The organism is Pseudomonas sp. Irchel 3F6 (genome assembly GCF_900187595.1).
In the GTDB taxonomy this organism is placed as follows: domain Bacteria; phylum Pseudomonadota; class Gammaproteobacteria; order Pseudomonadales; family Pseudomonadaceae; genus Aquipseudomonas; species Aquipseudomonas siliginis.
The window spans coordinates 576,036-633,706 of sequence record NZ_FYDP01000003.1 but is presented as its reverse complement, the minus strand read 5'-3'; the positions used below and the strand labels follow the sequence as shown (position 1 = coordinate 633,706).

At 61.6% G+C, this 57,671-nt stretch carries 50 protein-coding genes and 1 tRNA gene (2 of these 51 cut by a window edge); 39 read left to right on the top strand and 12 right to left on the bottom strand.

Features of this window, described 5'->3' with window-relative positions; all coding sequences use genetic code 11:
- A protein-coding gene (locus CKW30_RS14435; RefSeq protein ID WP_095181153.1) for a LapA family giant adhesin crosses the window boundary here: on the bottom strand, positions 1-1,222 show its beginning. It extends 15,317 nt beyond the left edge of the window; only the first 1,222 of its 16,539 coding nucleotides appear in the window; its start codon is at positions 1,220-1,222; its stop codon lies beyond the left edge, outside the window.
- Between the two features lie 361 nt (positions 1,223-1,583).
- On the opposite strand from CKW30_RS14435, the gene CKW30_RS14430 reads away from it, so the two are divergent.
- The 24 genes from CKW30_RS14430 to pgaD all read left to right on the top strand — a co-directional run bounded on the left by CKW30_RS14430 (position 1,584) and on the right by pgaD (position 30,416).
- A complete protein-coding gene (locus tag CKW30_RS14430; protein WP_095181152.1) occupies positions 1,584-2,936 on the top strand; it encodes a TolC family outer membrane protein in 1,353 nt (450 codons plus the stop codon).
- 33 nt (positions 2,937-2,969) lie between these two features.
- Positions 2,970-5,126: a type I secretion system permease/ATPase gene (locus CKW30_RS14425; RefSeq protein ID WP_051600365.1), complete on the top strand. Its 2,157-nt coding sequence runs from the start codon at positions 2,970-2,972 to the stop codon at positions 5,124-5,126.
- Positions 5,116-6,483 carry an HlyD family type I secretion periplasmic adaptor subunit gene (locus CKW30_RS14420; protein ID WP_024011116.1) on the top strand — a complete coding sequence of 456 codons (1,368 nt, stop codon included), beginning with the start codon at positions 5,116-5,118 and terminating at the stop codon, positions 6,481-6,483. Before CKW30_RS14425 ends, CKW30_RS14420 begins: the two co-directional genes overlap by 11 nt.
- 333 nt (positions 6,484-6,816) lie before the next feature.
- Positions 6,817-7,713, top strand: a complete 897-nt coding sequence (locus CKW30_RS14415; protein WP_095181151.1) for a TauD/TfdA family dioxygenase — start codon at positions 6,817-6,819, stop codon at positions 7,711-7,713.
- Between the two features lie 17 nt (positions 7,714-7,730).
- A complete protein-coding gene (locus CKW30_RS14410; RefSeq protein ID WP_095181150.1) occupies positions 7,731-8,591 on the top strand; it encodes an ABC transporter ATP-binding protein in 861 nt (286 codons plus the stop codon).
- A gap of 20 nt (positions 8,592-8,611) precedes the next feature.
- Positions 8,612-9,478 (top strand): ABC transporter permease, encoded by an 867-nt coding sequence (locus CKW30_RS14405; protein WP_041477414.1) that lies wholly within the window; start codon positions 8,612-8,614, stop codon positions 9,476-9,478.
- A 174-nt stretch (positions 9,479-9,652) separates the two neighbouring features.
- Positions 9,653-10,570: a LysR family transcriptional regulator gene (locus CKW30_RS14400; RefSeq protein ID WP_016772273.1), complete on the top strand. Its 918-nt coding sequence runs from the start codon at positions 9,653-9,655 to the stop codon at positions 10,568-10,570.
- A 224-nt stretch (positions 10,571-10,794) separates the two neighbouring features.
- The gene (locus tag CKW30_RS14395; protein WP_095181149.1) at positions 10,795-12,333 is read left to right on the top strand and encodes an MFS transporter; all 1,539 of its coding nucleotides are present in this window, start codon (positions 10,795-10,797) and stop codon (positions 12,331-12,333) included.
- Between the two features lie 27 nt (positions 12,334-12,360).
- Entirely contained in the window at positions 12,361-13,428 is a 1,068-nt protein-coding gene (locus CKW30_RS14390) for an HlyD family secretion protein (RefSeq protein ID WP_095181148.1), read from the top strand.
- On the top strand, positions 13,425-15,020 hold the full coding sequence (locus tag CKW30_RS14385; protein WP_177434213.1) for an efflux transporter outer membrane subunit: 1,596 nt from the start codon (positions 13,425-13,427) through the stop codon (positions 15,018-15,020). The genes CKW30_RS14390 and CKW30_RS14385 overlap by 4 nt, the downstream gene beginning before the upstream one ends.
- Positions 15,021-15,098: 78 nt before the next feature.
- Complete coding sequence (locus CKW30_RS14380) at positions 15,099-15,344, top strand: DUF2789 domain-containing protein (RefSeq protein ID WP_095181147.1); 246 nt, start codon at positions 15,099-15,101, stop codon at positions 15,342-15,344.
- An 89-nt stretch (positions 15,345-15,433) separates the two neighbouring features.
- Positions 15,434-15,679: a type II toxin-antitoxin system Phd/YefM family antitoxin gene (locus CKW30_RS14375; RefSeq protein WP_041477418.1), complete on the top strand. Its 246-nt coding sequence runs from the start codon at positions 15,434-15,436 to the stop codon at positions 15,677-15,679.
- Entirely contained in the window at positions 15,669-15,950 is a 282-nt protein-coding gene (locus CKW30_RS14370) for a type II toxin-antitoxin system RelE/ParE family toxin (RefSeq protein ID WP_071174010.1), read from the top strand. Before CKW30_RS14375 ends, CKW30_RS14370 begins: the two co-directional genes overlap by 11 nt.
- Positions 15,951-16,312: 362 nt before the next feature.
- Positions 16,313-16,741: a MarR family winged helix-turn-helix transcriptional regulator gene (locus CKW30_RS14365; RefSeq protein ID WP_016772266.1), complete on the top strand. Its 429-nt coding sequence runs from the start codon at positions 16,313-16,315 to the stop codon at positions 16,739-16,741.
- Positions 16,738-18,801 carry an FUSC family protein gene (locus CKW30_RS14360; RefSeq protein ID WP_095181146.1) on the top strand — a complete coding sequence of 688 codons (2,064 nt, stop codon included), beginning with the start codon at positions 16,738-16,740 and terminating at the stop codon, positions 18,799-18,801. The genes CKW30_RS14365 and CKW30_RS14360 overlap by 4 nt, the downstream gene beginning before the upstream one ends.
- On the top strand, positions 18,798-19,007 hold the full coding sequence (locus CKW30_RS14355; protein WP_016772264.1) for a DUF1656 domain-containing protein: 210 nt from the start codon (positions 18,798-18,800) through the stop codon (positions 19,005-19,007). The genes CKW30_RS14360 and CKW30_RS14355 overlap by 4 nt, the downstream gene beginning before the upstream one ends.
- The gene (locus CKW30_RS14350) at positions 19,004-19,891 is read left to right on the top strand and encodes an HlyD family secretion protein (RefSeq protein WP_095181145.1); all 888 of its coding nucleotides are present in this window, start codon (positions 19,004-19,006) and stop codon (positions 19,889-19,891) included. Before CKW30_RS14355 ends, CKW30_RS14350 begins: the two co-directional genes overlap by 4 nt.
- The gene (locus CKW30_RS14345; protein ID WP_095181144.1) at positions 19,888-21,330 is read left to right on the top strand and encodes an efflux transporter outer membrane subunit; all 1,443 of its coding nucleotides are present in this window, start codon (positions 19,888-19,890) and stop codon (positions 21,328-21,330) included. The genes CKW30_RS14350 and CKW30_RS14345 overlap by 4 nt, the downstream gene beginning before the upstream one ends.
- Positions 21,331-21,423: 93 nt before the next feature.
- Positions 21,424-22,059, top strand: a complete 636-nt coding sequence (locus tag CKW30_RS14340; protein WP_056786960.1) for a hypothetical protein — start codon at positions 21,424-21,426, stop codon at positions 22,057-22,059.
- A gap of 249 nt (positions 22,060-22,308) precedes the next feature.
- Positions 22,309-23,814 (top strand): YdgA family protein, encoded by a 1,506-nt coding sequence (locus CKW30_RS14335; RefSeq protein ID WP_016772258.1) that lies wholly within the window; start codon positions 22,309-22,311, stop codon positions 23,812-23,814.
- A 236-nt stretch (positions 23,815-24,050) separates the two neighbouring features.
- Positions 24,051-26,531, top strand: a complete 2,481-nt coding sequence (pgaA, locus tag CKW30_RS14330; protein WP_095181143.1) for a poly-beta-1,6 N-acetyl-D-glucosamine export porin PgaA — start codon at positions 24,051-24,053, stop codon at positions 26,529-26,531.
- 12 nt (positions 26,532-26,543) lie between these two features.
- Complete coding sequence (gene pgaB, locus CKW30_RS14325; protein ID WP_095181142.1) at positions 26,544-28,541, top strand: poly-beta-1,6-N-acetyl-D-glucosamine N-deacetylase PgaB; 1,998 nt, start codon at positions 26,544-26,546, stop codon at positions 28,539-28,541.
- A 1-nt stretch (position 28,542) separates the two neighbouring features.
- Complete coding sequence (gene pgaC, locus CKW30_RS14320; RefSeq protein ID WP_095181141.1) at positions 28,543-29,898, top strand: poly-beta-1,6-N-acetyl-D-glucosamine synthase; 1,356 nt, start codon at positions 28,543-28,545, stop codon at positions 29,896-29,898.
- Positions 29,895-30,416, top strand: a complete 522-nt coding sequence (gene pgaD / locus CKW30_RS14315; RefSeq protein WP_095181140.1) for a poly-beta-1,6-N-acetyl-D-glucosamine biosynthesis protein PgaD — start codon at positions 29,895-29,897, stop codon at positions 30,414-30,416. Before pgaC ends, pgaD begins: the two co-directional genes overlap by 4 nt.
- Before the next feature lie 110 nt (positions 30,417-30,526).
- Here the strand turns inward: pgaD and CKW30_RS14310 are convergent, their stop codons facing one another.
- A complete protein-coding gene (locus CKW30_RS14310) occupies positions 30,527-32,050 on the bottom strand; it encodes an FAD-dependent oxidoreductase (protein ID WP_095181139.1) in 1,524 nt (507 codons plus the stop codon).
- Between the two features lie 139 nt (positions 32,051-32,189).
- Here CKW30_RS14310 and CKW30_RS14305 point away from each other — a divergent pair, with 139 nt between their 5' ends.
- Both CKW30_RS14305 and CKW30_RS27230 read left to right on the top strand, forming a co-directional pair.
- Positions 32,190-32,750: a YbhB/YbcL family Raf kinase inhibitor-like protein gene (locus CKW30_RS14305; RefSeq protein WP_016772253.1), complete on the top strand. Its 561-nt coding sequence runs from the start codon at positions 32,190-32,192 to the stop codon at positions 32,748-32,750.
- Between the two features lie 46 nt (positions 32,751-32,796).
- Complete coding sequence (locus tag CKW30_RS27230) at positions 32,797-33,066, top strand: hypothetical protein (RefSeq protein WP_071174021.1); 270 nt, start codon at positions 32,797-32,799, stop codon at positions 33,064-33,066.
- A 77-nt stretch (positions 33,067-33,143) separates the two neighbouring features.
- Here the strand turns inward: CKW30_RS27230 and CKW30_RS14295 are convergent.
- Positions 33,144-33,220 (bottom strand) — tRNA-Arg (locus tag CKW30_RS14295).
- A 433-nt stretch (positions 33,221-33,653) separates the two neighbouring features.
- Here CKW30_RS14295 and gabD point away from each other — a divergent pair.
- The 3 genes from gabD to CKW30_RS14280 all read left to right on the top strand — a co-directional run bounded on the left by gabD (position 33,654) and on the right by CKW30_RS14280 (position 37,905).
- Positions 33,654-35,096: an NADP-dependent succinate-semialdehyde dehydrogenase gene (gene gabD, locus CKW30_RS14290; protein WP_095181138.1), complete on the top strand. Its 1,443-nt coding sequence runs from the start codon at positions 33,654-33,656 to the stop codon at positions 35,094-35,096.
- Positions 35,097-35,281: 185 nt separating this feature from the next.
- Positions 35,282-36,559 carry a 4-aminobutyrate--2-oxoglutarate transaminase gene (gabT, locus tag CKW30_RS14285; RefSeq protein ID WP_003220503.1) on the top strand — a complete coding sequence of 426 codons (1,278 nt, stop codon included), beginning with the start codon at positions 35,282-35,284 and terminating at the stop codon, positions 36,557-36,559.
- Positions 36,560-36,693: 134 nt separating this feature from the next.
- Positions 36,694-37,905, top strand: a complete 1,212-nt coding sequence (locus CKW30_RS14280) for a response regulator (RefSeq protein WP_095181137.1) — start codon at positions 36,694-36,696, stop codon at positions 37,903-37,905.
- A 135-nt stretch (positions 37,906-38,040) separates the two neighbouring features.
- Here CKW30_RS14280 and CKW30_RS14275 read toward each other — a convergent pair whose 3' ends face one another.
- Together CKW30_RS14275 and desA are read right to left on the bottom strand one after the other, a co-directional pair.
- Entirely contained in the window at positions 38,041-39,030 is a 990-nt protein-coding gene (locus CKW30_RS14275) for a sensor domain-containing diguanylate cyclase (protein WP_095181136.1), read from the bottom strand.
- Positions 39,031-39,225: 195 nt separating this feature from the next.
- A complete protein-coding gene (desA, locus tag CKW30_RS14270; protein WP_016772248.1) occupies positions 39,226-40,410 on the bottom strand; it encodes a delta-9 fatty acid desaturase DesA in 1,185 nt (394 codons plus the stop codon).
- Between the two features lie 147 nt (positions 40,411-40,557).
- On the opposite strand from desA, the gene dibA reads away from it, so the two are divergent.
- The 6 genes from dibA to CKW30_RS14240 all read left to right on the top strand — a co-directional run bounded on the left by dibA (position 40,558) and on the right by CKW30_RS14240 (position 46,934).
- Positions 40,558-42,477, top strand: coding sequence for a phosphodiesterase DibA (gene dibA / locus CKW30_RS14265; RefSeq protein WP_095181135.1), 1,920 nt, complete (start codon positions 40,558-40,560; stop codon positions 42,475-42,477).
- A 299-nt stretch (positions 42,478-42,776) separates the two neighbouring features.
- The gene (gene oscA / locus CKW30_RS14260) at positions 42,777-42,959 is read left to right on the top strand and encodes a sulfur starvation response protein OscA (protein ID WP_007917682.1); all 183 of its coding nucleotides are present in this window, start codon (positions 42,777-42,779) and stop codon (positions 42,957-42,959) included.
- A 138-nt stretch (positions 42,960-43,097) separates the two neighbouring features.
- Positions 43,098-44,111 (top strand): sulfate ABC transporter substrate-binding protein, encoded by a 1,014-nt coding sequence (locus CKW30_RS14255; RefSeq protein WP_095181134.1) that lies wholly within the window; start codon positions 43,098-43,100, stop codon positions 44,109-44,111.
- Positions 44,112-44,237: 126 nt separating this feature from the next.
- Complete coding sequence (gene cysT / locus CKW30_RS14250; protein ID WP_016772245.1) at positions 44,238-45,056, top strand: sulfate ABC transporter permease subunit CysT; 819 nt, start codon at positions 44,238-44,240, stop codon at positions 45,054-45,056.
- A gap of 12 nt (positions 45,057-45,068) precedes the next feature.
- Complete coding sequence (cysW, locus tag CKW30_RS14245; RefSeq protein ID WP_095181133.1) at positions 45,069-45,941, top strand: sulfate ABC transporter permease subunit CysW; 873 nt, start codon at positions 45,069-45,071, stop codon at positions 45,939-45,941.
- Between the two features lie 3 nt (positions 45,942-45,944).
- The gene (locus CKW30_RS14240; RefSeq protein ID WP_056786991.1) at positions 45,945-46,934 is read left to right on the top strand and encodes a sulfate/molybdate ABC transporter ATP-binding protein; all 990 of its coding nucleotides are present in this window, start codon (positions 45,945-45,947) and stop codon (positions 46,932-46,934) included.
- Positions 46,935-47,016: 82 nt separating this feature from the next.
- Here the strand turns inward: CKW30_RS14240 and CKW30_RS14235 are convergent, their stop codons facing one another.
- Entirely contained in the window at positions 47,017-47,541 is a 525-nt protein-coding gene (locus CKW30_RS14235; RefSeq protein ID WP_095181132.1) for a DUF962 domain-containing protein, read from the bottom strand.
- Positions 47,542-47,625: 84 nt separating this feature from the next.
- On the opposite strand from CKW30_RS14235, the gene CKW30_RS14230 reads away from it, so the two are divergent.
- The gene (locus CKW30_RS14230) at positions 47,626-48,303 is read left to right on the top strand and encodes a Crp/Fnr family transcriptional regulator (protein ID WP_095181131.1); all 678 of its coding nucleotides are present in this window, start codon (positions 47,626-47,628) and stop codon (positions 48,301-48,303) included.
- A gap of 159 nt (positions 48,304-48,462) precedes the next feature.
- Here CKW30_RS14230 and uraH read toward each other — a convergent pair whose 3' ends face one another.
- Both uraH and CKW30_RS14220 read right to left on the bottom strand, forming a co-directional pair.
- The gene (gene uraH / locus CKW30_RS14225; protein WP_041477438.1) at positions 48,463-48,873 is read right to left on the bottom strand and encodes a hydroxyisourate hydrolase; all 411 of its coding nucleotides are present in this window, start codon (positions 48,871-48,873) and stop codon (positions 48,463-48,465) included.
- A gap of 11 nt (positions 48,874-48,884) precedes the next feature.
- A complete protein-coding gene (locus tag CKW30_RS14220; RefSeq protein ID WP_095181130.1) occupies positions 48,885-49,370 on the bottom strand; it encodes a heme-binding protein in 486 nt (161 codons plus the stop codon).
- A gap of 136 nt (positions 49,371-49,506) precedes the next feature.
- Between CKW30_RS14220 and CKW30_RS14215 the strand changes: the two genes are divergently transcribed.
- Both CKW30_RS14215 and CKW30_RS14210 read left to right on the top strand, forming a co-directional pair.
- Positions 49,507-50,187, top strand: a complete 681-nt coding sequence (locus CKW30_RS14215; RefSeq protein ID WP_041477440.1) for a heavy metal response regulator transcription factor — start codon at positions 49,507-49,509, stop codon at positions 50,185-50,187.
- Entirely contained in the window at positions 50,177-51,562 is a 1,386-nt protein-coding gene (locus tag CKW30_RS14210) for a heavy metal sensor histidine kinase (RefSeq protein WP_095181129.1), read from the top strand. The genes CKW30_RS14215 and CKW30_RS14210 overlap by 11 nt, the downstream gene beginning before the upstream one ends.
- Positions 51,563-51,664: 102 nt before the next feature.
- Here the strand turns inward: CKW30_RS14210 and CKW30_RS14205 are convergent, their stop codons facing one another.
- Positions 51,665-52,669, bottom strand: coding sequence for an AraC family transcriptional regulator (locus CKW30_RS14205; RefSeq protein WP_095181128.1), 1,005 nt, complete (start codon positions 52,667-52,669; stop codon positions 51,665-51,667).
- Between the two features lie 100 nt (positions 52,670-52,769).
- Between CKW30_RS14205 and CKW30_RS14200 the strand changes: the two genes are divergently transcribed.
- Complete coding sequence (locus CKW30_RS14200; protein WP_095181127.1) at positions 52,770-53,840, top strand: fatty acid desaturase; 1,071 nt, start codon at positions 52,770-52,772, stop codon at positions 53,838-53,840.
- 178 nt (positions 53,841-54,018) lie between these two features.
- Here CKW30_RS14200 and CKW30_RS14195 read toward each other — a convergent pair whose 3' ends face one another.
- The 3 genes in view from CKW30_RS14195 to CKW30_RS14185 are tightly spaced (at most 14 nt apart) and all read right to left on the bottom strand, a layout consistent with a single transcriptional unit that may run on beyond the window.
- A complete protein-coding gene (locus tag CKW30_RS14195) occupies positions 54,019-55,629 on the bottom strand; it encodes an arylsulfatase (protein ID WP_095181126.1) in 1,611 nt (536 codons plus the stop codon).
- Between the two features lie 14 nt (positions 55,630-55,643).
- Positions 55,644-56,459, bottom strand: a complete 816-nt coding sequence (locus CKW30_RS14190) for an ABC transporter ATP-binding protein (RefSeq protein WP_095181125.1) — start codon at positions 56,457-56,459, stop codon at positions 55,644-55,646.
- Positions 56,456-57,671, bottom strand: the 3' portion of a protein-coding gene (locus CKW30_RS14185) for an ABC transporter permease (RefSeq protein WP_095181124.1). 383 nt of this gene lie beyond the right edge of the window; 1,216 of the gene's 1,599 nt are visible here — the last part of the coding sequence; its start codon lies beyond the right edge, outside the window; the stop codon is at positions 56,456-56,458. Before CKW30_RS14185 ends, CKW30_RS14190 begins: the two co-directional genes overlap by 4 nt.

The following is a 57,671-nucleotide window of genomic DNA, read 5'->3' as shown; positions in this document are numbered from 1 at the left end:
TGACGGTTACCGGCGTCTGCGCTGGATTAGTCAGCGTCGCGGTGTAGGTGATCTGGCCGCCTTCGACGATGTTGTTGGTCGCGGTCAGCGTGAGGCCGGTGTTATCAACCGAGTCTGTGATGGTCGTAACGGCTGGTGTCGGGTTCGGCACCAGATTTTCGAAGTTGCCGCCGGTAGCCCCGGTGATCGTGGTCGTAACGGTGCTGCCATTGTTGTAAACGTCATTGGCTGGGGTCGGCACGTTGACGGTGCCGGTAGTCTGGCCAGCGCCAATGGTAATGGTCGAGCCATTCGACAGCGTAACGGTAACCGGAGTTTGCGCCGGGTTAGTCAGCGTCGCGGTGTAGGTAATCTGGCCGCCTTCGGTCACGCTCGAACCAGCCGTCAACGTGACGGTAGTGGTATCGACGGTGTCGGTGACCTGCGTGGTCGCCGGGATAGTTGGCGGGGTCACGGTGATGCCGTTGCCGCCGCTGGTGCCAGTGACGGTCACGTCGATCTGGGTCGGGTCGTTGTAGACCGTGTCGTTCGGCGCCAGCGGCACGTTGACGGTGCCGGTGGTGGCGCCGGCGGGAATGACGATGACTGCGCCGTTGGACAGGGTGATAGTCAGGTCGGTCAGCGGCGCCTGGGTCAGGGTCGCGGTGTACACCAGCACGCCGCCGGCTTCGGTGATGGTCGGCGTGGCGCTGAGGCTCAGGGTCGAGTCACGCAGTGCGTTGGTGGTGGTGTCGGTGGTCAGGCCGCCCGTGGTGTCCTGCGCGACTTGCCCGGCAGAATTGATGCCCGCCGTGGGGAAGCCAATGGTCGGATCGACGCGGCCAGCGGTGGCGTCGAGCATGACGAAGCTGTGACCACCACCGGCCGCACCGCCGGTACCTGCGGCGGTCGGGCCGGCCGCGGTGGACTCGAGTGCGGTGGTCGGGTCGACACCGGCGGCGATGGCTTGCTGCAGTTCTTCTACAGAAGGCGCGGCCTGCGCCGTGGCTTCGGCCAGGTCAGTGCTGGAGTCAGGCGAGCTGGCGCTCCACTGGGTGTCACGGCCCAGATCGAGCATGCGGCCATCGGCCAGTTCCAGCGACACCGCGCCGGACAGACCGGTATCGATCTGGTCGCCGACATACAGGCGATCGCCTTCAACGAGTACGCGACGCACGCCCTCTGGGGACACCACGAAAACCTGACCGACAATGCTTTTGACGACGGCAACAACACTGCTCATTGAAGACTCTCCGGGGTGTCACATTCAGTTGACTTCCATGGACCTGACGGGCGTCGGCGCCACTTCAGTCTGGACGTACTTTCTATAAATGGATAACTTATTGACGCTGTATTTCCGTCAATAATCTGGCTATAAATTATCGCGATTAACTTTATGCCAAACTATTGACCTTCTGGGAGCCATCCTAAACAATCGCCCCACTAATGTCACATTGATATTTCCGCGGCGACCTGTCCTTCAGCCTGTCATCCAGTTCCTGTTTTGAACTTTCCGACATACGGTCTTTCGGGTTGCCATCATCCGACGCAGCACCACGTTTCTGCTGTGATTCAAGACAAGAAGTTCCGGGAAAATTCCAACCATGCGTTCGCTTTTGCTCCTTGCCGCTCCCTTCGCTCTCGCCGCCTCTTTTGTACAAGCACAATCCTTACCAGAAGCCATGCAACAGGCGCTGGATGTCCATCCGGAGATTCAGGCGGGGGTCAATAGTCGATTGGCGGCGGATTATCAGTTAAAGGCTGCGAAAGGGGGATACCTGCCCAAGGTCGATCTGCTGGGCGGTTATGGCCGTGAAGGCACTGACAGTGTGACCACGAGAGCGAACGGTGGAAGCAATCACTGGGAGACGTTGAACCGCAGCGAGTCAAGTTTACGTCTCTCGCAAATGGTTTTTGACGGTTTCGCGACGTCTAACGAAGTTGCGCGTCAACAAGCCAACGTCAGCTCCCGTGCTTACTCGCTGCTGGGTACTTCCGAGCGTACTGCACTGACCGTCGCCCAGGTGTATCTGGACGTGCTGACCCGTCGCGAATTCGTGCGTCTGGCCGAGGAGAACCTCAAGAGCCACCAGCGCATCTACGACCAGATCCAGTTGCGCACCCAGCGCGGCGTCGGCAGCGGTGCCGACCTTGATCAGGCCGAAGCGCGCATGGCCCAGGCCCGCAACAATCTGATCACCGAGCAGACCAACCTCGCCGATGCGGAAACCAACTTCCTCAGCGCCGTCGGTCAGATGCCCGATCAGCTCGAGCGCCCGGCGCCGTTCATGGCGATGATGCCGGCCAACCTCAATGAAGCCCGCGCGCAAATGCTGGAAAACAGCCCGATCCTGCGTTCCGCCGAGTCGGACATCGCCGCTGCCGAGAAGCAGTTCGCCACCGCCAAATCGACCTTCTACCCGCGTTTCGACGCCGAACTGGGCCGCTCCGCCGACAACGATCTCGATGGTCAGAACGGCCACAACAACGAATGGCAGGCCATGCTGCGCATGCGTTTTAACCTGTATTCCGGCGGCAGCAACAAGGCCGATCTGGAATCCAAGTCGTACCTGGCCAACCAGGCGCTGGACATCCGCAACAACGCCCTGCGTCAGTTGAATGAAGAGCTCGGCCTCGCCTGGAACGCGCTGAACAATGCCAACGCCCAAGTGCCGATCGCCCAGCAATACGTCGATCGCAGCACCTCGGTGCGTACCGCCTACCAGCGTCAATTCAGCCTCGGCGAACGCACCCTGCTGGATTTGCTCGACAGCGAAAACGAACTGTTTACCGCCTCGCGGCGTCTGGCGGAAATCAAGAACATTCAGTTATTTACTCAGTACCGAATCAAGGCGACCATGGGCCAATTGCTCAAAAGCCAGGGAGTGGTCGCGCCGTTGGCATCCGTTGTGCAGAACGACGTGAAGCCCAAGGTCCAGCTGCCTGGGATGAACTGAGTTATCCCTTCCAACTGTTAAAGAGTGTCGAGCGTGGAATCAGAAGTCAGTCGAGTTCAACTCAGCCATGATCCACGCGCGTTGCATGACGATCCGTTGCTGGATGGTCTGCTCGCCCTGTGCATGCTGCACCAGAAGCCTGCCAGCGCGGCGATGCTGACCACCGGCCTGCCGCTGCCCAAACAACGTTTGAGTGTCGAGTTGCTGCCGCGCGCAGCGGCTCGCGCCGGGCTGCAGGGGCGGGTGTTGCAGCGCAAACTCGAAGAAATTCCGGCGATCGCCATGCCCGCTCTGTTGCTGCTCAAGGATGGCCGCAGTGCCGTCCTGCTCGGCTGGCAGGGCGACAACGAAGCACGCGTGCTGCTGAGCGAAAGCGATGGCGGCGAATCGGTGGTCAGCCGCGAACTGCTGAGCGACGATTACACCGGCAAAGTGTTCTTCGCCCAGCCGCAGCACAAATTCGACGTCAACCACGGCACGCTGATCCCGCGTGCACGCTCGTGGTTTCGCGACACCCTCAAGCGTTCGCGCTGGCTGTATGCCGATGCGATCGCCGCCAGTTTCCTGATCAACATCATCGCCATGGCCGCACCGCTGTTCGTGATGAACGTCTACGACCGCGTAGTACCGAACCAGGCCGAAGCAACCCTGTGGGTGCTGGCGCTGGGCATCACCGGCGCTTACATCTTCGACTTGATCCTCAAGAGCCTGCGCAGCCTGTGCCTGGATCTGGCCGGGAAGAAAACCGACCTGATCATCTCCGCCACGCTGTTCGAGCGCATTGTCGGCATGGCGATGAAATACCGCCCGGCGCGGGTCGGCAGCTTTGCCCAGAACATCCATGAGTTTCAGAGCCTGCGCGACTTTCTCGCGTCGCTGACCCTGACCAGCCTGATCGACCTGCCGTTCACCATCCTGATTTTCATCGTCATCGCCATTCTCGGCGGGCATCTGGTGTGGATTCCGGTGCTGGCTTTCCCGATTGCCCTGCTGATCGGCTACGCCTTGCAGAAGCCGTTGATCGCGACCATGGAACGGACCATGGCGCTGGGCGCCGAGCGCCAGTCGAGCCTGATCGAAACCCTCGCCGGTCTGGACGCGGTCAAGGTCAACAACGCCGAAAGCGAGCGCCAGTATCAGTGGGAGCAGACCATCGGCACCCTCAGCCGCCTCGAGCTGCGAGTGAAAATGCTCTCCGGTCTGGCGATGAACATCACCTTGCTGATCCAGCAACTGGCCGGGGTGATCATGATCGTCTTCGGCGTGTACCAGATCATCGCCGGCAACCTGAGCATGGGCGGGCTGATTGCCTGCTACATGCTCAGTGGTCGTGCGCTGAGCCCGCTGGCGTCGCTGTCCGGCCTGCTCACGCGCTATCAACAGGCGCGGGTGACCATGACTTCGGTCGACCAGATGATGGAGCTGCCCCAGGAGCGCAATTTCGAAGAGCGTCCGCTAAGCCGCAAGGTTTTGCAGGGTGCGATCGAATGCCGTCAGCTCAGCTTCACCTATCCGGACCAGCAGAACCCGGCGCTGAAGAACATCAACCTGGTCATCCGTCCCGGCGAGAAGATCGGCATCATCGGCCGCAGCGGCTCGGGCAAGAGTTCGCTGGCGAAACTGCTGGTGGGCCTGTACCAACCGGACGACGGTGCCTTGCTGGTCGACGGCGTGGACATCCGCCAGATCGACGTCAGCGAACTGCGCTACAACATCGGCTACGTACCGCAGGACATCCAGCTGCTGTCCGGCACCCTGCGTGACAACCTGGTGTCCGGCGCGCGTTACGTCGAAGACGAGCTGGTGCTGCAAGCCGCCGAACTGGCCGGCGTCCACGAATTCGCCCGTCTGCACCCGCAAGGCTACGAGCTGCAAGTCGGCGAGCGTGGGCAAAACCTCTCCGGCGGCCAGCGGCAGAACGTCGCCCTGGCCCGGGCGCTGTTGCTCAATCCACCGATCTTGCTGATGGATGAGCCAACCAGTGCGATGGACAACACCGGCGAAGAACGCCTCAAGCAACGCCTCGCAGCAGTGATTGAAAACAAGACCGTGGTGCTGGTCACGCACCGGGCATCGCTGTTGTCGCTGGTCGATCGCCTGCTGGTGATCGATCGCGGGCAGATTCTCGCCGACGGCCCGAAAGCCGCCGTGATGGAAGCGTTGAAGAAGGGGCAGATCAGTGTTGCTTAAGTCCGGTGTCAAGGAGTCGATCCGTCGCTACTTCAAGGGCTCTGCCTCGCTGCAGGGTCAGCCGCTGCCGGAGGTCAACAAGGCGCTGATCGAAGACGCCCCGCGCGTCGTGCGCCTGACCATCTGGGCGATCATCGGCTTTTTCGTGTTCCTCATGCTCTGGGCCAACTTCGCCGTGATCGACGAGGTGACCAAGGGCGACGGCAAGGCGATTCCGTCGTCGAAGATTCAGAAAATCCAGAACCTGGAGGGCGGTATCGTCTCCGAGCTGTTCGTCAAGGAAGGCCAGATCGTCGAGGCCGGCGCGCCGCTGATTCGTCTCGACGACACACGTTTTGCCTCGAACGTCGGCGAAACCGAGGCCGATCGCCTGTCGATGCTGCTGCGGGTCGAGCGTCTGAGCGCGGAAGTCGATGATCGTCCGCTGAATTTCCCCGAGGACGTGCTCAAAGCCGTGCCGGGCCAGGCGAAAAGCGAAGAGTCGCTGTACATCAGCCGCCGTCAGCAGTTGCACGATGAAATCGGCGGCTTGCAGGAGCAGTTGATCCAGCGTCAGCAAGAGCTGCGTGAGTTCAGCTCCAAGCAGGCGCAGTACCGTCAGCAACTCGGTTTGCAGCGTCAGGAAATCAACATGTCCGAGCCGCTGGTGGCGCAGGGCGCGGTCTCGCCGGTGGAAGTGTTGCGCCTCAAGCGTGCCGAAGTGGAAACCCGTGGCCAGCTCGACGCGACCACGCTGGCCATCCCACGCGCCGAATCGGCGATCAAGGAAGTGCAGCGCAAGATCGACGAAACCCGCGGCAAATTCCGCAGCGAAGCGCTGACCCAACTCAACGAAGCGCGCACCGATCTGAACAAGGCCCAGGCCACCGGCAAGGCGCTGGAAGACCGCGTCAGCCGTACGCTGGTTACCTCACCCGTGCGGGGCATCGTCAACAAGTTGCTGGTCAACACTATCGGCGGTGTGATCCAGCCGGGCAGCGACATGGTCGAAATCGTGCCGCTGGACGACACCCTGCTGGTCGAAGCCAAGATCCGCCCGCAGGACATCGCGTTCCTGCATCCGGGTCAGGAAGCGATCGTCAAATTCACCGCCTATGACTACACGATTTACGGCGGCCTGAAGGCACAGCTGGAGCAGATCGGTGCGGATACCATCACCGACGAAGACAAGAAAACCACCTACTACGTGATCAAAGTGCGCACCGAGCGCAGCCACTTGGGCACGGATGAAAAGCCTTTGCTGATCATTCCCGGGATGGTCGCTTCGGTGGATATCATCACTGGCAAGAAGTCGGTGTTGAGCTATTTGCTCAAGCCGATCATTCGGGCGCGGGCTGAGGCGTTGCACGAGCGCTAGATCTTCGGCGCTGGTGACGGCCTATTCGCGAGCAGGCTCGCTCCCACAGGAGATTGCATTCCAACTGTGGGAGCGAGCCTGCTCGCGAAGGCGTCCTCCGAAGCGCTACATATCCGTCGGTAAGTGACACAAATGGTCACCCACCCCCTCACCATTCGCCATATCGTTATTCAATAACGGTATTTAATCTCCAGTTCTTATAGCTATAAAGTCACCCACCTGCGTACCTGCCGACCAATCGGCGCGCCGCACGACCTGAACCGACACGCAATCCAGCGTGAGTGTCTGATCGACGAGCGCGGCCATGAGCGCGCCGTGCGTGGGAGATGATTGATGTCCGCCGCTACTGCCACCGAAAGCGCCGCAACTGCCGCGCCGCAAATCTTCGAAATTCGCCCCTTCAGCGGTGCCGTCGGCGCCGAGATCGTTGGCCTCGACCTGCGCCGGCCGGTCAATGATCAGGACTTCGCGCGGATTCACCGCGCGCACCTGGATTTCCACGTCGTGGTCTTCCGCGATCAGCAGATTACCCCGCAACAGCAAATCGATTTCAGCCGCCGTTTCGGCGTGTTGCAGATCCATGTGCTCAAGCAGTTCCTGCTGGCCAATCACCCGGAAATCCTCATCGTTTCCAACATTATCGAGAACGGCCAGAACATCGGTCTCGGTGACGCCGGCAAGTTCTGGCATTCCGATCTCTCCTATAAAGAGCTGCCAAGTCTCGGCTCGATGCTGCACGCCCAAGAGCTGCCCGCCGAGGGCGGCGACACGCTGTTCGCCGACATGCACAAAGCCTGGGACGACTTGCCCGCTGCCTTGCGCACTGCGGTCGAAGGACGTTCCGCTGCGCATTCCTATACCGCGCGCTACAGCGAAACCAAGTTCGAAGGTAACTGGCGCCCGACCCTGACCCCGGAACAACTGGCCCAAGTCGCCGAAGTGGTGCACCCAGTGGTGCGCACCCATCCGGAAAACGGCCGCAAAGCCTTGTTCGTCAGCGAAGGCTTCACCACGCGCATCGTCGGTCTGCCGGAAGACGAAAGTCGTCAGCTGCTCGGCGAACTCTTCGCCCACAGCGTGCTGCCGCAAAACATCTACCGCCATCAGTGGGAGCCGCATGATCTGGTGTTCTGGGACAACCGCTCGCTGATCCATCTCGCCGCCGGCTGTCCTGCGCACCTGCGCCGCAAGCTGTATCGCACGACCATTCAGGGCGACGCGCCTTTCTGATTTGCCGGAGATCGATCATGAACGCCCCTTTGCCAGGCCGCGCGGTCAGCAACCCGATCGCCCACAGCGAAGCGTTGCTGGCCGTCGATCACGTCAGCCTCGAATACCGCACGCCGCAGCGAGTGGTGCGCGCTACCCATCAAGTCAGTTTCGCCGTCGACCCGGCTGATCGTTTCGTCCTGCTCGGCCCGTCCGGGTGCGGTAAATCGACCCTGCTCAAAGCGGTCGCCGGATTCATCCAGCCCTGCGAAGGCGAGATCCGCCTGCAAGGCCAGCGCGTCGATGCGCCGGGGCCGGACCGCATTGTGGTGTTTCAGGAATTCGACCAGTTGCCGCCGTGGAAAACCGTGAAGCAGAACGTGATGTTCCCGCTGCTGGCCTCGCGCACCTTGAACAAGAAAGACGCCGAAGAGCGTGCGCTGCACTACCTGGAAAAGGTCGGTCTGGCAGCGTTTGCCGACGCCTATCCACACACCTTGTCCGGCGGCATGAAGGCGCGGGTGGCGATCGCCCGGGCGTTGGCCATGCAACCAAAAATTCTTTTGATGGACGAACCCTTCGCTGCACTCGATGCGTTGACCCGCCGCAAGATGCAGGAGGAGTTGCTGCTCCTCTGGGAAGAGGTGCGCTTCACCTTGTTGTTCGTCACCCATTCGATTGAAGAAGCCCTGGTGGTGGGCAATCGCATCCTCTTGTTGTCGCCACATCCGGGCCGGGTGCGCGCCGAAGTGCACAGCCATCAATACGACCTGCACAGCCTCGGCGGCGTGGCGTTTCAGGCGTCGGCGCGGCGCATTCATCGTCTGCTGTTCGATGAGGGCCAGACGCCGGAGACCGAACGTGATCACGACTTCAACGACATTCGCATCGCCTATTGAGCGGCCAGGAGGACTACCCGATGAGCCATTCATCATCCGTGCGTGAAGAATTCGAAACCGTGCTCGAGCCGCTGACCGCAGTGCCGGTCGAGCGCGAGTTGCCGCTTGGCACGCGCCTGTGGCAACAGGGCTGGTTGCGCAAAAGCCTGATCCTGATTGTGCTGGCGATCATCTGGGAGGTGGTCGCGCGGATTCAGAACAATGACCTGATGCTGCCGAGTTTTCTGCAAACCGCGCAGGCCCTGTTCGACGGGCTGCTCAGTGGCGAGCTGCTGGCCAAGGTGTGGATCTCGCTGGTGGTGCTGATCAAAGGCTACCTGATCGGCATCGTCCTCGCGTTCGCCCTGACGACATTGGCGGTCTCGACCCAGTTGGGACGTGATCTGCTCAGCACCATGACCTCGATGTTCAACCCGTTGCCAGCGATTGCCCTGCTGCCGCTGGCGCTGCTCTGGTTCGGATTGGGGCAGAACAGTCTGATTTTCGTGCTGGTGCATTCAGTGTTGTGGGCGCTGGCGCTGAACACCTATGCCGGATTTCTCGGTGTGTCCGAGACGCTGCGCATGGCCGGGCGCAACTATGGCCTCAAGGGTTTGCGCCTTGTGTTGTTCATCCTGATCCCGGCGGCACTGCCGTCGATTCTCGCCGGTTTGAAGATTGGCTGGGCGTTTGCCTGGCGCACCTTGATCGCGGCCGAATTGGTGTTTGGCGCGACCAGCGGCAAGGGCGGGCTGGGCTGGTACATCTTCCAGAATCGCAATGAGCTGTACACCGACAAGGTGTTTGCCGGGTTGGCGGTGGTGATCCTGATTGGTCTGCTGGTGGAAAATCTGGTGTTTGCCACCCTTGAGCGCGTGACCGTCAAGCGCTGGGGTATGCAGCGCTGAGATCTTCGTTGGCTGGGCCGGCCTCTTCGCGAGCAGGCTCGCTCCCACATGAGAACGCATTCCAAGGTGGGAGCGAGCCTGCTCGCGAAGAGGCCAGCGCTGGCATCGTCACTCTTTAGGGATGTTTGCTAGCATTGCGCCCGGATCAATCCAGATCAGCCAAGAGTGCTCAGCATGCAACTCCCGGACATGAACCTTCTGGTCGCCCTCGATGCCTTGCTCGACGAGGGCAGTGTGGTCGGCGCGGCGCGGCGGATGAACCTCAGCCCGGCGGCCATGAGCCGCACGCTGACGCGGATTCGCGAAGCCATCGGCGATCCGATTCTGGTGCGCGCCGGGCGTGGCCTGGTGCCGACCCCCAAAGCCCTCGAACTGCGCGAACAGGTGCGCGACGTGGTCGAGCAGGCGGCGCTGCTGTTCCGCTCCGCCGACAGCGTCGAGCTGGGCACCTTGCGCCGGCGCTTCAGCATTCGCGCCAATGATTTCTTCGTCGGCGTTTACGGCGGCAAGCTGTTCGACACCCTCGACCAGCTCGCCCCGCATTGCGAATTGCGCTTCGTCCCGGAAGGCGATGGCGACGATGAGGCGCTGCGCGAAGGACGCATCGATCTGAGCGTCAGCAACACCCGTCCGCTCACGCCGGAGGTTAAGGTACAGAACCTGTTCTCCACGCATTTCGTCGGCTTGGTGCGCGAGAACCATCCTTTGCTCGACGGCGAAATCACGGCCGAGCGCTACGCCGGTTTTTCCCACATCAGCATGTCGCGGCGTGGCATCGCTCGCGGCCCGATCGACACGGCGTTGAATGCGTTGGGGCTGGAGCGCCGGGTGGCGGTGATCGCGCCGAGCTTCCACGCGGCGATGTTTGCCTTGCCCGACTCCGACCTGATCCTGCCGGTGCCCAAAGAAGCCCTGCTCAGCGTGCGGCGGCTGGGCCTGAAACTGCGTTCGTTCGACCTGCCGATTCCGCTGCCCATGCTCATGCTGACCCAGGCCTGGCACCCGCGCTTCGACAAGGACCCGGCCCACCGCTGGCTGCGTGAAACCCTCAAGACCTGCTGCGATGAAACATGGCTGGCGGCACAGCCGTAAATCATCAGGCACCATCGAATCCCTGTGGGAGCGAGCCTGCTCGCGAAGGCGTCGAGTCAGTCACCTCAATGGCGGCTGGTCCACCGCTTTCGCGAGCAGGCTCGCTCCCACATAGGCATTCACCGTTGTGTCTGATGCACTTATAACCTGCCAATAAGTCAATTTTCGTCAGCATCAAGCCCCACTAAAATGCTCCGGTATTTCACCCCCGGAGCTTTTCATTCATGACATTCCTGACGGTCTCGGCGCCTCTCGCCGCGACCAGCCCGGCGACGGCGGCTGCGCCACCGGTGTTCGGGGCGCGGATCATCATTGGTCTGGTCGGCGTGCTGTTGGCCGTGCTGGTCTCGGGCCTCAACGAGATGGTCACCAAAGTCGCACTCGCCGATATTCGCGGCGCGCTGCACATCGGCTACGACGAAGGCACCTGGCTGGTCGCCAGCTACACCGCCACGTCGGTCGCGGCCATGGCCTTTGCGCCGTGGTGCTCGGTGACCTTCTCGCTGCGTCGCTTCACCCTCTGCGTCATCGGTCTGTTTACCGTGCTCGGCGTGCTGTGCCCGTTCGCCCCGAACTACGAAAGTCTGCTGCTGATGCGCATCCTCCAAGGCCTCGCCGGCGGTGCATTGCCGCCGATGCTGATGACCGTTGCACTGCGCTTCCTCCCGGCGAACATCAAACTTTACGGACTGGCCGGCTACGCACTGACCGCGACTTTCGGCCCGGGACTCGGCACGCCGCTGGCCGGTCTGTGGACTGAATACGTCGGCTGGCAATGGACCTTCTGGCAGATCATCGTGCCGTGCCTGATCGCCATGGCCGCAGTGGCTTACGGATTGCCCCAGGATCCGCTGCGCTTGGAGCGTCTCAAGTCGTTCAACTGGAAAGGCCTGCTGCTGGGCTTTCCAGCGATCTGCATGCTGGTGATCGGTCTGTTGCAGGGCAATCGACTGGACTGGTTCGAGTCGAATCTGATCTGTGGATTACTCGGTGCCGGTTCGCTGCTGCTGGTGGCTTTTATGATCAATGAATGGTCGCAGCCGATTCCGTTTTTCAAGCTGCAGATGCTCGGCATCCGCAACCTGCTGTTCGCCCTGATCACCCTCGCCGGGGTGCTGATCGTGCTGCTGGCGGTGGTGCTGATTCCGTCGAGTTATCTGGCCCAGGTGCAGGGTTATCGTCCGGCGCAAACCGCGCCGATCATGCTCATTGCCGCGCTGCCGCAGTTGATCGCGCTGCCATTGGTGGCGGCGCTATGCAACTTGCGCTGGGTCGATTGCCGCTGGGTGCTTGGCATTGGTCTGAGCATGCTCGCGCTGTCCTGCCTCGGCGGTTCACACCTGACTTCGGCGTGGATTCGCGATGATTTCTACGTTCTGCAATGGCTGCAGATTTTCGGCCAGCCGATGGCGGTGTTGCCGCTGCTGATGTTGTCGACCGGCAGTATCACGCCGATGGAAGGGCCGTTCGCGTCGGCGTGGTTCAACACCGTCAAGGGCCTTGCCGCCGTGGTCGCCACCGGCGTCATCGAAGCGCTGACCACCGCGCGCCTGCATTTCCATTCGACCATGTTGGTCGACAGCCTGGGCAATTCGCCGCTGGCCGATCACAGCGATTCGGGCCTCGCTCACCGCGAGCACGAGCAGGCGGTGGTGCTGACTTCGTCCGATTTGTACCTGTGCATGGCTGGCGTCGCCGTGGCGTTGATCCTGCTGATTTTCTGGCTGCCGACGCGGATTTATCCGCCGCGCGCGCCGACCTGATCGCTGTACTGAAACTGAAGGTTTTTTATGACTCAATCCAAGCAAAAACTCGCGGTGGCCGTGGCTGCCGCGCTGGCGGTGGGCGTGCTGGTGTACCTGGCGATGCCCGGGCTGTTCGGCCAACGCACCGAGCAAACCACCAATGACGCCTTCGTCTCCGCCGACTACACGCTGGTGGTGCCGCGCGTGGCCGGGTTCATCAAGCAGGTGCTGGTCGAAGACAACCAGCAGGTCAAGGCCGGGCAATTGTTGGCGCTGATCGATGACCGTGATTTGCGCGCAGCGGCGGAAGCGGCGGACGCGCAAACCCTGGTCGCGCGGGCGCAGTTGCAGAACGCCAATGCGACCCTTGAGCGGCAGGCGTCGCTGATCGCTCAGGCGCAGGCCGCTGTGGTTTCGGCCAAAGCGCAAATGGCCTTTGCGCAGCAAGAACTGAACCGCTACAACCACCTCGCCGGAGTCGGTGCCGGCACCGTGCAGAACGCGCAACAGGCGCGCACACGCATTGATCAGGCTTCGGCGCGTCTCGACACCGCGACGGCGAAACTGGCGGCCGAACGCAAACAAGTCGAAATCCTCACTGCCCAGCGCAACGCCGCTGAAGGCAATCTGAAACACGCGCAGGCGGCGTTGGAAATCGCCAGTTTCAACCTCTCTTACACGCGCATTACCGCGCCGCAGGACGGCATGATCGGCGAGCGCGCGGTGCGCGTCGGCGCCTACGTCACCCCGGGCAGCAAACTGTTGGCGGTGGTGCCGTTGCAGCAGGCTTATGTGGTCGCCAATTTTCAGGAAACCCAGTTGACCGACGTGCAGCCGGGTCAGGATGTGCAAGTGCGGGTCGACAGCTTGGGTGGCGAAGCCCTGACCGGCCGCGTCGAGAGCATTGCGCCAGCGACCGGCGTGACCTTTGCTGCGGTGAAACCGGATAACGCCACCGGTAACTTCACCAAAGTGGTGCAGCGGATTCCGGTGAAGATCATGCTGGAACCGGGCCAGCCACTGGCCGAGCGCTTGCGGGTGGGGATGTCGGTCGAGGCGAGTATTGATACCGCCAGCTCGAAGGCGTCCGGGCGCGAGGTGACGCAGCGATGATCGGTGTTGAATCGGTTGGCCTCATCGCTGGCAAGCCAGCTCCCACAGGGGTCATTGGCAGGCTGAACCATTTTGCACAACCTGCACAATCCTTGTGGGAGCTGGCTTGCCAGCGATGGCGGCATAGGCAGCAGCTCACCCTGAGTGCCTTGCTTGCAGTCAGCCTCAGCGCTTGTACCGTCGGCCCGGACTTCCAGAAACCCGAAGCCACCCAACCTGCCGACTGGGCCAAACCGGCGCGGTCCGCCCCAAGCCAGGCCGTCAGCGAACCCTTGAACGAACGCTGGTGGGAAACCTTCCAGGACCCGCAGCTGTCCGCGCTCACCCAGCGCGCGCTGAACAGCAACCTCGACCTGCAACTGGCCAGCAGCCGCCTGCAACAAAGCCGCGCCGCGCGCCAGGTGATCACCGCCGAGCGTTATCCGAACAGCGCCGCCACCGGCAGCTATGGGCGCAAACGCAACAGTGGCAAAGGCTTGAACGATCCATCGGGAAATAACGGCGATGAGGCTTTCAACCTGTGGGATGCCGGCTTCTCGGCGTCATGGGAACTGGACTTCTGGGGCCGCGTGCGCCGTGAAACCGAAGCCGCTGATGCCAATCTCGAAGTGGCAGAAAACGACCGTCGTGACGTACTGCTGACCGTGCTCGCCGACACCGCGCAAAACTACATTCAGCTGCGCGGCGTGCAGAACACCCGCGCCGTCACCGAGCAGAACCTCGACGTCGCCCGCCACAGCCTGAAACTCTCGCAGCTACGGCTGGCCGATGGCGTGGCGACCGATCTGGACGTCGCCGAAGCCGCCGCGCAAGTCGCCGCCATCGAGGCACGGCTGCCGGCGCTCGAGCAGCGTCAGGCGCAACTGATCAACGCGATCAGTCTGTTGATGGGCGAGCCACCGCAAGCTCTCGCTCAAACGTTATCCACAGACGCGGCAGTGCCGCAGTCGCCACTGCAAGTCGCCATCGGCCTGCCGTCGCAATTGGCCGAACGCCGCCCCGATATCCGCCAGGCCGAAGCGCGTCTGCACGCCGCCACCGCCAACATCGGCGTGGCCAAGGGCGATTTCTATCCGCGCATCACCCTGTCCGGCAACCTCGGTTCCCAGGCCATGCAGCTGAGCGATTTCGGTTCATGGGGCTCGCGTGCCTTTGCCATCGGCCCGCAATTCAGCTTGCCGTTGTTCGACGGCGGTCGCCTTCGCGGCATGCTGCAACTGCGCGAAGCCCAGCAACAAGAAGCGGCCATCGCCTACCAGCAGACTGTGCTGCGTGCCTGGCATGAAATCGACGACCAGCTGACCGCCTACAACGCCAGCCAGCGCCGGCGCGACAGCCTCGCCGAAGCCGTGCGTCAGAACCAGATCGCCCTGCGCACCGCGCAACAGCAATACGTCGAAGGCGTGGTCGATTTCGTCAACGTCCTCACCGTGCAGAGCGCATTGCTCGCCACGCAGGAGCAATGGGTAGAAAGCTCGACCGGGGTGTCACTGGCGATGGTCGGTTTGTACAAGGCGCTTGGCGGTGGATGGCAGTCGGTCTATCCGGCAGCGCAACTGGCCGCAGGCTCACCTGACGTCGCCAGACCCTGAACCCGCAGCGCCAGCTATGATCAACTCCATTGCAGCAAACGGCGCAACGCCGGACCTGAATTGCAGAGGAGTTGCATCATGGAAAATCCGCAGCACAGCCTACCGGCCCTGTTCAAACAACTCGGCCTCGATGACGATCCGACCGGCATCGACAAATTCATCGCCAGCCATTCGCCGCTCAAACCGGAATTGCATCTGGCTGACGCGTTTTTCTGGACGGAAAGTCAGGCGCAGTTTCTGCGCGAGGAGATTCTGGATGATGCGGATTGGGCGGAGGTGGTGGATCAGTTGAATGTGATGTTGCGTAAGGGGCGGGTGGGGTGATCATCGCGAAGTTGTATCCTCGTTGAACGCCACAGTTGTCCACATGGCATAAATAGACCAAAATCACGTCCTAATTTGAGGTTCTTATTATGCAAAGCGTTCTCGCCGATATGGCTGTCAGTGTCTCTGAACTGAAGAAAAATCCTACTGCCGTGTTGAACGGTGCACATGGGGGGGCCGTCGCTGTCCTCAACCACAATCGCGTCATGGGCTATATGGTGCCGGCCGAAGTTTATGAAGCAATGATGGAGCGGCTTGATGATCTTGAGCTGGCTGACATTGTTCGTTCCCGCCTCCACGAAACGCCCATTTCGGTAAGCCTGGATGACTTATAAGCTTGAGTTTCTGCCGTCTGCGCACAAAGAGTGGAACAAGCTGGGTCATACGTTGCGGGAGCAGTTCAAAAAGAAGCTGGGTGAGAGGCTGAAGCTTCCCAGAATCCCGGCTGACGCCCTCCACAGCATGCCCGACTGCTACAAAATCAAACTCAAAGCCTCGGGATATCGATTGGTTTACCAAGTCATCGACGAACGAGTCGTGGTTTCCGTGCTAGCGGTTGGCAAGCGCGAACGCAGCAGCGTTTACGATGCTGCCAGGAACCGTTGAACGAGCCCCCGCTTTATTCAAGTGGCCGATGTTTGTCGATGAGATTCTTGAGTGACCGGACTGGGCCACCAAAGTGCGGGATCAGTTGATGTATCGTCTGGCATGAGGCGCAGCATGTAAAAAAATTGCGCGAAAAGGCTCAGATGTAAAAAAAACCTCCTTACTGTAAAAAAAATTTCGTTTTGTCCGTCGCATTAGATTTTTTCTTCGAAAAATTACAAATCCAACTCGTGGTACGCCTCGGCCAAGCGAAGGGAGATTTGTTTCAAAACTTGACTGAAATTCCCCTCCAATGCGATATTGATAGTTAGCAAACTAACAGTGTCCGTTATCCCGTGTCCGATTCCCTCGACAGTCTCCAGATGAACATCAGCAGCGCCATGGTGGTGGCCGCCCGGCATTGGCGGAAGATCTGCCAGACCACGCTGGTCAACTATGGAATTTCCGAAGCCTGCGCCGTGCCCTTGTTGATGATCGGGCGTTTGGGCGAGGGCGTGCGTCAGGTGCAAGTCGCCCAGGCTGCGGGGATGGAGAGTCCTTCGCTGGTGCGTTTGCTCGATCAGCTGTGCCACGCCGGTTACGTCTGTCGCACCGAAGATGCCCAGGATCGCCGGGCCAAGTGCCTGAGCCTGACCGATACCGGTCGCGAGCTGGTGCAGGCGGTGGAGGCTGAGCTGGTGCGCTTGCGTCATGAGGTGCTGGAAGGCATCGAGCGCAGTGATCTGGAAGCTACGCTTCGGGTACTCAGGGCTTTTGAGGCGGCGAGTTCGCCTGTGGTGGTCAATTCTTGAAAGGTTTTTTCACTGGCATGCCGCCGGCCCGTGACTGGTTTTACGGGGTCCGTACCTTTGCCGCGTCGATGATTGCGCTGTACATCGCCTTGCTCATGCAAATGCCGCGTCCGTATTGGGCGATGGCCACGGTGTATATCGTCTCCAGCCCGTTTCTCGGCCCGACCAGCTCCAAAGCGCTGTACCGCGCGGCCGGTACATTTCTCGGCGCAGCGGCGGCGGTGCTGTTCGTGCCGATGTTCGTGCAGAGCCCGTATGTGCTCGTGGTGGTGATCGCGTTGTGGACCGGCATTCTGCTGTTCATGTCCCTGCATCTGCGCACCGCCAACAGTTATGCGCTGATGCTGGCCGGTTACACCTTGCCGCTGATTGCCCTGCCGGTGGTCGATAATCCGCTGGCGGTGTGGGACGTGGCCGAGGCGCGTACCGAAGAGATTTTCCTTGGCATCGCCGTCGCTGCGGTGGTCGGTGCGATGTTCTGGCCGCGACGCCTGGCGCCGGTGTTCAATGATGCCGTGAGCAAATGGTTCGCCGATGCGACGAGCTACAGCCTGAAGTTTCTCAGCCGCGATGTGCAGCCGGAAGAGGTCACCGCGCTGCGCATGGCCATGGTCGCCAATTTCAACAGCCTCGAGTTGATGATCGGCCAGTTGCCCCACGAAGGCGCGCGGCCACAAACCGTGCGTAACACCAAGGAACTGCGCGGCCGGATGATTCACCTGTTGCCAGTGATCGATGCCCTAGAGGATTCGCTGTACGCCCTCGAACGCCGCACCCCGGAACTGGTGGAGAAATTCCAGCCATTGCTGACTGCGACCCGGGAATGGCTGGACCACGCAGACGCCAATCTCGAGCGCTGGCAAGCACTGAGAGATCAACTCGACGCGTTGCAACCGAGCGCCGAAGCGCTGGAGGAGCGCAAACAGTTGCTGTTCTCCAATGCGATTTACCGCCTCGGTGAATTCATCGATCTGTGGCAGGACTGCCGCAGCCTGCAGGATGCGATTCTTTGCGAGCGCCAGGACAGCTGGCGCGCGGTGTACCGGCACTGGCGCCTGGGCCGGTTGACGCCGTTCATCGATCGCGGGCTGATGCTCTACTCGGTGACCTCGACCATTCTGGCGATCATCGTTGCTTCGGTGCTGTGGATCCTGCTCGGCTGGCCGGACGGTGGCAGCGCGGTGATTCTGGCGGCGGTGGCGTGCAGCTTCTTTGCCTCGATGGACGACCCGGCGCCGCAGATTTACCGGTTCTTTTTCTGGACCGGGATGTCGGTGCTGTTCGCCAGTCTTTACCTGTTTCTGATTCTACCCAACCTGCACGATTTCCCGATGCTGGTGCTGGCGTTTGCCGTGCCGTTCATTTGCATCGGTACGCTGACCGTGCAGCCGCGTTTCTACCTCGGCATGCTGCTGACGCTGGTCAATACCTCGTCGTTCATCAGTATTCAGGGTGCCTACGACGCGGACTTTTTCGCCTTCGCCAACTCCAATCTGGCTGGACCGCTGGGGCTGTTGTTCGCCTTCATCTGGACGCTGGTAGCGCGGCCATTCGGTGCCGAACTGGCGGCCAAGCGTCTGACCCGATTCAGCTGGAAAGACATCGTCAGCATGACCGAACCGGCCAGCCTCGCCGAGCATCGGCAGTTGGGCGTGCAGTTGCTCGATCGGCTGATGCAGCACCTGCCGCGTCTGGCCCTGACCGGTCAGGACACCGGCATCGCGATGCGTGAAGTGCGTGTCGGTCTGAACATGCTCGATCTGCTTGCCTACACCCCGCGCGTCACCGGCGTGCCAAATGCCCTGCTGCGACAAGTGGTGGGCGAGGTTGGCGAATATTTCCGTGCCTGCCTCAAAGCCGACGAACGCCTGCCGGCGCCAAGCGGTCTGCTGATGACCCTCGATCGCACGCGCCGAGCGCTGAACGGCCAGGGTGACGATGAAACCCGTCTGCACCTGTTGCACGCCTTGAGCGGTCTGCGTCTGGCCTTGCTGCCCGGCGTCGAGTTCGTCTCCAGCGCCGAGCCCGAAGAACCGCTGCCCGATGGAGCGCCCCTATGATCGGTGATCTGGATATCAGCGGCATCTTCCTGCCGACCCTGCTGGTGCTGATGGGCATCACTTACGTGCTGTTTTTGTTGGTGCATGGCGTGCTGCAACGCCTGCACTTTTACCGTCTGGTCTGGCACCGGGCATTGTTCAACGTGGCGCTCTATGCCGTGCTGCTGTACGGCGTGGACTCACTCAGTCGATACCTGATGACATGAAAAAACCGTTTCTGACCATCGGTCGCGTGGTTCTGACCCTGCTGATCGTGACTTTTGCCGTTGTCCTCGTCTGGCGCATGGTGATGTATTACATGTTCGCGCCGTGGACCCGCGACGGCCACATTCGTGCCGACATCATCCAGATCGCTCCGGACGTGTCCGGGCTGATCCAGCAGGTCGAGGTAAAGGACAACCAGTTGATCAAGCGCGGTCAGGTGCTGTTCAGCATCGACCAGGATCGCTTCAAACTGGCCCTGCGCCAGGCCAAGGCCGCCGTTGCCGATCGCGAAGAAACCCTCGCCCAGGCGCAGCGTGAAGCCAAGCGTAACCGTGGCCTCGGCAACCTGGTGCCGGCCGAACAACTGGAAGAAAGCCAGTCGCGCGTCGCCCGTGCGCAGTCGGCATTGGCCGAAGCCTTGGTGGCGGTCGACAGTGCGCAGCTCAACCTCGATCGCTCGGTGATCCGTAGCCCGGTCGATGGTTACGTCAACGACCGCGCGCCGCGTCCGCAGGAATTCGTCACCGCCGGGCGCCCGGTGTTGTCGGTGGTCGACAGCAATTCATTCCACATCGACGGCTATTTTGAAGAAACCAAACTCGACGGCATCCACGTCGGGCAATCGGTGGATATCCGCGTGATCGGCGACCGCGCGCGGTTGCGCGGGCATGTCGAAAGCATCGTCGCCGGCATCGAAGACCGCGACCGCACCAGCGGCAGCAACCTGCTGCCCAACGTCAACCCGGCGTTCAGTTGGGTGCGCCTGGCGCAGCGGATTCCGGTGCGCATCGCATTCGATGATGTACCGGCCGACTTCCGCTTGATTGCCGGGCGTACCGCCACTGTGTCGATCATCGACGATCAGCATGAGGAGCCGCAGCCATGAGCAGGGCCTGGTTGATCGCCGGGTTGGGCATGATGCTCTCGGCCTGTCAGATGGTCGGCCCGGATTATCAGGTGCCCGCCGACGCGGCGGTGCAGCGCAAGGATATTCAGGGTGAGCTGGCAGTCGCCGGCAAACCGGTGGTCTCGGCGCCGGTGCCGGCGGACTGGTGGCGGCTGTATAAAGACCCGCGCCTCGATCAACTGGTACAGCAGGCCATGACTTCCAACACCGATTTGCGTGTAGCGGCGGCGAACCTGTCGCGGGCGCGCGCTCAGGTGGATGAAGCCGAGGCCGCTGGCGGCTGGAGCGGCGGGGTGAAAATGGGTGCGCAACGTCTGCAGGAATCCGGTCAGGCGTTCCTGCTGCCGGAGAAAGTCCCGGTGGCCAACATCGCCGATATCGGTATCAGCGCTTCGTACCAATTCGACCTGTGGGGCACCTTGCAGCGCGGTATCGAAGCGGCCAAAGCCAATGCCGATGCGACTCAGGCCGCAGCCGACACTGCGCGTATCACCTTGGTGGCGGACGTGGTTCGCGCCTATACGCAAGTCTGCGCAGCCAACGAAGAGAGGGAAATCGCCGAGCATTCTCTCGACCTGCAATCGCAGAGCACCACGCTGATCCAGCGTCTGCGCGATGCCGGGCGTGGCGACGAGACCCAGGTCACCCGTTCGCAGACCCAATTCAAATCCCTGCGCGCCGACTTGCCGCGCTATGAAGCAGCGCGTCAGGCCGGGCTGTTCCGTCTGTCGATGCTGCTGGCCAAACCGGTCGAGCAGTTGCCGGCAGGTACCGCCAGTTGCGCCGAGTTGCCGAAGATCGCGCAACTGGTGCCGGTCGGTGACGGCGCTGCGCTGCTCAAGCGCCGTCCCGACATTCGTCAGGCTGAACGGCGCCTCGCGGCGGCAACCGCCGGCATCGGCATCGCCACCGGTGAGCTGTACCCGGACATCAGCATCGGCGCGACCATCGGCACCGTCGGCATCATTGATGACCTTGGCGACCCGTCGACCAACCGCTGGGGCTTCGGCCCGTCGCTGAGCTGGAAAGTACCGACCAACGGCGCCCGCGCGCGCATCCGTGAAGCCGAGGCCAACACTCAAGGCGCGCTGGCGCATTTCGACGGCGTGGTGCTCAACGCCATCCGCGAGACCCAGACCGGTCTGGCCCAGTACAGCGCGCTGCTGCAACGCCGCGATGCGCTGGCCGAAGCCGAGCAGTCGGCCAAGCTCGCCGCCGAGCAGACGCACCGCTTCTTCCAGGCCGGCCGCGAGTCGTTCCTTGCCGACCTGCAAGCGACCCGCACCTACACCGATGTCACCGCGCAACTGGCCGCCGCCAACACCCAGGTCGCAATGAGCCAGATCGATTTGTTCCTCGCCCTGGGCGGTGGCTGGGAAAGCGGACGAACGAACACCTCGAGCGCCAGCAAACCCTGAGGCCGTTGCTATGCTTTGAAGTGTTGGAGGGGCGCCCCATGCCAAGCGCTCCTGCAATGCACATTGCTCGTGCTGGCCCAGGGGAAACCAATAATGAAAAACCCTTACGCTCTCGGCTTCTGGTGCGCTCTGGTGGCGCTGGTGCTGCTCTCGGCCACGTATTTCTACGGGATCATGCTGGCCCACCAGATCGACACGGCAATGGTTTTCCTCGACAGCGCCGTTGCGTTGATCGCGGTGATGGCGATCGTCGTCGTCGCGTGGACCTCGATTCAGCTGCAACGGGTCAAGAAGCGCCAGCTCGAGCGCGGCAAGATGCTCGTGCTGATCTGGGACACCAAAGTCGCCCTGCGCCGGGTTGAAACCGTGTTCGACCGCTACTTCTGGGGCAGTTACTGGCAGCCCGGGCGAACCTTCGCCGAGGTCATGGGCGAGCTCACCGGCACGCCGCTGGAAAAAAGCCTCGAAGGGCTGAAGAAGCAATGCCTGGAACTCGACAAGCAGATCGCCGATGACGGCTGGCACTGGCTGAACAACGCCCGCGAGCTGTCCGACGTCGCCACGGCCATGGCTCGTGAACGCTATCAGCTGGATTTCTGCGATGTGCGGGCGGATACCACCGGCGGAGCGGTGATCGATCGCGACTTTGAAGTGCTGGTGTATACCTGGACCGCGCGGCTGAAGAGCTTTGATCATCAGTTGGATGAAATCGAGGTTCAATATTCCTGAAATCAAAAGATCGCAGCCTTCGGCAGCTCCTACAGGACAATCGGATTGCAAATGTAGGAGCTGCCGAAGGCTGCGATCTTTTTGCTCTCCCAAGTGTCCATAGACACTCTTTAACCTTTAAACATTGGGCCGTCGCCCGCGCCCGGTGCTAATCTCCACCGCTTAATTGCGCACAGTCGAGCCGCGACCCGATCCCGGGTTCAAGGAAGACGACTTCATCCACAGCCACGGAAACCGATCAGGTCATTCATGAATAAATCAGCAGGCGTGCTTCTCGGAATTGTTGTTGCCATTGGCGCGATCAGCGCAGGCGGGGCCTGGTACACCGGGACCAAGATCGAAGGCGTACTGAACAACGCCGTGACCAACGCCAACAAAGAGCTGCAGACCGCCATGGCCGGCTCCAACGGCACCGCGTCGCTGGAACTGGTATCGCTGGAGCGCCACACCTTCACCAGCACCGCGCACTATCGTCTCAAGGGCGAGGGCGAGATGTTCGGCGATGCGCCGGTCGAGCTGCTGTTCGTCGACCACATCGAACACGGCCCGCTGCCGTTCTCGCGCCTGGTTTCGCTGAAGTGGCTGCCGGTCATGGCCACCAGCAACTACGAGCTGGAAAAGAGCCCGTCCACGGAAAAATGGTTCGCCGCCACCAACGGCGCCGCGCCGCTCAAGGGCGTGACCAACATCGGCTACGACGAATCGACCACCAGCACTCTGAATCTGGTGCCGTTCGAAACCGCGCTGGATGAGCAGTCGAGCCTGAAGTTTTCCGGTCTGAGCATGGACATCGCCGCCAGCGCCCAGGCGCAGAAGGTCAAGGCCGACGGCTACATGGACAACCTGAAACTGGTCACCGTTTCGGAAGACCAGGCGCCGGTGCAGGTCGAGCTCAACGGTCTGACCCTGGCCAGCAACCTCGCCAAGAGCAGCTACGGCTACTACACCGGGGAAAACACCCTGGAAGTGACCAGCAGCAAAACCACCTTCGGTGCCAAGCCGATGGTGCTGGGCGTGAAGAACTTCGAAATGAAGAACCGCACCGAAGAAAGCGGCAGCAACGCCTCGGGGCGTGCCGACTACAAAATCGGCGAAGTGACGCTCAACGACAAGAAAGTCGGTTCGGCGGCCATGGCCATGAGCCTGAAGAACCTCGACATTCCGTCGACCATGTCGCTGATGCAGATCTATCAGACCAAATTGCAGCCATACGAAAAAGCTGCCGCCGAGGCCGCCGCGCAGGGTTTGCCGGCACCGGAGCTGAATCTGACCGAAGCGGAAAATGCCCAGGTCAAAGCCGATCTGCAAAAGTTGCTGGCGGCCGGCCCGCAACTGGCGCTGGAGAACCTGTCGTTCAACACCGCCAACGGTGAAAGCCGCGCCAATCTGGTGATCGACCTGACCAAGCCGCAATCGATGGATCTGCCGCCGGATCAACTCGGCAAGCAACTGATCGCGCTGCTCGACCTGAACATTCAGGTATCCAAGCCGATGCTGGTCGATCTGCTCAGCGTGCAGGCGCAACTCGATGGCCAGACTGACGCCAAAGCCATCGTCGATCAGTCCAAGGAAGCGGCGGACATGTTCGCCGGCATGGCGGTCGGCTCGCAACTGGCTGTCGCCGACGGCACCAACGTGGTGACAAAACTGCATTACGCGGCCAATCAGGTCGAATTCAACGGCCAGAAGATGACCGTCGAGCAGTTCATCGGTTTCCTCATGAGCAAGTTTGCCGGCGTCACCCAAGAGCAATAAACCCAACCGCGCCCCCCCAGACGCCCGGCCCCTGTGTGAACAGGCGCCGGGCGTTTTGCTGTACGGATTTTGTACAGGTGGACCGATTCTGAACAAATATTGCGTTGTGAAAATTCGCTCTCGCTTGCGTGCAGACTGCCTCACCAAGCTTGGCCGAAGGCTGTTTTTGTCGGCCACCGTTACGAATGGGCAAGGAGGGCATTGCGACCCGGCTGGCCATGTAAGGATGCTGACAAATGCCGCGTATTGATGGCCCTGTATTACATCGTGGTTTACGCCCTTTGTTCCGATTCGCCCTGTGCAGCCAGTTGCTCTGGCCGCTGCTGGCGTTGGCCGACACACCCTACGACGAGATGGTGCGCGATGCCCGGGCCGGGCATTACACGCCTGCGTTGACCGTGCTGCGTCAGGTGCCGCCGGGCCAGGCCAGCGATGGCCAGGTCAGCGATCATCTGCAAATCGCCAGTTGGGCCGGGCTCGATGCCGAAGTGGTCAAGGTCTATGAAACCCAAGGCCGTGACCGCGTTCTGCCGGTGCAGGCGCTGACTGCCGTTGCGCGTGCCTATCGCAACCTCAAGCGCTGGGATCAGGCCACCCAGGTGTACAACAAGGCGCTGGCGCTGGAGCCGGACAACGCCGACCTGCAACTGGGTCTCGCGCTGACTCAGGCCGATGCCGGCAAGCCCGATCAGGCCGTCACCCGCGCCCAGGCGCTGGTCGCCGCCAAACCCGACGATCCGTCACGCCGTCTCGCCTTGGGCTACGCACTCGGTCGAGCCGGCAAACAGTACGACGCACTCTTCGAATACGATCAGGCCTTCATCCGCGCCGGCAACAAGCCGGAAGTTGCCCGCGAGTACGTGGTCGCCCTGCAAAAGGCCCGCCTGCCAGAACCGGCGCTGCGGCTGGCCAGTCAACGTCCAGGCCTGATTGATCCGGTGACCTTGCGCCGCCTGGAAGGCGATCTCGCCGCCGAACGCGTGCGCCTCGCCGAACTGGCCACCCGCAGCGAAAAGGAACGCTACGTCATCGCCGACCGCGCGCTGGCCGATTACGACAAATTGCTCGCGACCTGGACGCCTGACGCCACTGCTCACGACGACGTGACGCGCTGGCGCATCGACCGCATGGGCGCGCTCAAGGCCCGCGCGCGCACCGCCGACGTCATCAGCGAATACCAGAAACTGCAAGCCGAGGGCGTGGAAATTCCGACCTATGCCCTGCGCTGGGTGGCAGCGTCTTATCTGGATCAGCGTGAGCCCGAGATTGCCACCGATCTGTATCGCCAGGTGCTTTCGGCGCCGGACGCCGATGTCGGTGATCGTCTTGAGGACAGCACTGCGCTGTATTACTCCTTGCTAGAAAGCGACCGCGCCGATGAGGCGCGCAAGGTCGCCGAGGACGCAGCGAAAGCCCAGCGTCCGCGCGTCGAGCTCAAAGGTCTGCCCATCGGCAACCCCAACGACGAATGGATGGACGCCCAGCAACTCGCCGCCCAGGCCGGCACCTACGGTTCCGATCTTCCGCACGGCGAAGAGCGTTTGCAGACGCTGGTCGATCAGGCGCCGGGCAACCTTGGCTTGCGTCTGGCCCAGGCCGATCTTTACCTCGCCCGACAGTGGCCGCGCCGCGCGGAAAATCAGCTCAAGGAAACCGAGAGCATGGCGCCCCGCGATGCCGGCCTGGAAGTCGCTCAGGCGCGCACCGCGATGGAGTTGCAGGAGTGGCGGCAGAACGATGCGCTGGTCGACGATGTGGTCGCGCGTTATCCGGACAACCGCCAAGTGCAGCGCCTGGCTCGCGAACGGGAAGTGCATGACATGGCCGAACTGCGCGTCGAAGCCTACGGCGGCAAGGCCAACGGTGGCGGCAGCGGCGATGCCGGTGCGGTCAGCGGCAGCCGTGATTTCGGTATCCAGAGCACGCTGTACAGCCCGCCGATCAACGAAGACTGGCGTGTCTTCGCCGGGGCCGGTTATGCCACCGGTGATTTCGCCGAAGGCACCGGCCACCATCGCTTCCAGCGTGTCGGCCTGGAACGGCGCACCCGTGACATGACCCTCGAAGCCGAGGTGTCGAATCACGATTACGGTTTCGGTGACAAACAAGGCGCACGCCTGGCGATAGCCCGCGACATCAACGATCACTGGCAGTACGGCGGCAGCCTCGAATACCTCTCGGCGGAAACGCCGCTGCGCGCGCTCAACAGCGACATCAAGGCCAATGGCGGCAGTGCGTTCCTGCGCTGGCGCGCCAACGAAAGCCGCGAGTGGCGCGTGTCGGTCAGCCCGTCGCACTTCAGTGATGGCAACAACCGCGTCGAAGCCTTGGTGACCGGGCGCGAGGGCATCTACACCGCGCCGAACATCCAGGTCGACGCCGGCCTGGAAGTCGGCACCAGCCACAACTCGAAATCCGACGACGTGCCGTACTTCAACCCGAAGTCGGACTTCAGCGTGATGCCGCTGGTCAACGTCAATCACGTGCTCTACCACCGCTACGAAACTTCCTGGAGCCAGCAATTCCAGGCCGGCGCGGGCACCTACAGCCAGCGCGACCACGGCACCGGCGGCATGGCGTTGCTCGGTTACGGCCAACGGTACGCCTGGAACGACGTGTTCGATGTGGGCGGCATGTTCAGTGTGATCAACCGGCCTTATGACGGTGATCGGGAAACTGATCTGCGTCTGCTTGTCGACCTCACTTTCCGCTTCTAGAAGAGTTTGAAGATGCCTTTTATCTCGCGTTTCATCCTTCTGCTGGGAGCGCTGCTGGTCAGCGCCTGCGCCCAGCAAGCCCCGGCCTTCGCGCCGCCCTCCGAGCGGCCGGTCGCGGCCAGTGAACAACCGTGGCCAAAAAACCACGTGCTCGGCATTGCCTACCACGATGTCGAAGACCGTGATCCCGATCAGGCCGTGGTGGCGGTGCGCACCGAGCGCATGATCGAGCAGCTCGCCTGGCTGCGCGAGAACGGCTACAAACCAGTGACCGTCGACCAGATCATGGCGGCACGCAATGGCGGCCCGGAGCTGCCGGCGAGAGCGGTGCTGCTCAGTTTCGACGACGGTTACGCCAGCTTCTATACCCGCGTGCTGCCAGTGCTGCGCGCCTACAACTGGCACGCGTTGCTGGCGCCGGTCGGCACCTGGATCGACACGCCGCTCAATCAACCGGTGGATTTCGCCGGCACGCCGCGTAACCGTGAGAACTTCCTGACCTGGCAGCAGATCCGCGAAATTTCCAGGTCCGGGTTGGTAGAGATCGCCGCTCACACCGATGCCAACCACAAAGGCATCCTTGGCAACCCGCAGGGCAACCTGCAGCCGGCCGCCGCGACCCGGCGTTATGACCCGGTGAGCAAACGCTACGAATCCGAAGCCGATTTCCAGGCGCGCATTCGCACCGACGTAAAAAACATTTCCGAGAAGATCCGCAAGGCCACCGGTTACAAACCACGCGTCTGGGTCTGGCCGTACGGCACCGCCGACGGTACCTCGCTGACCGTGGTCGGTGAGGAGGGCTATGAAATGGCCCTGACCCTGGACGACGGCCTCGACACCCTCGATAACCTGATGAGCGGGCCGCGCTTTCTCGTCGCGTCCGATCCTGACGGCGAGCATTTCGCCAACAGCATCGTCTCGGTGCAGGCCGAAGCGCCGATGCGCGTGGTTCATGTCGATCTCGACAACGTCTACGACCCGGACCCGGCCCAGCAGGACATCAACCTCGGCAAACTGGTGCAGCGCATGGCTGACCTCGGTGCCAGCACGGTGTTCCTGCAAGCCTTCGCCGATCCCAAGGGCGATGGTCTGGTGCATTCGCTGTACTTCCCCAACCGTCACTTGCCGATGCGCGCCGACCTGTTCGACCGCGTCGCCTGGCAATTGCGCACCCGTGCCCACGTGAAGGTCTTTGCGTGGATGCCGGTGCTGAGTTTCGAACTGGATTCGAAGCTGCCGCGCGTGACCCGCTGGGACCCGAAAACCGCCACCACCTCGGTCGATCCGAAACAGTACAAACGCCTGTCACCGTTCAATCCGGAAGTGCGCAAGATCATCGGTGAAATCTATGAAGACGTGGCGCGGCTGACCTCGGTCGACGGCATTCTCTACCACGACGATGCGGTGCTCTCGGATTTCGAGGACGCCAGCCCGGATGCCCTGAAGGCCTACGCCGCTCAAGGTCTGCCAGGTTCGATTGCCGCGCTGCGCGACGATCCGGCGGCGATGCAACGCTGGGCGCGTTTCAAGAGCCGCTACCTGATCGACTTCACCAACGAACTGACCGCGAAAGTCCGTGCGATTCGCGGCCCGCAAGTGCTGACGGCACGCAACATCTTCGCCGAACCGATGCTCAATCCGGAGAGCGAAGCGTGGTTCGCCCAGAACCTCGATGACTTCCTCGCCACCTACGACTGGACGGCGCCGATGGCCATGCCGTTGATGGAAAAACAGACGCTGGCCGAGTCCGGCCCGTGGCTGGAAGAACTGGTCGCCACGGTGAAGAAACGTCCCGGCGCGCTCAACCGCACCGTGTTCGAATTGCAGGCGCGTGACTGGAACCAGAAGGATCAGGCCGATATCGACGCCGTGCATCTGGCGGACTGGATGGGCCGGCTCAAGCGCCAGGGCGCGACCAGTTTCGGTTACTACCCGGACAACTTCCTCGACAACCTGCCAGACCTGAAAACCGTAAGGCCTGCACTCTCCAACAAATGGAATCCATAACATGCTGGATAGACTGTTAGCCCTGCTTGTTCTGGCGATTGTCCTTGGCGTTCCGCTGGGGCTGATCTTCCTCGTGACCGGCCAGTTCCTGATGTCGTTCGTGTTCTTCTACCCACTGTTCATGTCCGGGTTGTGGATCGCCGGCGGCCTGTATTTCTGGCTGCACTGGGAGCGCCACTGGCCATGGCAGGACGACACGCTGCCGCCACCGCTGGAAGGCGAGCCGCTGATTTCGATTCTGATTCCTTGCTACAACGAGGGCGATAACGCTGCCGATACCATCCACGCGGCGCTGGCCCAGCACTACCCGAACATCGAAGTCATCGCGATCAACGACGGCTCCAAGGACAACACTGCCGCTGTGCTTGATGCGCTGGCCAAGGAAGATCCGCGACTGCGGGTTCTGCATCTGGCGGAAAACCAGGGCAAGGCTGTAGCCCTGCGCATGGGCGCGATCGCTGCGCGCAGCGAGTATCTGGTGTGCATCGACGGCGACGCCTTGCTGGCCCCAAACACTGCGGCTTATCTGGTCGCGCCGATGCTGGATAACGCACGCCTTGGCGCAGTGACCGGCAACCCGCGGATCCGCACGCGTTCGACCTTGATCGGGCGGGTGCAGGTCGGCGAGTTCTCCTCGATCATCGGCCTGATCAAACGTACGCAACGGGTCTTCGGGCGCATCTTTACCGTCTCCGGGGTGATCGTCGCGTTCCGCCGCACCGCGCTGAACCGGGTCGGCTACTGGAGCCCGGACATGATCACCGAAGACATCGACATCAGCTGGAAGCTGCAACTCGATCACTGGAGCATCTTCTACGAACCGCGCGCACTGTGCTGGATCCTCATGCCGGAAACCCTCGGCGGTCTGTGGAAGCAGCGTCTGCGCTGGGCTCAGGGCGGCGCCGAAGTGCTGTTCAAGAACATTCGCGGCATCTGGCAGTACCGCCATCGCTACCTGTGGCCGCTGCTGTTCGAATACTGCCTGTCCACCGGTTGGGCCTTCACTTTCCTGCTGTCGGTGATTTTCTGGGGCATGGGCAAGTTCATGGTCATGCCCGACGCGATCGCCGTGGATCACCTGATGCCACCGGCCTTCACCGGTCTGTTGCTGGCGTTTGTCTGCCTGGTGCAGTTTGCCGTCAGCATCGTCATTGACCGGCGGTATGAGCCGGGTCTGGGCAAGACCATGTTCTGGGTGGTCTGGTATCCGTTGGTGTTCTGGCTCGTCAGTCTGCTGACCACCCTGGTCAGTTTCCCCAAAGTGTTGTTCAGCCAACACAAAAAACGCGCGCGCTGGGTCAGTCCTGATCGGGGCATTCGCCCGCTGGGCGACGACCAGGAGGAAGTCATCAAATGAAAATTATCCGCACTCGCCAGCGGCCCTTTCTGGTGGTGATCGACGTGATCCTCACCGTCCTGGCCTGGGTTGGCCTGCTGTTCCTGCTGGTACGCGGGTTATGGCCGTTGATCGAAACCACCGGCGGGCCGCGCATCGATCATTCGGCGTTCGACGCCTTGGGCACTTTGCAGGTTTATATGTGGGTGGCGCTGGTCAACGCGGTGATCCTGATCGGTTGGGCGCGTTACCAGCAACGCAAAAGCCGCAGCTTCGCCCAGCGCCGTTTGCCGTCGCCGGTAATTGGTGATGAAGGTCTGAGCAAGAGTTTCAAGTTGTGCGACGAGCGTTTCCAGAAACTGCGCACACCGGGGGTGATGACCATTCATAACGATCAGGACGGCGACATCAGCCATGTGGAAACGCATTTCTGGCCGTTACAGCAGCAGGCCTTGCCCGCGCCGCTGGGGCAACAGCGGGTGATCTTTCTGCATGCCGATGAAGATGACAATCGCGAGCCGGTGAACCGGCTGACGTGACCTCCACTGTAGGAGCTGCCGAAGGCTGCGATCTTTTGATTTTGCTTATGTAAAAACAAGATCAAGAGATCGCAGCCTCGTTGCACTCGTCAGCTCCTACAGGACCGGTGTCAGGCCTGGATCAGCGTCCAGGCCTCTTTGATCCGCAGAGGTTGCTTCATCCGCTCGGCCAGCAGCGCCATCGCGCGTTGCTTGTCGCAGGCCACCGCCGCAACAACGATGCCGTCTTTTGCGAACAGGCCGATGAACGGCGGCTGTTCCGGCTCACCGCTGAACTCGACCTCGTCCCATTCCTGCGCGTGACCGAGATAGTCGTAGTTCTTGCCGAAGTGGTACGTCCAGAAAAACGGCACATCCAGATAATGCTCCTCGCCACCCAGCATGTTGGCCGCAGCGATGCGCGCGTGTTGCTGGGCCAGGCGCCAATGCTCGATGCGAGTTGGCTGGCCGCTCAGCGGGAACGTGGCGATATCGCCGATGGCCCATAAACCATCGCTCACGCGCATGCCGTCGTCGACACGCAACGATTGGTCTTCTTCCTTGGGCAATGATTCGAAAGGTGCAGTGGCCGGGTGAACGCCGACGCCGGCGAGAACCAGATCCGCTGCCAGGCGCAGACCGTTGTCGAGCAGCACGCCCTCGACCTTGTCCTCGCCAAGGATCTGCGTAGCCTCGTGTTCGCTGATGAACTTCACCCCGTGCTCTTCGTGCAGGGCGCGAATCGCCTTGCCCACGGCCTCGCCGAATTGTTTGGCAAACGGGACTGAGTGGCGTGCCAGCACGGTAACGTCGAGGCCGAACTCGCGCAGGGCCGACGCGCATTCGAGGGCAATGAAACCGTCGCCGATGATGACCGCGCGCTGGCCCGGTTGAGCGGCGTTGATGATCTGTTCAGCCTGAGTTTTCGAACGCAGGACGAAAACGTTCGCCAGCCCGGCGCCAGGCAGCTTCAACGGATTGGGCGCGCCACCGGTGGCGAGTACAGCGGCGTCGTAGCGCAGGATGCCGCCGTTGTGCAGATGAAGCGTTTTGCCTGGGGCGTCGAGTGAAGTCACTTCGCCTTGCACGCGCTCAATCCGTTGCGCTTGATAGAACGCCTCATCGCGCAGCGGCGGGACATCTTTGGGCGACATTTCCCCGGCGAGGACAAATTTGCTCAACACCGTGCGGTCGTATCCGGCACCCGGTTCGCCATCGACCAGCACGATGCGCCCGCCAAAACCTTTCTCCCGCAGGGCCGCCGCGCAAGCCGTACCCGCCGCCCCGGCGCCGACCACCACGAACGTTCTTGGGTCGTCAGCGGGCGGGGTGTGCGGATCGGGCAACGGCTGGTCATCGACCCAGACTTCATCGCCGCGCAACTCCAGCGGATAGCGCTTGAGACTGTCCAGCGATGGCGGCTCGCACAGGCCGCCGTCCTCGGCACGGTACGCGGCTTTGTGCCAGGGGCAGATCAACCTGCCGTGACACAAGGCCCCCTCGGCCAACGGCGCTCCGGCGTGTGGACACAGGCCCTGAAACGCCCGCAACTCGCCGTTGGCACGCAGCAGGACGATCTTGCAGTCGCCGATTTCGACTTGCAGGCCACGGTCTTGCGGGACATCGGCGAAACGGGCGACACGGTGCAGGGACATGTTCGGCTTCCTCGCAGGCATTTCTCTTGTGAGTTGGCGGCGCCGCGCGAGGTTCAGCCATTTGCTACTGCCAAGGCACGAACGGTACAGCTATAGTCTGCGGGCCGACGACGGCCTCACTGCACAAGGTGCTCCCGGAATGACCCGATTGACCTCTCTCAACCCATGGCTGGCGGCCATCGCCGTGACCCTTTGCGTGCAGTTCCCGGCGCAGGCCCAGGAGCGCTTCACCCTGAGCATCCCCGGCGTGTCGGATAACCGTCTGTTCACCTCGGCCGCCGCCAGCGACGCGCCTGGCTGCGGCGGCAAGAACCAGTCGCCGGCGCTGAGCTGGAACGCCGGCCCTGCCGGAACCCAGAGCTACGCCATCGTCATGCACGACCCGGATGGCCAGAAAGGCTTGGGGGTCGATCACTGGATTCACTACGGCATCAAACCCACCACCCACCAGATCGCGGCCGGCGTCGGTGCCAAATCCGCTCTGGAAGGCGTCGGCGGCACCAACAGCAAAGGCAACACCCATTACATGGGGCCATGCCCGCCAGTGGGCGACAGCGCGCACCACTACATCATCCAGATCTACGCCCTCGACCTCGCCCCGGACGCCCTGCCTGCCGGCCTGACCCGCGCCGAGCTGATGGAAAAAATCAAAGGCCATGTGCTGCGCAACAGCAGCGCGGTGCGGCGTTATCACCGCTGAGGTTCGGCCGCTCTCGGGCGGCTGACTGCTCTGATTCCCCAGCCATTTGGCATTGCCCCGCGAAAACGCGCACTATCAAGCCATTGCCAATGCGCTGGAGGACACCGTGGCAGCAAAAATCGACCGCATCGCCCAGCTACTCAACTGCCCGGAAAAGGGCGAACAAATGCGGCGTGCAGTAACCGAGACACGTAAGGAGTTTCTGCTGAATCAGCCGGAAGAAGACCTCGTTGAAGAAGACGAGGTATTTGACGAGGCTGAGGAGGAGGGGGATGACGACGATGAATATGACGAGTTTGACTGGACGACGGAGTGACCGCGTTCCAGCGATCCTGTCATCGCCCACAAAAAAGCCCCGGACCATCACAGTCCGGGGCTTTCTCGTTTGATTCATGGTGCACCAGGCGGGATTCGAACCCACGACCCCTGCCTTCGGAGGGCAGTACTCTATCCAGCTGAGCTACTGGTGCAGCGGGCGACATCATACCTAGGTCGGCTCGGGGCGTCCATGCCGGGTTTGGCGGGTTTTGTCAGTGTGCGTGTCGGCGCAAAATCGCTGCATTCCTTAAAGCGGTAACGTCCTGCAAAACCCTCGCTTGGCGCTTCGTCGGGGTTGATCTAAGGTTTTTCCTGCGGCATGGGTATTGTGTGCGTTGATCTGAAAAGCGGCATTTTTGTTCTTTTTTTCGAACGACCTATTGTCCTTTACCCCCTTTGAACCTACGATCCGTTTGAGATTTCAAACGCTCTTTGGCGGGATGTTGCAGCGCAGGTGCGCCCGGTCGTGCACTGTTGATGCGCCACAATCCGCTCACTGATTTCCCTGACGGCAGCCTTGCGAGGCGCCTTTCTACAATCATAATTTGCTCCGCGCAGGCCGCGGTGCTGTTAAGGAAAGCCGACATGCAGCTTAAAGACACCCAGTTGTTCCGCCAGCAAGCCTTCATCGATGGCGCTTGGGTCGATGCCGACAACGGTCAGACGATCAAGGTCAACAACCCGGCAACCGGCGAAATCCTCGGCACCGTGCCGAAGATGGGCGCCGCTGAAACCCGCCGTGCCATCGAGGCCGCCGACAAGGCGCTGCCGGCCTGGCGTGCACTGACCGCCAAAGAGCGTGCCGGCAAACTGCGTCGCTGGTTCGAGCTGATGATCGAGAACCAGGACGACCTCGCGCGCCTGATGACCCTGGAGCAGGGCAAGCCGCTGGCCGAAGCCAAGGGCGAAATCGTTTACGCCGCATCGTTCATCGAGTGGTTCGCCGAGGAAGCCAAACGCATCTACGGTGACGTGATTCCGGGTCATCAGCCGGACAAGCGCCTGATCGTCATCAAACAACCGATTGGCGTCACCGCCGCGATCACCCCGTGGAACTTCCCGGCGGCAATGATCACTCGCAAGGCCGGCCCGGCGCTGGCCGCCGGTTGCACCATGGTGCTCAAGCCAGCATCGCAAACTCCATTTTCCGCTTTCGCCCTGGCCGAACTGGCTCAGCGCGCGGGCATTCCTGCGGGCGTGTTCAGCGTGGTCTCCGGCAGCGCTGGCGACATCGGCAGCGAGCTGACCAGCAACCCGATCGTGCGCAAACTGTCCTTCACCGGCTCGACCGAAATCGGTCGCCAGTTGATGGCCGAATGCGCCAAGGACATCAAGAAAGTCTCGCTGGAACTGGGCGGCAACGCGCCGTTCATCGTGTTCGACGACGCCGATCTGGATAAGGCCGTCGAAGGCGCGATCATCTCCAAATACCGCAACAATGGCCAGACCTGCGTCTGCGCCAACCGTCTGTACATTCAGGACGCGGTCTACGATGCGTTCGCCGAGAAGCTGAAAGTAGCTGTAGCCAAACTGAAGATCGGCAACGGTCTGGAAGACGGCACCACCACCGGCCCGCTGATCGACGAAAAAGCCGTGGCCAAGGTTCAGGAACACATCGCTGACGCCGTGAGCAAAGGTGCCACCGTATTGGCGGGCGGCACGGCGATGGAAGGCAACTTCTTCGAGCCGACCATTCTCACCAACGTGCCGAAAAACGCGGCCGTGGCCAAGGAAGAAACCTTCGGTCCGCTGGCTCCGCTGTTCCGCTTCAAAGACGAAGCCGAAGTGATCGCCATGTCCAACGACACCGAATTCGGTCTGGCCTCGTACTTCTACGCACGTGACCTGGGCCGTGTGTTCCGTGTCGCCGAAGCGCTGGAATACGGCATGGTCGGCGTCAACACCGGGCTGATCTCCAACGAAGTCGCGCCGTTCGGCGGCATCAAGGCTTCGGGCCTGGGCCGTGAAGGCTCCAAGTACGGCATCGAAGATTACCTGGAAATCAAATACCTCTGCCTGGGCATCTAAGCCGAGAAAGGGATCGCTGCAAACGCAAAGGGCACGAGAGCGCTGTCCCTTTGCGTCGTTTCAAACAGGAATTTTCTCTGCGGCCAAGAACGCCGTGGCAGTCGATCATCGCATGCTGCCACCGCCGATTTCTCCCGCTTTATCCTTGAACCACGCCGCCCGATGAGCGGCGAATGAGGACTGTAATGAGCAAGACTAACGCTGAACTGATGGCCCGTCGTACCGCAGCTGTTCCACGTGGTGTTGGCCAGATTCACCCGATCTTCGCCGAGTCGGCAAAGAACGCCACCGTGACCGACGTTGAAGGTCGCGAGTTCATCGACTTCGCTGGCGGTATCGCTGTACTGAACACCGGCCACGTGCACCCGAAAATCATCGCCGCCGTGACCGAACAGCTGAACAAGCTGACCCACACCTGCTTCCAGGTACTGGCCTACGAGCCGTACGTTGAGCTGTGCGAAAAAATCAACGCCAAGGTGCCGGGTGATTTCGCCAAGAAAACCCTGCTGGTCACCACCGGTTCCGAAGCGGTGGAAAACGCCGTGAAGATCGCCCGTGCCGCCACTGGCCGCGCTGGCGTGATCGCATTCACCGGCGCTTACCACGGTCGCACGATGATGACCCTCGGCCTGACCGGTAAAGTCGTGCCGTACTCGGCCGGCATGGGCCTGATGCCAGGCGGCATCTTCCGCGCGCTGTACCCGAACGAACTGCACGGTGTGAGCATCGACGATTCGATCGCTTCCATCGAACGCATCTTCAAGAACGACGCCGAGCCGAAAGACATCGCTGCGATCATCATCGAGCCAGTGCAGGGCGAAGGTGGTTTCTACGTCGCGCCGAAGGAATTCATGAAGCGTCTGCGCGCTTTGTGCGACCAGCACGGTATCCTGCTGATCGCTGACGAAGTGCAGACCGGCGCTGGCCGTACCGGCACCTTCTTCGCTATGGAACAGATGGGCGTTGCCGCCGACCTCACCACATTCGCCAAGTCCATCGCTGGCGGCTTCCCGCTGGCCGGCGTGTGCGGCAAGGCCGAGTACATGGACGCCATTGCGCCGGGCGGCCTGGGCGGCACCTATGCCGGTAGCCCGATCGCTTGCGCCGCTGCACTGGCCGTGATGGAAGTGTTTGAAGAAGAGCAACTGCTGGACCGTTGCAAGGCTGTCGGTGAGCGTCTGGTCACTGGCCTGAAGGCGATTCAGGCCAAGTACCCGGTGATCGGTGAAGTGCGTGCGCTGGGCGCAATGATCGCGGTCGAGCTGTTCGAAAACGGCGACAGCCACAAGCCGAACCCGACTGCCGTGGCCGCTGTGGTGGCCAAGGCGCGTGACAAGGGCCTGATCCTGCTGTCCTGCGGCACTTACGGTAACGTGCTGCGCGTGCTGGTTCCGCTGACGTCGCCAGACGAGCAACTGGACAAAGGCCTGGCGATCATCGAAGAGTGCTTCTCTGAGCTCTGATCCGTTGGTGTGACTTGTTCGACAAAAACCCGCTTCGGCGGGTTTTTTTCGTCCCTTGAAACACATCGGACCTGTTTGCCCTGTATCGAATCGCCAGCATTGGCTAAGGTTCAGGCATTGCAAGGAGAGCGCGCATGACTGCCGTTGATTTACCCGCTGTACCCCGGGTGTTGATTGCCGAGGCCGATCCCTGGTCCCGTGACCTGCTCAAACAAGTGCTGCTCAATGTGCGCTGCGATGCGCGCCTGGATTTGTGTGCCGATGGCCAGCAGGCAATGTCGTTGCTCAGCGAGGTGCCCTACGACTTGGCCATCGTCGATTGGGAGCTGCCCGGCATCGACGGATTGCATGTGCTGCGCAGCGTCCGGCAGCGCAAACGCAATCCGCCGCTGCCGTTCATTCTGACGAGCAGCCGCAACGACAGCGCCAGTGTGCGCGAAGCGATTCCGCTGGCGCCGACGGCGTACCTGACCAAGCCGTTGAATATGGAAGACCTGACCGAGCGCTTGCAGGGGTTGCTGCTCAACGCTGGCGAAGCGGTGGTATGCGAAGTGCCGGCACTGGCGCCGGGCATGACGCTCTCGGTGTTCCTTGAGCGGCGTCGCGAGCAGGCCGATGGCGCGCCGTTGATGACCGACGTGCAAGTGGCGGTCAAGCGTAGCCTCAATCCCGAAGGGCTGGACCTCAAGTTGCTGGAGGAAGAGGTCCGCACCGATCCGCAGATTACCGCCGTGCTGATCGCAGCCGCCAACAGTGCCGCGCAACACTACGGCGCGCCGGTGCAAACCCTGGCCCAGGCGCTGCACCGACTCGGCACCGGGCAGAGCATGAACCTGATTCTCGGCCTGGCGCTAAAACGCAGCGCGCGACTCAGCGATCCATGCCTGGCGGATTACGCCGAGCGCTATTGGGAGCTGTCACTGCACACAGCGGAATACGCCCGCACGCTGGCGCGCCTGCTCGATCTGGATCAGGAGCGCTGCTATTGCGCCGGGATGCTGCATCGGCTCGGTGATCTGGCGCTGCTGCGCTGCTTGCAGGAATGGCAGCAGGCCGGCGGCGAGCTGGACGAGTTGCAGGAGGTGGGTGAAGCGTTGGCGAAGTTTGGCGCCTCTTATGGCTCGGCATTGCGCACCCGCTGGCGTCTGCCGCTGGAGTTGCGCGAGTTGATTGCTTCGGCCTACCAGCTCGGTGGTGGCGTTTACAGTCGCGAGGCGCTGGTGATGCACATGGCGGCGCAGATGGCGCGGCTGACCGAGCATGAAGGCGTAGAGGAACTGGCGAAGAGCCGGACGGCGCGGTTGCTCAAGATCGGGCTGCCGGAGTTGCTGCGGATGCGCAAATGACAGATCAGCACATTCCAATGTGGGAGCGAGCCTGCTCGCGAAGGCGCCAGCGCAGGCAACATTTTTGTTGAAAGTGCGGGCCTCATCGCGGGCAAGCCCGCTCCCACAGGAATTGCGGCAGCCACAAAATACGGATCAGGCCGCAATAATCCGGTTCTTGCCCTGCCGTTTCGCCTCGTACATCGCCGCATCCGCGCGGGCGAACAGGCTGTCCAGGCTCTTGTCTTCGTCGGTGAGGTTGCTCAGACCCTGGCTCACGGTGATGCTGAATGCTTGCCCGTCGTGGTTGAAGCGCAGTCGCTGGATTTCCTGCTGCAGTCGCTCTGCCACTTGCACGGCCATCTCCGGCGCACAGCCGGGAAACACCGCAGCGAACTCCTCACCACCAATCCGCCCGAACAGATCGCCACGGCGCAATGAGCCGCGCCCGCATTCGGCGATCCGTTGCAGCACGTTGTCGCCCTCGGGGTGGCCGTAGCTGTCGTTGATCACTTTGAAATCGTCGATGTCCAGCAGCAGGAAGGCCAGCGGTGTGCCTTGGCGGCGGGCCTCGGCGAACTCGCGGTGGGCACATTCGAAGAAGTGGCGGCGGTTGCTGCTTTGCGTCAGCACATCGGTAGTGGCCAAGCGCTGCAACTCGGTTTCCATGTTTTTCTTGTCAGTGATGTCTTCGGCGATGCCGACGATGATTACCGGCTGTCCAGGCTCGTCCTGGCGATTGATAAAACATTTGTCGCTGAGCCAGCGCACCTGGCCATCGGCGGCAATGATGCGGTACTCGCGATCTTCCACCGCACCTCGGTGCAGGACTTCGGCAAGGCTTTGTTCGGCGTACTCCAGATCATCGGGGTAAATGCTGTCACGCCACTGGTTGTAGTCAGCCAGCACAAGCGCGGCGGAACGGCCGAAGATCCGTTCATAGGCCGGACTGACGTACAACACCTGGCGGGTTTCCCAGTTGAAAGCCCAGAGCACGGCGTTGACGCTGACCAGCAGCGAACTGATCAATTGTTCGCGCTCGCTCAGGCGCGCGACTTCGCCCTGCGCATGCATCAGCGCCATCAGCGTTTGCGCGGCCTCAGGCCATTGGGTGTAGGTTGTGTCTTTCTGGTTGTTGTTGACCATCGGCACAAATCTCAAAGGGCGCGCCGCAATGTCGACAACGGCCACAGGACAACCCGCCGGAATGGCGAAGTGTCATTGAGATAGGTGATTTTCGGCGAAGTTCCCGGCCATTACCGAGTCCTGCCGGGCGGTGGGGGGGTGGAGCTGACGAGTGCAATGAGGCTGCGATCTTTGAGATCACAGCCTCGTTGCCGGTCAGGCAGTCGCAGGACGCAGCGAGTAGGTTTTCAGCTGATCAGCAAAATCCCGCAACGACTGGATGCCACTGGCCTCGGCCTCGTGAATCCATTCCTTGATGGCGGCCAGCATGTCGTGGCCATTGGAACTGGTCTTGACCCAGATCTGCTGCAAAGCCAGGCGCTTCTCGTAGATCACTTTCAAAGCATGGCTGTGTTCGAGCATGGTCTGGATGCGCAGGTGATGACGGTCTTCCAGCAGGCTGGTTTCCCGCGACAGCAGGCGTTTGGCCCGGTGGAACTGGTGGCGCACCGAATGATCAACCTTGGCCAGCTCTTGCTTGACCAGCGGGCCGATCACCAATTTGCGGTACTGGGCCATGATCTGGAAGCGGTTGTTGAGGATCGCCATGGCGGTGTCCATGTCCAGGCTGCCTTTGCCTTCGACGCGGTGGGCAATCGGTGCGACCCGCTGCACCTTGGCCAGGCGCAGGAAGCAGAAGACCTTGATCCACGCCCAGCCGAGGTCGAATTCCCACTTCTTCACCGACAGCTTGGCCGAGTTGGGGTAGGTGTGATGGTTGTTGTGCAGCTCTTCGCCGCCGATCAGGATGCCCCACGGCACCAGATTGGTCGCCGCGTCACGGCATTCGAAGTTGCGGTAGCCGACAGCATGGCCCAGACCGTTGATCACGCCAGCGGCCCACACCGGAATCCACATCATCTGGATCGCCCAGATGGTGATGCCGATGGTGCCGAACAGCAGCAGGTCGATCACGCCCATGATCGCCACGCCCAGCAGCGGATAGCGGCTGTAGACGTTGCGTTCGATCCAGTCTTCCGGGCAGTTCTTGCCGTAGATGCGCAGGGTTTCGGGGTTCTGCGCTTCGCTGCGGTACAGCTCGGCGCCGGTGCGCAGTACGGTGGACAGACCCTTGATGACCGGGCTGTGCGGGTCATCCTCGGTCTCGCATTTGGCGTGGTGTTTGCGGTGGATGGCAGTCCACTCGCGGGTGTTCTGCGCCGTGGTCAGCCACAGCCAGAAACGGAAAAAGTGCTTCAGACCCGCATTCAGCTCGAGCGAGCGGTGGGCCGAGTAACGGTGCAGATAGACCGTGACGGCGACAATCGTCACATGGGTCATCAGCAGGGTGACCGCGACCAGTGACCAGGCCGACAAGCCAAGAAAACCTTCGTACCACATAGGCTATAGGGCCCTCGATAAAGATAAAAACAGCCGTTGCATTATCACTAAGCACACAGATAAAACCAGTCGCCCTTTCAGATAAGAAGTCGCTGAATGTTTCTTCACCTATAATTCCAACCTTTTTGTAGGGACATGGACGACCGAATGTCTGCGACTTACCGCGATGCCTTGCGTGCAGCGCTGCTCTACCTCGTACTGGCCGCCCTGTGGCTGCAAGTTTCTGATCATTTATTAAGCAGATTCTTCGATGACTCCCGTGAGCTGACCCATTGGCAACTGATCAACGGTTATCTGCTGGCGACGATCAGCGCCGCGCTGATTTTCCTCGCACGGGCGCGGCTGTGCGGGTTTCTCGGCATCGGCGCGCATTTGCGCGAGCGCCACACCGACCGTGAGCGTCTGCGTCAGGCGGCCGCCGTGTTCGACTGCACTCGCGAAGGGGTGCTGGTTACCGACCACCGGGGCCTGATCGTCCACGTCAATCGCGCCTTTATCGAGATCACCGGTTATCGGCGCGACGAGGTCATCGGCCAGCAGCCCAGTCTGTTCAAGTCCGGCCATCATCCGCCGGGCTTCTATCAGGCGATGTTCGCTACCCTCGAGGCTGAAGGTGAATGGAGCGGCGAGATCTGGAACCGGCGCAAGACTGGCGAGATTTATCCACAGTGGCAAACCATCCGGGTGATTCACGATGATTCCGGCCGGCTCAGCCATTACGTGGCGGTGTTCTCCGACATCAGTGCGATCAAGGATTCCGAGTCCGAGCTCAAACACCTGGCGCATCACGATCCGTTGACCGATCTGCCCAATCGCCTGCTGTTCAGCGACCGCGCCGAACAGGCGTTGGCTTCCGCGCAGACGCACAAGCGTGGCTGCGCGCTGCTGATGCTCGATCTGGATCATTTCAAGATGATCAACGACAGCCTCGGGCATAACGTCGGCGATCGGTTGCTAAAAGCGGTGGCGACGCGTTTGCAGGAACTGTTCGGCCACGGCATTACCTTGGCGCGGCTCGGCGGTGACGAGTTCGCGGTGCTCGCGGAAAGTTGTCCACAGCCGGCCCAGGCCGCCGCGCTGGCGCAACGGACTCTGGACGCCTTGAAGGAGCCGGTGCTGGTAGATGGCAATCAATTGTTCATCAACGCGAGCATCGGCATCAGCCTGTTTCCCAGCGATGCCCTCAGCGCCGAGCAGTTGTTACGCAACGCCGACAGTGCGCTGTTCAAGGCCAAAAGCAGCGGGCGCAATGGCTACGCGCTGTATACCGAAGAGCTGACCGCCCATGCCCAGCAACGGGTCGAAATCGCCTTCGAGCTGCGCCGCGCACTGGAGCAGGAGGAACTGCGTGTCTACTACCAACCGGTGCATGACCTGCAGAGCGGCCGTCTGGTCGGCGTCGAAGCACTGGTGCGCTGGCAGCATCCGCAGCGCGGTCTGGTGTCGCCGGCAGAATTCATTCCGATTGCCGAGCGCACCGGGCTGATCGCCGAGATCGATGCCTGGGTGATGCAGCAGGCTTGCCGACAGATGTGCCAATGGCAGCAGAGCGGTGTGGTGCTGGCGTTCGTCGCGGTGAATGTCTCCTCGCGGCTGTTTGCCCGACGTGAGCTTTACCAGCAGGTGGCGCAGGTGCTGCACGACACGGGGCTGGATCCGGCGTATCTGGAACTGGAAGTTACCGAAAGCGCGGTGATGGACGATCCCGAAGTGGCGCTGGAACAGATGCATCGCTTGCGCGAGCTGGGTGTGCGTCTGGCCATCGATGATTTCGGCACGGGTTATTCCTCGCTGTTGCGGCTCAAGCGCCTGCCGGTGCAGAAACTCAAGATCGATCAGGGCTTCGTCGCCGGGTTGCCGTGGGATGAGGATGACGTGGCGATTGTCCGGGTGATCATTGCGCTGGCCCGCAGCATGGGCATGCAGGTCCATGCCGAAGGGATCGAACAGGTTGAGCAGGCGGCATTTCTGTTGGCGCAGGAATGCGATCTGGGGCAGGGCTACTGGTTTGGGCGGCCGGTGTCTGCGGATCGGCTTGATTGGGCGAAAACGCCAATGATTGGCTGAAAAGGCCTATCAGGCTATCACCGACCTTGTGGCGAGGGGATTTATCCCCGTTGGGTCGCGAAGCGACCCCAAAAAAACGGGACTGCTGCGCAGTCCAACGGGGATAAATCCCCTCGCCACAAGTTCTCTTGACGATTTCACATCAGCGCAAACCCCTTGCCCTCTCTCATATTGTTTTCTGGTTATATAAACATTCTTAAATAGTCTTTTTAAGAATATCCATGCCTCTCTTATATTGCTCCCACGCCGAACGCAGTGCCGCCCACTGCCAGGCAAATCCCCTTCAAAGGAGCAGCACCATGAGCGCATCCCTTCGCAGCGTTGACGGTCAGGACGAAAGCACCATCTTGCGTGAAATCCAGAGCGCCCTGCGCGATCTGCGGTTCGGCGCGGTGGAGATCACTGTGCACAACGCGCAAGTCGTACAGATCGAACGCAAAGAGAAATTTCGTTTGCAGCAACCCGGTAAACAACCGGGGTGAGATCAAAAGATCGCAGCCTTCGGCAGTTCCTACAGGGGCTGCGTGCAGGAGCTGGCGAAGGCGGCGATCTTTCAACGCGATCCGATTCCAGCAATACATAAGAAAAAGCCATCACCAAGAATTCCAGGAGCTTTCACCATGTCGTCGATTCGCCGTTACGCTCTGGCCGCGCTGGTCAGTGCCGTGTTTGCCGGTTCCGCCGTTGCCAAGGATTACGAGCTGCTCAACGTGTCGTATGACCCGACGCGGGAGCTGTATCAGGAATACAACGCCGAATTCATCAAGTTCTGGCAGAAGGACCATGCCGGCGACACTGTAAAAATCCAGCAGTCTCATGGCGGCTCGGGCAAGCAGGGCCGTGCGGTGATCGATGGCCTGCGTGCTGACGTGGTGACCCTGGCCCTGGCCGGTGACATCGATGAAATCGCCAAGCTCGGCAAGAGCCTGCCCGTCGACTGGCAGAAGCGTCTGCCGCAAGCGAGCACGCCGTACACCTCGACCATCGTGTTCCTGGTGCGCAAGGGCAACCCGAAAGGCATCAAGGACTGGGGCGATCTGGTCAAGAACGATGTCTCGGTGATCACACCAAACCCGAAAACCTCGGGCGGTGCGCGCTGGAACTTCCTCGCCGCGTGGGCCTATGGCCTGAAAGCCAACGGCGGTGACGAAGCCAAGGCCAAGGAATACGTGCAGACCCTGTTCAAGCACGTGCCGATCCTCGACACCGGCGCCCGCGGTTCGACCATCACCTTCGTCAACAACGGTCAGGGCGACGTGTTGCTGGCCTGGGAAAACGAAGCGTTCCTGGCGCTGAAAGAAGATGGCGGCGCAGACAAGTTCGACATCGTCGTGCCGTCGCTGTCGATCCTCGCCGAACCGCCCGTGGCGGTGGTCGACAAGAATGCCGAGAAGAAGGGCAACGCGCAGATCGCCGAAGCCTACCTCAAGCATCTGTACAGCCCGGCCGGTCAGGAAATCGCCGCGAAAAACTTCTATCGTCCACGTGACAAGGACGTAGCGGCCAAGTACGCCCAGCAGTTCCCGAACCTGGAACTGGTGACCATCGACAAGGACTTCGGCGGCTGGAAATCCGCGCAGCCGAAATTCTTCAACGACGGCGGCGTGTTCGACCAGATTTATCAGGCGCAGTAATCTCGCCTTCAACCGGCCTGATGTCTGGGCACATGACATGTGGGACTGAGCTTTTGTGGTGAGGGGATAAGTCCCCTCACCACAGGGCTCACTCCCACATTGATGCGTTTTCAACCAGGGACTTTTATGTCGCGTCGTATCTCCCCCGTCATACCCGGCTTCGGGCTGACGCTGGGTTACACCTTGGTGTACCTCAGCCTGATTGTGCTTATCCCGCTGGCGGCGATGTTCGTCCACGCCGCCCAGCTGACCTGGGATCAGTTCTGGACGATCATCTCCGCACCGCGGGTGCTGGCGGCGTTGAAGCTGAGCTTCGGTACCGCGCTGTGTGCGGCGATCATCAACGGCATCATCGGCACGTTGCTGGCCTGGGTGCTGGTGCGCTACACCTTCCCCGGGCGCAAGGTGATCGATGCGATGATCGATCTGCCGTTCGCCCTGCCGACCGCTGTGGCCGGTATCGCGCTGACCGCGCTGTACGCGCCGGCCGGGCTGGTCGGGCAGTTCGCTGCCGATCTCGGTTTCAAAATCGCCTACACCCCACTGGGCATCACCCTCGCACTGACCTTCGTCACGCTGCCGTTCGTGGTGCGCACGGTGCAACCGGTGCTGGCCGATATTCCCCGTGAAGTCGAAGAAGCGGCGGCGTGCCTGGGTGCGAAGCCATGGCAGGTATTTCGCCACATTCTGGTTCCGGCACTGCTGCCCGCCTGGCTGACCGGTTTTGCGCTGGCGTTCGCGCGTGGCGTCGGCGAGTACGGTTCGGTGATTTTCATTGCCGGCAACATGCCGATGAAAACCGAGATCCTGCCGCTGCTGATCATGGTCAAACTCGACCAATACGATTACACCGGCGCTACCGCCATCGGCGTATTGATGCTGGTGGTTTCCTTCATCCTGTTGCTGCTGATCAACTTGCTGCAGCGGCGCATCGAAACCCCATAAGGAGGCGCGAACATGTCCCAATCGTCCATTGCGGCCGCCTCTTCGGCCAACGCAGCGCGCCGTGGCAGTGCCACTTCACGCAGAATCCTGATCGGCCTTGGCTGGCTGATCTTTTTCCTGTTTCTGCTGCTGCCGCTGTTCATCGTGGTATCGCAGGGTTTGAAGAATGGCCTCGGTGCGTTCTTCACCGCGATCTTTGAGCCGGACGCGCTTTCGGCACTGAAACTCACCGTATTCGCGGTGCTGATTTCGGTGCCGCTGAACCTGGTGTTCGGCGTCAGCGCGGCGTGGTGCGTGAGCAAATACTCGTTCCGTGGCAAGAGCATGCTGGTGACGCTGATCGACCTGCCGTTCTCGGTGTCGCCGGTGATCGCCGGTCTGGTCTACGTGCTGATGTTCGGTGCGCAGGGCCTGTTCGGGCCGTGGCTGCAGGATCACGACATCCAGATCGTCTTCGCCCTGCCGGGCATTGTGCTGGCGACGATTTTCGTCACCGTGCCGTTCGTGGCCCGTGAACTGATTCCGCTGATGCAGGAACAAGGCACCCAGGAGGAGGAAGCCGCGCGCCTGCTCGGTGCCAATGGCTGGCAGATGTTCTGGCACGTCACCGTGCCGAACATCAAGTGGGGCCTGATTTATGGCGTGGTGCTGTGTACCGCGCGGGCCATGGGCGAGTTCGGTGCGGTGTCGGTGGTTTCCGGGCACATTCGCGGGGTGACCAACACCTTGCCGCTGCACGTCGAGATCCTCTACAACGAATACAACCACGTGGCCGCGTTCGCCGTGGCGAGCCTGTTGCTGATCCTGGCGCTCTTCATCCTGCTGCTCAAGCAGCGGAGCGAAAACCGTATCAACCGCCTGCGCGCCAGCGCCGCGGAGGAATAATTCATGTCGATCGAAGTGCGTAACGTCAGCAAGAATTTCAACGCGTTCAAGGCGCTGGACAACATCAGCCTGGATATCCACAGCGGTGAGCTGGTCGCGCTGCTTGGTCCGTCGGGCTGCGGCAAAACCACCTTGCTGCGGATTATTGCCGGTCTGGAAACCCCGGATCAGGGCAACATCGTTTTTCACGGCGAGGACGTTTCCGGCCACGACGTGCGTGATCGCAACGTCGGTTTCGTGTTCCAGCATTACGCCTTGTTCCGCCACATGACAGTGTTCGACAACGTCGCGTTCGGCCTGCGGATGAAACCGAAAAACCAGCGCCCGAGCGAAAGCCAGATCGCCACCAAGGTTCACGAACTGCTGAACATGGTGCAACTGGACTGGTTGTCGGATCGCTACCCGGAGCAGTTGTCCGGTGGCCAGCGTCAGCGCATCGCGTTGGCCCGTGCCCTGGCGGTGGAACCTAAAGTGCTGCTGCTCGACGAACCGTTCGGCGCCCTCGACGCCAAGGTGCGCAAGGAACTGCGGCGCTGGCTGGCGCGGCTGCACGAAGACATCAACCTGACTTCGGTGTTCGTGACCCACGACCAGGAAGAAGCGATGGAAGTCGCCGACCGCATCGTGGTGATGAACAAGGGTGTGATCGAGCAGATCGGCTCACCGGGCGACGTCTACGAAAACCCGGCCAGCGATTTCGTCTATCACTTCCTCGGCGATTCGAACCGCTTGCTGTTGAGCGACGACAACCACGTGCTGTTCCGCCCGCACGAAGTGTCGTTGTCCAAGCATGAGCTGGAAGATCACCATGCCGCTGAAGTGCGCGATATCCGCCCATTGGGTGCGACGACGCGGGTGACGCTGAAGGTGGAAGGGCAGACGGATTTGATCGAGGCCGAAGTGGTGAAAGACCACGACAGCCTGATCGGGTTGGCCAAGGGTGAAACCCTGTTCTTCAAGCCGAAGGTCTGGCAGAAAGTCGCCAATATTTAAGGACAAAAGCTTCGCGAGCAGGCTCGCTCCCACAGGGAAAACTCATTCCAAATGTGGGAGCGAGCCTGCTCGCGAATACGATCTAGACAGCAGCGCGATTCGGATTGACCCGCACCATCCCCGCCCGCAACTCGATCTCTTGTTTCAATTCCTGCCGTATCCCCAGCAGAAACGCCAACTCAGCCACAACGAACAACGGCCCGACAATCAGCCCGCTGATGTCATCGACAAACGCCGGTTTGCGCCCCTCATAGTGATGCCCGACAAACTGGATCACCCAGCCGATCACGAACATCGCCAGGCCGCTGCTCAGCCAGACCATGGTGCTCTGCTGCGCCAGTGCATGCCCGGCCCACACCGACAGCCCCATCAGTACTGTCATCAACACGCCAAGCTTCAACTCCAGACGCAGGTAAAACCACGCCGAGGCCAGCGCTAACAAAACCGCCGGAGATATCCACAACCCGCCCAGCGCCCACTGCGGCCGAGACAGCAGGACAGCCACCGCCACCACGATCAGCGGAATGCCGATAAAGTGGCTGGCGATGTTGCGCGGGTCGCGGTGGTAGGCGGCGTATTGACTGAGGTGGTCGACGAGGCTTTTCATTGTTGTTCCTCCAGTGGGGTTGAATGCATCATCCCTCGGGATCCGCGTTCGCTCTGTCGGGCAGGCGACACTCCAGGAGTGGTTATGCAAATTCGTGCACGGTTGCTCAGCGGCCAGTGGTTCAGTCATTTGCCTGCATCTTTTCAGGATAGCCTGCTGGCGCTGGCTCGGGAGCGGCGGCTGACGGCGGGACAACGACTGTTCCAGCGTGGCGATGCGCCGTGCGGTCTGTATGCAGTGCTCGATGGCGCCGTGCGCATTGGCGCGGTGAGCGAGCAGGGCAAGGAGGCGTTGTTGAGTCTGGTTGAGGCGCCGCACTGGTTCGGCGAAATCTGCCTGTTCGATGGCCAGCCTCGCACTCACGATGCCTATGCAGTCGGGTCGTGCACCTTGCTGAATGTTCCGCAAGCGGCGTTGCTCAAATTGCTCGACGAACGGCCGCAGCATTGGCGGCATCTGGCGCTGCTGATGAGCCACAAATTGCGCCTGGCCTTCATCAATCTCGAACAGCTGAGCCTGCTGCCAGCCCCGGCGCGTCTCGCCCATCGGCTGCTGATGATTGCCGAAGGCTACGGCGAACTCGACGCACCACGCCGGACGCTGCAACTGCCGCAGGAGCAGCTGGCGGCGATGCTGTCGCTGTCGAGGCAGACCACCAATCAGATCCTCAAGGATCTGCAGGGGCAGGGGATTATCGGGCTCGCATACGGCGAAATCGAAATTCTCGATGCGGCGAGATTGCGTGCCTTGGCGACGATCTGAAAACTGAAACCGATCCAATGTCGGAACCGGCACCTGTGGCGAGGGGATTTATCCCCGCTGGGGCGCGAAGCGGCCCTGAAAAAGGCACTGCTGCGCACTCCAGCGGGGATAAATCCCCTCACCACAAAGGCTCACTCCTACGAAGGATCCGCGTTTGAATTACGAACCGCGATAGGTCGAGAAACCGTACGGGCTCAGCAGCAGCGGGATGTGGTAGTGCTGATCGGTCTGCTTGACCTGGAAGATCACCGGAATTTCCGGGAAGAACGTCTCGTGCTTGATCTTCTGGTAGTACTCGCCGGTCTTGAACACCACGCGGTATTCACCGGCTTCGAATGGCTGTTTGGCAGGGAACAGCTCGGCGATCCGCCCTTGCTCGTTGGTGGTGCCCTGGGCCAGTGGCTGCCAGTTTTCGCCGACGTGTTTTTCCAGGGTGACGTTGATGCCCGGTGACGGCAGGCCGTTTTCCAGGTTGAGCACGTGCACGCTCAGCGGATTGCCGGCGGCCAGCGCCAGGCTGGAAACGGCGCTCAGGCTGAGCGCGGCGAGGGTCATGCGCAGGGTGGTCATGGTGGATCTCCTTAGTGGGAACGGGTGATGGTCAGGCCGGCTTTGTCGGCGGCGGCGCGGGCGCAGCTTTCGTCTTGCTCACCGCCGCCGGAACCGGCCACGCCCATGGCGCCGACCAGTTCGCTGCCGGCGAACAGCGGAATGCCGCCGCCGAGCAAGAGCAATTCATCGAGGGTGTTGAGGTTGGCGGTTTCCGGGTTGCTGCGGGCGCGCTCGGCGAACAGCCGTGTCGGCGTCTTGGTCGACAGCGCGGTGTAGGCCTTGCGTTGGCTGGCGGCGGTGTTGTGCGGGCCAACGCCGTCACCACGCAGAGTCACCAGCAGGTTGCCGCCACGGTCGAGCACCGACACCGTGCCGGTGCAACTGCTCATCGCCTTGTCCGCCAGCCAGCGTGCGGTTTTCAGGTCGAGATCGGCGTGGCGCGGCAGTTCTGGCGTGGCACTTGCTGCGCCGCTGAGGCCGAGGATCAGGCTGGCGACAAGGTATTTGACGGTCATGGGCAGGCTCCGAATGGGGATGTCTGCACCTTAACCGGCGCACTTCGTCAGAACTCCGTCAGGCGGATTACAAGTTTGTAATGGGCAACGGCGCCGAACACGCCTAGCCTGTGTACCTGATCAATTGAGGTGTGCCATGCGTTTGCTGGTCGTAGAAGATGAAGCCAAAACCGCCAATTTCCTCGCCAAGGGCCTGGGCGAGTCGGGTTTCGCCGTGGATGTGGCGCTCAATGGCCTCGACGGCCGCTATTTTATCGAGCAGCAGGAATACGACCTGATCATCCTCGACGTGATGCTGCCCGGCCTCAACGGCTGGCAATTGCTCCAGCTGATCCGCCAGCGCGGCGCCACACCGGTGCTGTTTCTCACCGCCAAGGACGCTATCGAAGACCGCGTGCGTGGTCTTGAGCTGGGCGCAGATGACTACCTGCTTAAACCCTTCGCTTTCGCCGAACTGCTCGCGCGCGTGCGCACGCTACTGCGACGCGGGCCGATGCGCGAAGCCGAGTCGTACAGCATCGCCGACCTGGAAATCGACGTATTGCGCCGCCGGGTCAGTCGCGGCGGCCAGCGCATTGCCCTGACCAACAAGGAATTCGCCCTCTTGCAGCTGCTCGCCAGCCGCCAGGGCGAAGTGCTTTCGCGCACGCTGATCGCATCGCAGGTGTGGAACCTGAATTTCGACAGCGACACCAACATGGTCGAAGTCGCCGTGCGTCGTTTGCGCGCCAAGGTTGACGACCCGTACATGCCGAAACTTATCCACACCGTGCGCGGCGTCGGTTATCAACTGGAAGCGCCGGACGATGTGGAGTAAGTCGATTGCCTGGCGATTGGCGCTGGCCTTCGCCATGGTCTGCGCGCTGGCGCTGAGCGCAATCGGCGTGTTCCTCTACCGCTCGCTGGCCTCGGAATTGGCCTTTCGTGACGACATGGCCTTGCTCGGTCGCCTCGAGCAAGTACGTGCCTTGCTCGCCGACAGCGACAGCCTCGACGCCTTGCAGGCGCGGCCACGGTTGTATCAGAACATGCTCGGTAATCTCGACAGTCTGCTGCTGGTGCGCCGGGCCGACGGCTCCAGCGTGATCGCGATCAACCCGCGTCAGCGTGAACTGCCCGCGCTCAATGCATTACCGCGAGAGCAAATGCCGCAGCGCCGTGACGTGCTCACCTGGCAGGCCAGCGACGGCGCCGAATTGGCCTTGCTGTCCGGCCAGGCGCAAGGCCCCAACGGTGAAACCCTCACGGTGATCGCCGGCAAAGTGCTCAGCGAGCGCGAGCAGATGCTCGGCAGTTATCGCCTGCGTCTGTACCTGTCCGTCGGCCTCGGCGCGGTGCTCGCGTTTGCTCTGGGCCTGTTATTGCTGCGGCGTGGCTTGCAGCCCTTGCATCAGTTGAGTGAAGCGGTGCGCAGCATCGATCTGCGCAGCCTCGATCGACGCCTGCCTACCGAGGGCACGCCGAGCGAACTGCGCGAGCCGGTGCACGCGCTCAACACCATGCTGGCGCGGCTGGACGACAGCGTGCAGCGCCTGTCGCAATTCTCCGCCGACCTCGCGCACGAAATCCGCACCCCTCTGCACACCTTGCTCGCCAGCAACGGCCAGGCCCTGAACCATCCGCGCAGCACGGCCGAATATCAGGAAGTGCTGGCCTCGAACATGGAAGAGTTCGAACGGCTCAAGCGCATGGCCGAGAACCTGATGTTCCTCGCCCGCGCCGAACAGGCCGAACGTGCGCTCAATCTGCACACACTGGACTTGCGCAACGTCGGCGACGAGCTCTGCGATTACTTCGAAGCCCTGGCCGATGACCGCGACCTCCAACTGCAAAACCGCATGCACGGCGAATTGCTCGCCGACCAGCAACTGCTGCAACGCGCCCTCGGCAATCTGCTGGCCAATGCCGTACGCCACGCCGACCCCGGCAGCCTGATCAGCCTGCAACGCCGCGATGAACCGGGTATGTGCTGGCTGCAAGTGCACAACCACGGCCCGGTCATCGCGCCTGAGCATCTGGGCAAACTGTTCGACCGTTTCTACCGCGTCGATCCTTCACGTGCGGAACCGGGAGATTCGGGTGGGCTGGGTTTGGCGATCGTGCAGTCGATCATGCAGTTGCATGGCGGGCAAGTGCGGGTGAGGAGTGACGCCGACGGCACTGTTTTTGAGCTGGGGTTTGTGGTGGTCTGACGGCCTCTTCGCGAGCAGGCTCGCTCCCACAAGGAAACGCATTCCAACGGTGGGAGCGAGCCTGCTCGCGAAGGCGCTGGATCACACAATGGTGATTTCGGATCAGCGCAACTGATCCCGAAACTGCCCCGGCGTCATCCCGGTCCAGCGCTTGAACGCGCGGCTGAAGCTGCTGGTGTCAGCGAATCCCAGCAGATAGCTGACTTCACTCAAGGAACACTGCGGGTCACGCAGGTGCAGCAGCGCGAGATTTTCGCGGCTTTCGTTAAGCAGGGTGTCGAAGCGACAGCCCTCATCCGCCAGATGCCGTTGCAGGCTGCGCAGGCTCAGGTGCAAGGCCTGGGCGATGCGCTCGGCGCTCGGTTCGCCTTCGGGCAGTTGTTCTTCAATGGCATCGCGCACCTTGCGCTCCCAGGTCAGCGGTTTGAGCTGGGCGAGGGTGCGTTTGAGTACGGCTTCGTTGTGTTCGGCCAGTTCCGGGTTGGCGTCGTCGAGGTGGCTGTCGAAGTCGCTGAGGGCGAATTCCAGGCGGTCCTCGGCGGCGGAAAAATACACCGGCGCGCGGAAGACTTTGTGCCATTGCTGGGCATCGCTCGGTTCGGGGCGGCGCAAGTACACCGCCAGCGGTGCGTAGTCACGGCCGAGGCGATTGCGGCAGGTGCGCACGTAGATCGCCGTAAATGCGTCGATGGCTTCGAAGGCTGGTGCCGGGTTGCCGGGCGGGATTTTCAGGCGGAATTGATAGCGGTCTTCGCTGCGGCTCAGCTCCAGTTCCAGCGCATCGCTGACCACCGGGTGATAGCGCACGATGCGCTCGAACACTTCGCGCAAGCTGCCGCTGGCCACTAGCGCATAACCGAGCGCGTGGAACGTGGTCGGGCTGACGAAACGCGACACGCGCAAGCCCAGCGCCGGGTCGCCGCTGGCTTCAACGGCGAGCGCCCACAGGCGCGTGGTACCGGACAGCGGATAGCGCGCGTTTGGGTCGTCCATCAGCATCGGGTCGAGCCCGGCCTGTTGGCACAAGGCAAGGCTGTCCAGCCCCAGCGCATCGAGTTGTTTGCGCAAGGCACGGGTCCAGCTGGCGAGGGAGGTCGGTTCCTTCATGCTGATTGGCGCGTCCGGTCAACAGGTTGGCGTTCTTGGCTAGCGCGGATCGAACCCCGGCAAGGCACGATGCATTCATCTTAGACCCGAGGATGGAAGCATGGACGGTACTTCTGCAAGCCCTGAACGACTGAATGCGGCGCAGCGCTCGGCACATATTCGCCAAGTGGTATTGGCCAAGGGTGCGCAATTGCGTGAGCGCTACCCGATTCTTCAACATCAGGATGCCCTCGGTGCGGGGATTCTGGCGTTGGCGCTGGCCGGGATGATCGGCTCGGCGGCGCTGTACATCACTGGCCATATGGCCTGGTGGGTGTGCCTGCTGTTCAATGCTTTTTTCGCCTCGCTGACCCATGAGCTGGAACACGACCTGATCCACAGCATGTACTTTCGCAAGCAGCGCGTGCCGCACAACCTGATGATGGGCCTGGTTTGGCTGGCGCGGCCGAGCACGATCAACCCGTGGATCCGTCGTCATCTGCACCTCAACCATCACAAGGTTTCCGGCACTGAAGCCGACATGGAAGAGCGCGCAATCACCAACGGCGAGCCGTGGGGTTTTGCCCGTCTGCTGATGGTTGGCGATAACGTCATGTCGGCCTTTATCCGCCTGCTCCGCGCCAAGACCTGGGCACACAAGTGGAGCATCGGCAAACGCGTGCTCAAGGTCTACGCACCGCTGGCGCTGCTGCATTGGGGCGCGTGGTATGTGTTTCTCGGCTTTCACGGGGCCAACGGCATCGCGCATTTGCTCGGCTCGCCCATCGAGTGGTCGGCCACCACGCTGTCGGTGATGCAGGTGATCGATATCGCCGCCGTGGTGATCATCGGCCCCAACGTGCTGCGCACTTTCTGCCTGCACTTCATCAGCTCGAACATGCATTACTACGGCGACGTCGAACCGGGCAATGTGCTGCAGCAATGCCAGGTGCTGAACCCGTGGTGGCTGTGGCCGTTGCAAGCGTTCTGCTTCAACTTCGGCAGCAGTCACGGGATTCATCATTTCGTGGTCAAGGAGCCGTTTTACATTCGTCAGATGACCGTGCCGGTGGCGCACAAGGTCATGCGCGAGATGGGTGTGCGGTTCAATGATTTCGGCACGTTTGGCCGGGCGAACCGGTTTGTGCGCGGAGATGAGGAAGTGGTGTCCGGGGAGGCGGTGGAGGCCTGACAGATGCCCCTCACCCTAACCCTCTCCCAGGGGAGAGGGGACTGATCCAGCTGTTTATGCTGGATACATCGACCTGAAATTTCGAGCCGACCTCAGGTTGGAAAAGCATGAAGATCTGCTCCCTTTCCCCCTCTCCCTCAGGGAGAGGGCTGGGGTGAGGGGGGCTTTTGATCTTGGTTCAATCCGGCTGAAACGGCGAAGCACTGAGGATCACCCCGGTCTCTTCTACATACCGCTGCCAATGCCCGATCAAGTCATTGAGTTTCTGCGGCTGACTCAACGCCAGATCATAAATCTCCCCTGGATCGCTCGCCAGATCATAAAGTTGCCAGGTCGCTGGCCCGACCGGCCCGGGAATCCATACCGCTTTCCACGAGCCCTGGCGAATCGCCCGGCGTCCGAACAATTCCCACCCTGTCACGGTGTGCTCGTCATGCACCTGCGCGGTCTCGCCGGACAGGAAGCCCAGCCACGACTTGCCGCGCAGTGGCGCCACCGCTTTGCCTTTCCACTGTTTACCCGGATGCCGCACGCCAGCCAGATCGAGAATGGTCGGGGTGATATCCATCACCGTGCCGAAACCATGGCTGATCTGCCCTTTCAGCGGCAATTGTGGATAGTGCAGCAGCGCCGGCACGCGGATCCCGCCCTCGGTGGTGAAAGCCTTGAACAAGCGTGACGGCGCGGTTGCCACTTGCGCCCAGTTCGGCCCGTACCAGACGTAGGAATTGGCCCGGCCGATGTTGTCGAGGCTGTTGTCGTAATGCTGGTTGAGGTAGGTCATCAGCTCCGGGCCGAATTTGGGGAACGCTTCCAGCAGCGCGCCTTCGGCACCGTTGTCGGACATGAACAGGATGAAGGTGTTGTCGAGCTGGCCTTGCTGGCGCAGGTAATCGACGACCCGGCCGATGTTCCAGTCCATGCGCTCGACCATCGCCGCGTAGACCTCCATGGCTCGTGCGGAAATCTGCTTTTGCTCATCGCTCATCGCGTCCCACTGCGCGCTGAGCTGAATCAGCGGGTGCGGTTCGACGTCTGCCTCGATCAGACCCAGTGCCTTGAGTTTTTCCAGGCGTTCGAGGCGCAGCACTTGTGGGCCGGCGTCATAGCGGCCACGGTATTTCTCGACGATCTCGGCCGGTGCCTGCAGCGGCCAGTGCGGCGCGGAGAAGGGCAGGTAAGCGAAGAACGGCCGGGTCTGATCGCGTTCCTTGAGGTACTGCAGCAGCTTGTCGCCGAAGGCATCGGAGGAATAGAAATCCTTCGGCAACTCGTCAACAAACTGATCGTCCTCGATGTACAGCGCCGGGGTGGATTTCAGCAGGCCCGGCGTTTGCTCATCGTAGGTCGGCTCGAAACCATAGTGGTTGGCAGCGCCCGGCAACAGTGAAAACGAGCGCTCGAAACCGCGCGCATGGGGCGCCAGTTCAGCCTTCAGACCCAAATGCCATTTGCCGCTCATCAAGGTTTGATAGCCGGCCTCGCGCAGCAGCTCGGGCAGGGCGACGACGCGGTCATTCAGGTAGCCTTCGTAGCCAGGTTTGCCGATCAGTTCCGGGGTCAACGCTTCGGCCATGGTGCCGATGCCGGCGATGTGGTGATCGGTGCCGGTCAGCAGCATCGAGCGCGTCGGCGAGCAGGTCGGTGCGGTGTGGAAATCGGTCAGGCGCAGGCCGTTCTCGGCCAGCGCATCGAGGTTCGGCGTAGCGATTTCGCCGCCGAACGCACCGATGTCGGAAAAGCCTAGGTCGTCGGCCAGAATCACTAGAAAGTTGGGACGTTGCGGCATCGCGAAACTCCTGTTCAGCAGGCAATGAACGTCAGCGGCAGATCGCGGATCCGCACCGGTGCGCTCGGTTGGTAATGGTCATCACTGGTCAGCTCGTGCAGCAGTTCTTCGCGCAGCTGATGAAAGTCGTAACTGCTGCGCTGGCGCGGGTGCGGCAGGGCGATGTCGACCACTTGCTTGATCCGCCCCGGACGCGGCTCCATCACCACCACGCGATCGGCCAGAAAAATCGCTTCCTCGACATCGTGGGTCACCAGAATCGTGGTGATCTTTGCTCGTTCGCGGATTGCCAGCAGTTCGTCCTGCATTTGCTGGCGGGTCAGTGCGTCGAGGGCGCCGAAGGGTTCGTCGAGCAACAGGATTCGCGGGCTGGCGACGAGACCGCGAGCAATCGCCACGCGCTGCGCCATGCCGCCGGAGAGTTGATGCGGATAGGCCGCGGTGAAATCGCTGAGGCCGACCAGCTCGATAAAGTCTTTGATGCGTTGTTGTTTCTGCGCTCCGCTCAGCGGTTCATTGACCAGGCCCAGGCCGATGTTGTCGGCGACCGTCAGCCACGGAAACAGACGATGTTCCTGAAAGACGATACCGCGCTCGCCGCCGATGCCGCTGACGGCCTTGCCATCGACACTGATCTGTCCGCGAAACTCGGTGTCGAGGCCGACCAGCAAACGCAGCAAAGTGGATTTGCCGCAGCCGCTGGAGCCGACGATGGCGACGAATTCGCCCTCGGCAATGTCCAGGTTGAATTCGCGAATCGCCTCCAGTTCGAAACCGTTGACGGCGAAGGATTTGCCTACGTGGTTGAAGCTGACAATCGGTGCGTTCATGCGTGTCTCCAGCGGGTCGCGCGAATTTCCAGGCGTTGGCCGATCAGGTTGAGCAGGGCGCCGGTGAGGCCGACCAGCAGCATGCCGGCCATGATCAGATCCATGCGCAACAGCTGCTGCGCGCCGATCATCTGGCTGCCGATGCCGCCATTGGACGGCATGAAATATTCAGCGCCGATGGTGCCGAGCCAGGCGTAGATCAGGCTCAATCGCAGCCCTGCGAAAATCCCCGGCGCAGCGCCGGGCAGCACCAGTCGACGCAGGCGCTGGCCGAGCCTCAGGCGCAGCACTTGCGCGGCTTCGTTGAGTTGCGGCGAGAGATTGGCGACGCTGCGCTGGGTGGCGACGAACAGCGGGAAGAAGGCGGCGAGAGCGACGAACACCCACTTGGCCAGTTCGCCGAGGCCGAACCACGCGGTGAGCAGCGGCACCCAGGCGAAAATCGCAATCTGCCGCAGTGCGGCGAGTGTCGGGCCGAGCAGGCGTTCGCTGAAACGCGACAGGCCGAGCAGCAAGCCCAGGGCGAAACCGAGGCCGCCACCGATCAGCAAGCCGCCCAGGGTGCGGCTCAGGCTCAGCGCCATGCCGTTGACCAGCGTGCCGTCGAGTAGTCCGTCCCACGTCGTGCTCAGCACAGCCGCAGGGCTGATCAGAATATTCGCGTCGACCCACTGCTGATCATTGGCGTGTTGCCAGAGCGCCAACAAGCCCAGCGGCAACAGCCACGGTTGCAGGCGTTGCCAGCCCTGATAGCGCGGGCCGCGTGTGATGTGCGCGGTGGCCGGGTGCGGCCAGTGCACCAGTCTGCGGTCGAGCAGGCCGATGCCGCGATCCATGGCCACACCGATCAGACCGATGACCACGATGCACACGAACACGATGTCGAGCATGAACAGCTGCCGCGCCCAGACCATCAGATAGCCGATGCCTTCACTGGAGGCCAGCAGCTCGACCGCCAGCAACGAGGTCCAGCCGGCGGCGAGTGCCAGGCGCACGCCAGCCATGAACGCCGGCAGCGCAGCGGGAAGCACCAGACGACGAATCAGCAGACGCGGCGGCAGGCGCAACACGGCGGCGGCTTCGCGCAGTTTCGGTTGCGCATCGCGCACGCCAACCAGTGTGTGCAAGGTCACCGGCACCACAATGGCCTTGATCAGCACCACCAGTTTCAGCACTTCGCCGATGCCGAAGAACACCATGAACAGCGGAATC

Coding starts and splice junctions, on each gene's coding strand:
- CKW30_RS14430 (WP_095181152.1), top strand. CDS start 1,584: ATGCGTTCGCTTTTGCTCCTTGCCGCTCCCTTCGCTCTCGCCGCCTCT.
- CKW30_RS14415 (WP_095181151.1), top strand. CDS start 6,817: ATGTCCGCCGCTACTGCCACCGAAAGCGCCGCAACTGCCGCGCCGCAA.
- CKW30_RS14410 (WP_095181150.1), top strand. CDS start 7,731: ATGAACGCCCCTTTGCCAGGCCGCGCGGTCAGCAACCCGATCGCCCAC.
- CKW30_RS14405 (WP_041477414.1), top strand. CDS start 8,612: ATGAGCCATTCATCATCCGTGCGTGAAGAATTCGAAACCGTGCTCGAG.
- CKW30_RS14400 (WP_016772273.1), top strand. CDS start 9,653: ATGCAACTCCCGGACATGAACCTTCTGGTCGCCCTCGATGCCTTGCTC.
- CKW30_RS14395 (WP_095181149.1), top strand. CDS start 10,795: ATGACATTCCTGACGGTCTCGGCGCCTCTCGCCGCGACCAGCCCGGCG.
- CKW30_RS14390 (WP_095181148.1), top strand. CDS start 12,361: ATGACTCAATCCAAGCAAAAACTCGCGGTGGCCGTGGCTGCCGCGCTG.
- CKW30_RS14385 (WP_177434213.1), top strand. CDS start 13,425: ATGATCGGTGTTGAATCGGTTGGCCTCATCGCTGGCAAGCCAGCTCCC.
- CKW30_RS14380 (WP_095181147.1), top strand. CDS start 15,099: ATGGAAAATCCGCAGCACAGCCTACCGGCCCTGTTCAAACAACTCGGC.
- CKW30_RS14375 (WP_041477418.1), top strand. CDS start 15,434: ATGCAAAGCGTTCTCGCCGATATGGCTGTCAGTGTCTCTGAACTGAAG.
- CKW30_RS14370 (WP_071174010.1), top strand. CDS start 15,669: ATGACTTATAAGCTTGAGTTTCTGCCGTCTGCGCACAAAGAGTGGAAC.
- CKW30_RS14365 (WP_016772266.1), top strand. CDS start 16,313: ATGAACATCAGCAGCGCCATGGTGGTGGCCGCCCGGCATTGGCGGAAG.
- CKW30_RS14355 (WP_016772264.1), top strand. CDS start 18,798: ATGATCGGTGATCTGGATATCAGCGGCATCTTCCTGCCGACCCTGCTG.
- CKW30_RS14350 (WP_095181145.1), top strand. CDS start 19,004: ATGAAAAAACCGTTTCTGACCATCGGTCGCGTGGTTCTGACCCTGCTG.
- CKW30_RS14345 (WP_095181144.1), top strand. CDS start 19,888: ATGAGCAGGGCCTGGTTGATCGCCGGGTTGGGCATGATGCTCTCGGCC.
- CKW30_RS14340 (WP_056786960.1), top strand. CDS start 21,424: ATGAAAAACCCTTACGCTCTCGGCTTCTGGTGCGCTCTGGTGGCGCTG.
- CKW30_RS14335 (WP_016772258.1), top strand. CDS start 22,309: ATGAATAAATCAGCAGGCGTGCTTCTCGGAATTGTTGTTGCCATTGGC.
- pgaA (WP_095181143.1), top strand. CDS start 24,051: ATGCCGCGTATTGATGGCCCTGTATTACATCGTGGTTTACGCCCTTTG.
- pgaB (WP_095181142.1), top strand. CDS start 26,544: ATGCCTTTTATCTCGCGTTTCATCCTTCTGCTGGGAGCGCTGCTGGTC.
- pgaC (WP_095181141.1), top strand. CDS start 28,543: ATGCTGGATAGACTGTTAGCCCTGCTTGTTCTGGCGATTGTCCTTGGC.
- pgaD (WP_095181140.1), top strand. CDS start 29,895: ATGAAAATTATCCGCACTCGCCAGCGGCCCTTTCTGGTGGTGATCGAC.
- CKW30_RS14310 (WP_095181139.1), bottom strand. CDS start 32,050: ATGTCCCTGCACCGTGTCGCCCGTTTCGCCGATGTCCCGCAAGACCGT.
- CKW30_RS14305 (WP_016772253.1), top strand. CDS start 32,190: ATGACCCGATTGACCTCTCTCAACCCATGGCTGGCGGCCATCGCCGTG.
- gabD (WP_095181138.1), top strand. CDS start 33,654: ATGCAGCTTAAAGACACCCAGTTGTTCCGCCAGCAAGCCTTCATCGAT.
- gabT (WP_003220503.1), top strand. CDS start 35,282: ATGAGCAAGACTAACGCTGAACTGATGGCCCGTCGTACCGCAGCTGTT.
- CKW30_RS14280 (WP_095181137.1), top strand. CDS start 36,694: ATGACTGCCGTTGATTTACCCGCTGTACCCCGGGTGTTGATTGCCGAG.
- CKW30_RS14275 (WP_095181136.1), bottom strand. CDS start 39,030: ATGGTCAACAACAACCAGAAAGACACAACCTACACCCAATGGCCTGAG.
- desA (WP_016772248.1), bottom strand. CDS start 40,410: ATGTGGTACGAAGGTTTTCTTGGCTTGTCGGCCTGGTCACTGGTCGCG.
- dibA (WP_095181135.1), top strand. CDS start 40,558: ATGTCTGCGACTTACCGCGATGCCTTGCGTGCAGCGCTGCTCTACCTC.
- oscA (WP_007917682.1), top strand. CDS start 42,777: ATGAGCGCATCCCTTCGCAGCGTTGACGGTCAGGACGAAAGCACCATC.
- CKW30_RS14255 (WP_095181134.1), top strand. CDS start 43,098: ATGTCGTCGATTCGCCGTTACGCTCTGGCCGCGCTGGTCAGTGCCGTG.
- cysT (WP_016772245.1), top strand. CDS start 44,238: ATGTCGCGTCGTATCTCCCCCGTCATACCCGGCTTCGGGCTGACGCTG.
- cysW (WP_095181133.1), top strand. CDS start 45,069: ATGTCCCAATCGTCCATTGCGGCCGCCTCTTCGGCCAACGCAGCGCGC.
- CKW30_RS14240 (WP_056786991.1), top strand. CDS start 45,945: ATGTCGATCGAAGTGCGTAACGTCAGCAAGAATTTCAACGCGTTCAAG.
- CKW30_RS14235 (WP_095181132.1), bottom strand. CDS start 47,541: ATGAAAAGCCTCGTCGACCACCTCAGTCAATACGCCGCCTACCACCGC.
- CKW30_RS14230 (WP_095181131.1), top strand. CDS start 47,626: ATGCAAATTCGTGCACGGTTGCTCAGCGGCCAGTGGTTCAGTCATTTG.
- uraH (WP_041477438.1), bottom strand. CDS start 48,873: ATGACCACCCTGCGCATGACCCTCGCCGCGCTCAGCCTGAGCGCCGTT.
- CKW30_RS14220 (WP_095181130.1), bottom strand. CDS start 49,370: ATGACCGTCAAATACCTTGTCGCCAGCCTGATCCTCGGCCTCAGCGGC.
- CKW30_RS14215 (WP_041477440.1), top strand. CDS start 49,507: ATGCGTTTGCTGGTCGTAGAAGATGAAGCCAAAACCGCCAATTTCCTC.
- CKW30_RS14210 (WP_095181129.1), top strand. CDS start 50,177: ATGTGGAGTAAGTCGATTGCCTGGCGATTGGCGCTGGCCTTCGCCATG.
- CKW30_RS14205 (WP_095181128.1), bottom strand. CDS start 52,669: ATGAAGGAACCGACCTCCCTCGCCAGCTGGACCCGTGCCTTGCGCAAA.
- CKW30_RS14200 (WP_095181127.1), top strand. CDS start 52,770: ATGGACGGTACTTCTGCAAGCCCTGAACGACTGAATGCGGCGCAGCGC.
- CKW30_RS14195 (WP_095181126.1), bottom strand. CDS start 55,629: ATGCCGCAACGTCCCAACTTTCTAGTGATTCTGGCCGACGACCTAGGC.
- CKW30_RS14190 (WP_095181125.1), bottom strand. CDS start 56,459: ATGAACGCACCGATTGTCAGCTTCAACCACGTAGGCAAATCCTTCGCC.